At 67.6% G+C, this 55756-nt stretch carries 60 protein-coding genes and 1 pseudogene (2 of these 61 running past the window's edge); 30 read left to right on the top strand and 31 right to left on the bottom strand.

Features of this window, described 5'->3' with window-relative positions:
• Positions 1-75, bottom strand: partial view of a D-tagatose-bisphosphate aldolase, class II, non-catalytic subunit gene (locus QUE68_RS01330; RefSeq protein ID WP_284232215.1) — the 5' portion only. The gene continues 1275 nt to the left of window position 1, outside the view; the window shows 75 of its 1350 coding nt (coding positions 1-75); its start codon is at positions 73-75; the stop codon falls past the left edge of the window.
• A complete protein-coding gene (locus QUE68_RS01335; RefSeq protein WP_284232216.1) occupies positions 72-965 on the bottom strand; it encodes a class II fructose-bisphosphate aldolase in 894 nt (297 codons plus the stop codon). The genes QUE68_RS01330 and QUE68_RS01335 overlap by 4 nt, the downstream gene beginning before the upstream one ends.
• Before the next feature lie 136 nt (positions 966-1101).
• Here QUE68_RS01335 and QUE68_RS01340 point away from each other — a divergent pair, with 136 nt between their 5' ends.
• Entirely contained in the window at positions 1102-1890 is a 789-nt protein-coding gene (locus QUE68_RS01340; RefSeq protein ID WP_284224159.1) for a DeoR/GlpR family DNA-binding transcription regulator, read from the top strand.
• Between the two features lie 10 nt (positions 1891-1900).
• Here the strand turns inward: QUE68_RS01340 and QUE68_RS01345 are convergent, their stop codons facing one another.
• Positions 1901-2755 carry a TIGR03560 family F420-dependent LLM class oxidoreductase gene (locus QUE68_RS01345; protein ID WP_284232217.1) on the bottom strand — a complete coding sequence of 285 codons (855 nt, stop codon included), beginning with the start codon at positions 2753-2755 and terminating at the stop codon, positions 1901-1903.
• A 70-nt stretch (positions 2756-2825) separates the two neighbouring features.
• Here QUE68_RS01345 and QUE68_RS01350 point away from each other — a divergent pair, with 70 nt between their 5' ends.
• The gene (locus QUE68_RS01350; protein WP_284232219.1) at positions 2826-3398 is read left to right on the top strand and encodes a TIGR03086 family metal-binding protein; all 573 of its coding nucleotides are present in this window, start codon (positions 2826-2828) and stop codon (positions 3396-3398) included.
• On the opposite strand, the gene QUE68_RS01355 is transcribed toward QUE68_RS01350, so the two are convergent.
• The 4 genes from QUE68_RS01355 to QUE68_RS01370 form a co-directional block, all read right to left on the bottom strand.
• On the bottom strand, positions 3395-4480 hold the full coding sequence (locus QUE68_RS01355; protein ID WP_284224161.1) for a hypothetical protein: 1086 nt from the start codon (positions 4478-4480) through the stop codon (positions 3395-3397). The two genes, QUE68_RS01350 and QUE68_RS01355, sit on opposite strands and share 4 nt — an antisense overlap.
• Before the next feature lie 380 nt (positions 4481-4860).
• Positions 4861-5319, bottom strand: coding sequence for a YbaB/EbfC family DNA-binding protein (locus tag QUE68_RS01360; RefSeq protein ID WP_284224162.1), 459 nt, complete (start codon positions 5317-5319; stop codon positions 4861-4863).
• Positions 5320-5349: 30 nt separating this feature from the next.
• Positions 5350-5673 (bottom strand): ESX-1 secretion-associated protein, encoded by a 324-nt coding sequence (locus tag QUE68_RS01365; protein WP_284224163.1) that lies wholly within the window; start codon positions 5671-5673, stop codon positions 5350-5352.
• 52 nt (positions 5674-5725) lie between these two features.
• Positions 5726-6661, bottom strand: a complete 936-nt coding sequence (locus QUE68_RS01370) for an EspA/EspE family type VII secretion system effector (RefSeq protein WP_284232220.1) — start codon at positions 6659-6661, stop codon at positions 5726-5728.
• A gap of 111 nt (positions 6662-6772) precedes the next feature.
• On the opposite strand from QUE68_RS01370, the gene QUE68_RS01375 reads away from it, so the two are divergent.
• A complete protein-coding gene (locus tag QUE68_RS01375) occupies positions 6773-7780 on the top strand; it encodes a PHP domain-containing protein (RefSeq protein WP_286275037.1) in 1008 nt (335 codons plus the stop codon).
• A gap of 3 nt (positions 7781-7783) precedes the next feature.
• Here QUE68_RS01375 and dinB read toward each other — a convergent pair whose 3' ends face one another.
• Together dinB and QUE68_RS01385 are read right to left on the bottom strand one after the other, a co-directional pair.
• Positions 7784-9019, bottom strand: a complete 1236-nt coding sequence (gene dinB / locus QUE68_RS01380; protein ID WP_286275979.1) for a DNA polymerase IV — start codon at positions 9017-9019, stop codon at positions 7784-7786.
• 77 nt (positions 9020-9096) lie between these two features.
• Positions 9097-9738: a TetR/AcrR family transcriptional regulator gene (locus QUE68_RS01385; RefSeq protein ID WP_284232223.1), complete on the bottom strand. Its 642-nt coding sequence runs from the start codon at positions 9736-9738 to the stop codon at positions 9097-9099.
• 76 nt (positions 9739-9814) lie between these two features.
• Between QUE68_RS01385 and QUE68_RS01390 the strand changes: the two genes are divergently transcribed.
• Positions 9815-11284, top strand: a complete 1470-nt coding sequence (locus tag QUE68_RS01390; RefSeq protein WP_284232225.1) for a flavin-containing monooxygenase — start codon at positions 9815-9817, stop codon at positions 11282-11284.
• Here QUE68_RS01390 and rraA read toward each other — a convergent pair.
• The 7 genes from rraA to QUE68_RS01425 form a co-directional block, all read right to left on the bottom strand.
• Positions 11281-11781, bottom strand: a complete 501-nt coding sequence (gene rraA / locus QUE68_RS01395; protein WP_284232227.1) for a ribonuclease E activity regulator RraA — start codon at positions 11779-11781, stop codon at positions 11281-11283. The genes QUE68_RS01390 and rraA overlap by 4 nt on opposite strands.
• Positions 11782-11818: 37 nt before the next feature.
• Entirely contained in the window at positions 11819-12262 is a 444-nt protein-coding gene (locus QUE68_RS01400; protein ID WP_284232228.1) for a hypothetical protein, read from the bottom strand.
• 57 nt (positions 12263-12319) lie between these two features.
• Complete coding sequence (locus QUE68_RS01405; RefSeq protein WP_284232230.1) at positions 12320-13279, bottom strand: CopD family protein; 960 nt, start codon at positions 13277-13279, stop codon at positions 12320-12322.
• Positions 13252-13761, bottom strand: a complete 510-nt coding sequence (locus tag QUE68_RS01410; protein WP_454786412.1) for a copper resistance CopC family protein — start codon at positions 13759-13761, stop codon at positions 13252-13254. The genes QUE68_RS01405 and QUE68_RS01410 overlap by 28 nt, the downstream gene beginning before the upstream one ends.
• On the bottom strand, positions 13758-14441 hold the full coding sequence (locus tag QUE68_RS01415; RefSeq protein WP_284232232.1) for a YcnI family copper-binding membrane protein: 684 nt from the start codon (positions 14439-14441) through the stop codon (positions 13758-13760). Before QUE68_RS01415 ends, QUE68_RS01410 begins: the two co-directional genes overlap by 4 nt.
• Before the next feature lie 37 nt (positions 14442-14478).
• A complete protein-coding gene (locus QUE68_RS01420) occupies positions 14479-14937 on the bottom strand; it encodes a hypothetical protein (protein ID WP_284232234.1) in 459 nt (152 codons plus the stop codon).
• 83 nt (positions 14938-15020) lie between these two features.
• Positions 15021-15677, bottom strand: coding sequence for a DUF6474 family protein (locus tag QUE68_RS01425; protein ID WP_284232236.1), 657 nt, complete (start codon positions 15675-15677; stop codon positions 15021-15023).
• 213 nt (positions 15678-15890) lie between these two features.
• Here QUE68_RS01425 and QUE68_RS01430 point away from each other — a divergent pair, with 213 nt between their 5' ends.
• Both QUE68_RS01430 and QUE68_RS01435 read left to right on the top strand, forming a co-directional pair.
• Positions 15891-16382 (top strand): ImmA/IrrE family metallo-endopeptidase, encoded by a 492-nt coding sequence (locus tag QUE68_RS01430; protein ID WP_284224174.1) that lies wholly within the window; start codon positions 15891-15893, stop codon positions 16380-16382.
• Positions 16379-17494 (top strand): DUF6545 domain-containing protein, encoded by a 1116-nt coding sequence (locus tag QUE68_RS01435; protein WP_284232238.1) that lies wholly within the window; start codon positions 16379-16381, stop codon positions 17492-17494. Before QUE68_RS01430 ends, QUE68_RS01435 begins: the two co-directional genes overlap by 4 nt.
• A 59-nt stretch (positions 17495-17553) precedes the next feature.
• Here the strand turns inward: QUE68_RS01435 and QUE68_RS01440 are convergent, their stop codons facing one another.
• The 3 genes and pseudogenes from QUE68_RS01440 to QUE68_RS01450 form a co-directional block, all read right to left on the bottom strand.
• On the bottom strand, positions 17554-17952 hold the full coding sequence (locus QUE68_RS01440) for a zinc-binding metallopeptidase family protein (RefSeq protein WP_284224176.1): 399 nt from the start codon (positions 17950-17952) through the stop codon (positions 17554-17556).
• 533 nt (positions 17953-18485) lie between these two features.
• On the bottom strand, positions 18486-19019 hold the full coding sequence (locus QUE68_RS01445) for a peptidase (protein WP_284232240.1): 534 nt from the start codon (positions 19017-19019) through the stop codon (positions 18486-18488).
• Between the two features lie 151 nt (positions 19020-19170).
• Positions 19171-19437, bottom strand: a pseudogene (locus tag QUE68_RS01450) (S26 family signal peptidase); the annotation flags it as partial.
• Positions 19438-19522: 85 nt separating this feature from the next.
• On the opposite strand from QUE68_RS01450, the gene sodN reads away from it, so the two are divergent.
• Positions 19523-19945, top strand: coding sequence for a superoxide dismutase, Ni (gene sodN, locus QUE68_RS01455; protein WP_284224178.1), 423 nt, complete (start codon positions 19523-19525; stop codon positions 19943-19945).
• 78 nt (positions 19946-20023) lie between these two features.
• Here the strand turns inward: sodN and QUE68_RS01460 are convergent, their stop codons facing one another.
• Positions 20024-20179, bottom strand: coding sequence for a hypothetical protein (locus tag QUE68_RS01460; RefSeq protein WP_284224179.1), 156 nt, complete (start codon positions 20177-20179; stop codon positions 20024-20026).
• Between the two features lie 432 nt (positions 20180-20611).
• On the opposite strand from QUE68_RS01460, the gene QUE68_RS01465 reads away from it, so the two are divergent.
• The 3 genes from QUE68_RS01465 to QUE68_RS01475 are packed head-to-tail and all read left to right on the top strand — an operon-like array spanning position 20612 to position 22866.
• A complete protein-coding gene (locus QUE68_RS01465; RefSeq protein ID WP_284224180.1) occupies positions 20612-20953 on the top strand; it encodes a rhodanese-like domain-containing protein in 342 nt (113 codons plus the stop codon).
• Between the two features lie 19 nt (positions 20954-20972).
• Positions 20973-22025, top strand: coding sequence for a DUF4328 domain-containing protein (locus tag QUE68_RS01470; protein ID WP_454786413.1), 1053 nt, complete (start codon positions 20973-20975; stop codon positions 22023-22025).
• A 4-nt stretch (positions 22026-22029) separates the two neighbouring features.
• A complete protein-coding gene (locus tag QUE68_RS01475) occupies positions 22030-22866 on the top strand; it encodes a glycerophosphodiester phosphodiesterase (protein WP_284232245.1) in 837 nt (278 codons plus the stop codon).
• A 9-nt stretch (positions 22867-22875) separates the two neighbouring features.
• Here QUE68_RS01475 and QUE68_RS01480 read toward each other — a convergent pair whose 3' ends face one another.
• The 3 genes from QUE68_RS01480 to QUE68_RS01490 are packed head-to-tail and all read right to left on the bottom strand — an operon-like array spanning position 22876 to position 25721.
• Positions 22876-24087: an LCP family protein gene (locus QUE68_RS01480; protein ID WP_284232246.1), complete on the bottom strand. Its 1212-nt coding sequence runs from the start codon at positions 24085-24087 to the stop codon at positions 22876-22878.
• An 18-nt stretch (positions 24088-24105) separates the two neighbouring features.
• Positions 24106-24876, bottom strand: a complete 771-nt coding sequence (locus QUE68_RS01485; protein ID WP_284224184.1) for a CPBP family intramembrane glutamic endopeptidase — start codon at positions 24874-24876, stop codon at positions 24106-24108.
• 32 nt (positions 24877-24908) lie between these two features.
• Positions 24909-25721: a DUF2470 domain-containing protein gene (locus QUE68_RS01490; RefSeq protein ID WP_284232247.1), complete on the bottom strand. Its 813-nt coding sequence runs from the start codon at positions 25719-25721 to the stop codon at positions 24909-24911.
• Between the two features lie 116 nt (positions 25722-25837).
• Between QUE68_RS01490 and pheA the strand changes: the two genes are divergently transcribed.
• Both pheA and QUE68_RS01500 read left to right on the top strand, forming a co-directional pair.
• Entirely contained in the window at positions 25838-26776 is a 939-nt protein-coding gene (pheA, locus tag QUE68_RS01495) for a prephenate dehydratase (protein WP_284232248.1), read from the top strand.
• The gene (locus QUE68_RS01500) at positions 26773-27453 is read left to right on the top strand and encodes a histidine phosphatase family protein (protein ID WP_284232249.1); all 681 of its coding nucleotides are present in this window, start codon (positions 26773-26775) and stop codon (positions 27451-27453) included. The genes pheA and QUE68_RS01500 overlap by 4 nt, the downstream gene beginning before the upstream one ends.
• Positions 27454-27459: 6 nt before the next feature.
• Here QUE68_RS01500 and QUE68_RS01505 read toward each other — a convergent pair whose 3' ends face one another.
• The 3 genes from QUE68_RS01505 to QUE68_RS01515 form a co-directional block, all read right to left on the bottom strand.
• Complete coding sequence (locus tag QUE68_RS01505; RefSeq protein WP_284224188.1) at positions 27460-27651, bottom strand: hypothetical protein; 192 nt, start codon at positions 27649-27651, stop codon at positions 27460-27462.
• Between the two features lie 79 nt (positions 27652-27730).
• Positions 27731-28081: a metallopeptidase family protein gene (locus tag QUE68_RS01510; protein WP_284224189.1), complete on the bottom strand. Its 351-nt coding sequence runs from the start codon at positions 28079-28081 to the stop codon at positions 27731-27733.
• A 6-nt stretch (positions 28082-28087) separates the two neighbouring features.
• Complete coding sequence (locus QUE68_RS01515) at positions 28088-29518, bottom strand: septum formation family protein (protein ID WP_286275038.1); 1431 nt, start codon at positions 29516-29518, stop codon at positions 28088-28090.
• A gap of 145 nt (positions 29519-29663) precedes the next feature.
• Between QUE68_RS01515 and serS the strand changes: the two genes are divergently transcribed.
• Genes serS through QUE68_RS01530 form a run of 3 tightly spaced genes read left to right on the top strand, consistent with a single transcriptional unit; the run spans position 29664 to position 32748 of the window.
• Positions 29664-30917 (top strand): serine--tRNA ligase, encoded by a 1254-nt coding sequence (gene serS, locus QUE68_RS01520; protein ID WP_286275039.1) that lies wholly within the window; start codon positions 29664-29666, stop codon positions 30915-30917.
• Positions 30918-30934: 17 nt separating this feature from the next.
• Positions 30935-31747, top strand: a complete 813-nt coding sequence (locus QUE68_RS01525; RefSeq protein ID WP_286275980.1) for a DUF5718 family protein — start codon at positions 30935-30937, stop codon at positions 31745-31747.
• Positions 31748-31755: 8 nt separating this feature from the next.
• Positions 31756-32748: an MOSC domain-containing protein gene (locus QUE68_RS01530; protein WP_286275040.1), complete on the top strand. Its 993-nt coding sequence runs from the start codon at positions 31756-31758 to the stop codon at positions 32746-32748.
• Here QUE68_RS01530 and QUE68_RS01535 read toward each other — a convergent pair.
• From QUE68_RS01535 to QUE68_RS01545, 3 genes are read right to left on the bottom strand one after another with little or no spacing between them, the layout of a single operon-like run.
• Positions 32745-33074, bottom strand: a complete 330-nt coding sequence (locus QUE68_RS01535; protein ID WP_286275041.1) for a hypothetical protein — start codon at positions 33072-33074, stop codon at positions 32745-32747. The genes QUE68_RS01530 and QUE68_RS01535 overlap by 4 nt on opposite strands.
• Positions 33075-33112: 38 nt before the next feature.
• The gene (locus tag QUE68_RS01540) at positions 33113-34657 is read right to left on the bottom strand and encodes a Rieske 2Fe-2S domain-containing protein (protein ID WP_284224194.1); all 1545 of its coding nucleotides are present in this window, start codon (positions 34655-34657) and stop codon (positions 33113-33115) included.
• Between the two features lie 37 nt (positions 34658-34694).
• A complete protein-coding gene (locus tag QUE68_RS01545) occupies positions 34695-35378 on the bottom strand; it encodes a phosphotransferase (RefSeq protein WP_286275042.1) in 684 nt (227 codons plus the stop codon).
• A gap of 67 nt (positions 35379-35445) precedes the next feature.
• Here QUE68_RS01545 and QUE68_RS01550 point away from each other — a divergent pair, with 67 nt between their 5' ends.
• The 3 genes from QUE68_RS01550 to QUE68_RS01560 are packed head-to-tail and all read left to right on the top strand — an operon-like array spanning position 35446 to position 37869.
• Positions 35446-36303 (top strand): lysophospholipid acyltransferase family protein, encoded by an 858-nt coding sequence (locus tag QUE68_RS01550; RefSeq protein WP_286275043.1) that lies wholly within the window; start codon positions 35446-35448, stop codon positions 36301-36303.
• Between the two features lie 7 nt (positions 36304-36310).
• A complete protein-coding gene (locus tag QUE68_RS01555) occupies positions 36311-37057 on the top strand; it encodes a lysophospholipid acyltransferase family protein (protein ID WP_286275044.1) in 747 nt (248 codons plus the stop codon).
• Positions 37057-37869, top strand: coding sequence for an HAD family hydrolase (locus tag QUE68_RS01560; protein WP_284224198.1), 813 nt, complete (start codon positions 37057-37059; stop codon positions 37867-37869). Before QUE68_RS01555 ends, QUE68_RS01560 begins: the two co-directional genes overlap by 1 nt.
• Positions 37870-37876: 7 nt before the next feature.
• On the opposite strand, the gene QUE68_RS01565 is transcribed toward QUE68_RS01560, so the two are convergent.
• Positions 37877-39517, bottom strand: a complete 1641-nt coding sequence (locus QUE68_RS01565) for an N-acetylmuramoyl-L-alanine amidase (protein WP_286275045.1) — start codon at positions 39515-39517, stop codon at positions 37877-37879.
• 128 nt (positions 39518-39645) lie between these two features.
• Positions 39646-40578 (bottom strand): hypothetical protein, encoded by a 933-nt coding sequence (locus QUE68_RS01570; RefSeq protein ID WP_286275046.1) that lies wholly within the window; start codon positions 40576-40578, stop codon positions 39646-39648.
• 215 nt (positions 40579-40793) lie between these two features.
• Here QUE68_RS01570 and glf point away from each other — a divergent pair, with 215 nt between their 5' ends.
• The 12 genes from glf to pks13 all read left to right on the top strand — a co-directional run.
• Positions 40794-42035 (top strand): UDP-galactopyranose mutase, encoded by a 1242-nt coding sequence (glf, locus tag QUE68_RS01575; protein ID WP_286275047.1) that lies wholly within the window; start codon positions 40794-40796, stop codon positions 42033-42035.
• Positions 42035-43987, top strand: coding sequence for a glycosyltransferase (locus QUE68_RS01580; protein WP_286275048.1), 1953 nt, complete (start codon positions 42035-42037; stop codon positions 43985-43987). The genes glf and QUE68_RS01580 overlap by 1 nt, the downstream gene beginning before the upstream one ends.
• On the top strand, positions 43984-44526 hold the full coding sequence (locus QUE68_RS01585; RefSeq protein ID WP_286275049.1) for a phosphatase PAP2 family protein: 543 nt from the start codon (positions 43984-43986) through the stop codon (positions 44524-44526). Before QUE68_RS01580 ends, QUE68_RS01585 begins: the two co-directional genes overlap by 4 nt.
• On the top strand, positions 44519-45433 hold the full coding sequence (locus QUE68_RS01590) for a decaprenyl-phosphate phosphoribosyltransferase (protein WP_286275050.1): 915 nt from the start codon (positions 44519-44521) through the stop codon (positions 45431-45433). Before QUE68_RS01585 ends, QUE68_RS01590 begins: the two co-directional genes overlap by 8 nt.
• 85 nt (positions 45434-45518) lie before the next feature.
• The gene (gene zomB / locus QUE68_RS01595) at positions 45519-47414 is read left to right on the top strand and encodes a flagellar motor control protein ZomB (protein ID WP_286275981.1); all 1896 of its coding nucleotides are present in this window, start codon (positions 45519-45521) and stop codon (positions 47412-47414) included.
• Positions 47415-47599: 185 nt separating this feature from the next.
• Entirely contained in the window at positions 47600-48628 is a 1029-nt protein-coding gene (locus QUE68_RS01600) for an esterase family protein (protein WP_454786451.1), read from the top strand.
• 117 nt (positions 48629-48745) lie between these two features.
• Positions 48746-49741 (top strand): esterase family protein, encoded by a 996-nt coding sequence (locus QUE68_RS01605; protein ID WP_284224207.1) that lies wholly within the window; start codon positions 48746-48748, stop codon positions 49739-49741.
• Positions 49742-50017: 276 nt separating this feature from the next.
• On the top strand, positions 50018-50866 hold the full coding sequence (locus tag QUE68_RS01610) for an esterase family protein (protein ID WP_286275051.1): 849 nt from the start codon (positions 50018-50020) through the stop codon (positions 50864-50866).
• A gap of 66 nt (positions 50867-50932) precedes the next feature.
• Positions 50933-51394: a DUF732 domain-containing protein gene (locus QUE68_RS01615; RefSeq protein WP_284224209.1), complete on the top strand. Its 462-nt coding sequence runs from the start codon at positions 50933-50935 to the stop codon at positions 51392-51394.
• 18 nt (positions 51395-51412) lie between these two features.
• Positions 51413-52426 carry a carboxylesterase Culp6 gene (culp6, locus tag QUE68_RS01620; RefSeq protein WP_286275052.1) on the top strand — a complete coding sequence of 338 codons (1014 nt, stop codon included), beginning with the start codon at positions 51413-51415 and terminating at the stop codon, positions 52424-52426.
• Positions 52427-52614: 188 nt separating this feature from the next.
• Positions 52615-54504, top strand: coding sequence for a long-chain-fatty-acid--AMP ligase FadD32 (fadD32, locus tag QUE68_RS01625; RefSeq protein ID WP_284224211.1), 1890 nt, complete (start codon positions 52615-52617; stop codon positions 54502-54504).
• A 51-nt stretch (positions 54505-54555) separates the two neighbouring features.
• Positions 54556-55756, top strand: the start of a protein-coding gene (gene pks13, locus QUE68_RS01630) for a polyketide synthase Pks13 (RefSeq protein ID WP_284224212.1). The gene runs 4160 nt beyond the window's last position; the window shows 1201 of its 5361 coding nt (coding positions 1-1201); it begins with the start codon at positions 54556-54558; its stop codon lies off the right edge, out of view.

The following is a 55756-nucleotide window of genomic DNA, read 5'->3' on the forward strand; positions in this document are numbered from 1 at the left end:
CTCACCGGCTTCGTGGCGGGCGATCGTGTCGGCCAGCCAGTCGACGCGCGGAAGCGTGTGCGTGGTTCGAGTCATCGGGATTCCCGTTCTCCAGCGGCGACGACCGGCAGCGCGACGGTGCGACACAGGTCGGCGACGGTGTCCGCAATGGCGTCTCGCGCGGCGGCCAGGGGCTTGCGCGGATCGTTGGCGGTGGAATCGACGGCGAGCGCGGCGCGCAGTGCGGCGGTGTAGGCCACGTTGAGTGCGGTCCCGACGTTGATCTTCCGGATGCCGGCGCCGACGGCACCGCGGAGTTGGTCGTCGGATACGCCCGAAGAACCGTGCAGCACGAGAGGTGTCCTGACGGCTGCTGCGAGGCGCCCGATCAACTCGACGTCGAGTTCGGCGTCGCGAGTGGTCATTGCATGTGTGCTGCCCACCGCAACGGCCAGGCCGTCGACCTCCGTCGCGCCGGCGTAGGCGGCCGCCTCGTCGGGATCGGTCCGGACGCCGGCGGCATGCGCCCCCAGGGTCTGCCCGTCCTTGCCGCCGATTTCGCCGAGCTCGGCCTCCACCCACAGCCCGGCGCGGTGCCCGTGCTCGACGAACGCGCGAGTCCGATCCACGTTGTCGCCGTAGGGCAGGTGTGCCGCGTCGACCATGATCGAGCTGACGCCGAGTCGGGCTGCGGAATCGATGGCTTCGGTGATGAGCGCGCCGTCCTGGAAATGGTCGAGATGGATCGCCAGTGGAACCGAGGACCGTGCGGCGATCTGCGCGCAGGCGGACACCAGCGGCGCGATTCGGCCGCCATGGAAGCGGACCGTGTTCTCGCTGACCTGCAGAATGGCGGGGATGCCGGCACGTTCCGCTCCCTCGGCGATGCCCTCGGCGTGCTCGATGGTCACGACGTTGAAGGCGAGCACCGCGGTGCTCTCGGCGACGGCCGCGGCGATCAGGTCGGCGGTCGCGGCACTGCTCACGAGGTCACCCGTGGATGTGGGTGTGACGTGGGGAACATTCTTCGAGCATGAGAAGCTCACTCAAAGCGCGCAACACAAACGGGCAAAACGATCAGTAAAACTGATCGGGCAATCGCCGTTCCAGGGAGTGTCAGCAATGTCGATCAAGCGCAATGACCGGTTGCGTGCGGTGCTGTCGCTACTGCGCGACCGTGGCGAAGTCGCGTCCCAGGTGCTCTGCACCGAGCTCGGCGTCTCGGTCGCCACGCTGCGCCGCGATCTGAATGAACTCGAGGAGCAGGGGCTGCTGGTCCGGACCCACGGCGGTGCCCGCGCCCTCGATCCGAGCGGCAGCGAGATCCCGGTGCGCCTGCGCGATCATCGGATGGTCGCCATCAAGCGCCGGATCGCCCACCATGCAGCCGCGTTGGTGCCGGCGGGTCCGCAAGCCGTCGCGCTGACCGGCGGCGTCACGACCGGCGAGGTCGCCCGATCACTCAAGGGACGGCCCAACATGACGATCGTGACGAACTCGCTGACGATCGCCGCCGACTGCGCGGTGGATGCGCACATGAAGGTGATCGCGACGGGCGGGTTGGTGCGGGCCAACACCCTCGAGGCCGTCGGCCCCATGTCGGAGCACGCATTCCAGGTGATCACCGTCGGCACTGCGGTGCTGGGAGCCGACGGGATGTCCGCCGAGATCGGCGCCACCACGTTCGACGAGGCGGAGGCCCGCACCGCCATCGCCATGGCGGCGAATGCCCAACGCGTCGTCGTCGCCGTCGACGGTTCGAAGATCGGGAAGGTCACCCTCGCAAAGATGGTGCCACTCAGTGAAATTCACCATTTGGTGACCGACTCGACCGCCAATCCTCAACAGCTGGAACGCATCGCGGCTGCCGGTGTCCACGTCCACGTGGTCACGGTCGACGACGACGCGTGAACGCCGTGGTTCAGGGCGTGCCCTGCAACCCCGAATCGCGAATGGCCTCGGCCAGCGGTTCCAGCACGGCGGGGTCGTACGGCGGCGGCAGGTAGATGATCGCCAGGTCCAGTCCCTCCGCGCCGAGCGCGACGCAGTCTTCGACGAGCTTGCGGTAGTCGCGGTCCTCGCCGAGTCGGACGTGGGCCGAGAGGGTGATCTCCTTGGGATCGCGGCCGATGTCCTTGCAGCGGGCCGCCAGCACGTCGCGCTTCTGCGCGAACTCCGCAGGCGTGCCGCCGACGAAGTTCCAATGATCGGCGTACTTGGCGGTGAGGGGCAGCGTCCGCTTCTCGCCGCTGCCGCCGATGCAGATCGGCGGGTGCGGCTGCTGCGGGCCCTTTGGTTCGTTGCGGGCGTCCTTGAGCTGGTAGTACTTGCCGTCGAAGGTCGTCGACTCCTTGGTGAGCAGGCTGGTCAACACTTCGCAGGCCTCCTCGAAGCGGTCGAAACGCTCCCTGATGGTGCCCAGCTCGATGCCGTAGGCCCCGGACTCCTCCTCGTTCCAGCCGGCGCCGATGCCGAGTTCGAGGCGGCCGTTCGAGACGACGTCGAGGGCTGATGCCATGTTGGCCAGGACGGCGGGATGGCGGTAGTGGATGCCGGTGACGAGCACGCCGACGCGCAGACGCTTGGTGGCCTGCGCCAGCGCGGTCAGCGTGATCCACCCCTCCAGGCATGGGCCCGAGGAGTCGGAGAAGATCGGATAGAAGTGGTCGAATGTCCAGCCGGACTCGTAGACGTCGATGTCGTCAGCGGTCTGCCAGATGGGCAGCATCTCCGACCAGGTGGTGTTCTGCGGGGAGGTCTTGAAGGCGAATCGCACTCTATTCAGCCTAGACCCGTCCGCTGGGGGTCGTCGATGAGTTCTTCCATCGACGCGGGTCGGTATGGGCATGATCGACATGACCTCTGCATGTGCCAGGACCGCGAACGTGCTGGCCGCCGTGACCGATGACCAACTCGACCGATCCACCCCGTGCTCGAAACTCGCACTGCGCGAGCTGATGGCTCACGTGGGTGGGCTCGGTGTGGCCTTCGCCGCGGCCGCCCGAAAGGAATTTGGCGAGCTCACCGACGGCCCACCCGGCGACGGCGGCTACCACCTGGAGGGCGGCTGGCGGGAGTCCTACCCGGCGAATCTGGCCGGCCTCGCCGAGGCGTGGCGCGACCCCGGCGCGTGGGACGGGATGACCCGGGTCGGCGGCGTGGATCTGCCCGGCGAGGTCTGCGGAATGGTCGGGCTCACCGAGGTCGTCGTGCACGGGTGGGACGTCGCGGTCGCGACCGGGCAGAATCACGAGTTCGACGACGACGTGGCCGAGGCAGTACTCGCGCATCTCGCCGGGTTCGCGGCCGACGGTCCGGTCGAGGGGCTCTTCAAGGCACCCGTCGAAATCAGTTCCGGTGCAACGACATTCGAGCGTGCACTGGCGCTGAGCGGACGTGACCCGGGCTGGCGCGCTTAGCTCGGCGCGACGAGTGACATCAATTCGGTTCCGTCATCGGATAATTGGACGAGCGTGGTGTTGATGCGCCAGACGTCCCGAAACGAGCCAATGGGCGATTCGATGGACCACAGCACGTCGCAGGTGGCGAGATCGATCGCCTTGGTGACTAGCCCGACGTTGGGATTGCCGGATTCGAAGAGGGCAGCCTTGCCGTCTGTGGCGAGGTATCCGCCGAGGTAGACCTTGCAGTCCTTGCCTCTCTGACCAGTGGTGAGATCGTACTGCTCCGTAACACTTCCGGCCACGGACGTCAAGAGTCGAGCGCCGACGAGAATGGCTACGTCTCCCGGTCCAAAGCGTGAAATTTCGGCGAGTAACTCCCCCCGATCGCTAAATACTGTTGACTGCGGCGAGGATTCGACGATTGGCACGTCTGCAGGCCCGGGCGACAAGAATCCCGAACCCTCCACTGCGCCAAGCCTTCGACCCGTTTCGTCGAAGAACTCCACTCCATCCGGGGTCGAACTACGTTCGTCTGCACTTACTTCTACCGCGAATCCTCCCGGATAGGTCGCTGCTGAAAACGTACGACGGCCAGGGGTTACGTCCGGTGTGATGACGGTGCCGTCGACGACGGAGAAGACTTCCGTTCGGTCTCCTCCGGCCTCCTGGGTAGCGAGTGTCTGCGGCGCAAGGCCGGTCTCGGAGAATCCGGGTTGCAGCGAGCCCTTACCTGGAACGAACCACGTTGTCTCAGCCTTCGCCCCGATTCCATAGATGCCTTGGCCCAGTGTTCCGGCGAGGGCGTAGAGGCCGACTTGTCGAACACCCAGTTTCCCGGGCGAGACTTGAAGGTCGCTAAGCCCCGTGTATGTCACGGTGCCGGTCACAGCGTCGATGATCCATGCGGTGCTGCTTTGCGCCACACCGTCGCGGACATTGCCACGAAGACATAGGAGCGCTGTCGGGCCGTTCAAGAAGCAATATGGTGCGGTCGGCCCCGCATCGAGAGGCACCGGGTCGAAGCTCCGTTGCCCCGCCACCGTATCGACACCAATCAACGACCATTGCCATCCGAGGGCGTTGGGGCTGGCGCCCATGAAGTAACCCCTGTCCTCGAGTGCGCCAACGAAGGCGTGAGACCAGTAAGGGTCATCAGCCGTAGTGATCCTGCTGCCGTCGGGTAAGCCAATCTCGCTCAATCGGAGAGTCCACCCGGGTACTGGCCGTGTCTGCATGGGGGACGTGAGACGACTTTCGGGCGGCGGCGTCCAATCAGGATGAACGGAGAGGACTTTGTCGCCACGTGTCCACCACGCCACCGATAGTGCTACTGCAACGACAGTGAGTGCGACGACGATCACAACGATCGGCCACCTACGCCGGCCGCGAGGCGGACTGAGTACTGGCTCGTAACTCAATCGAACTTCACCTTGCCTTTGTCTGATGCAGTCTCTCGACGAGTGCTGATTGCAGCTCGTCAGCCTAGGTCGCTGGTGTAATGCGCCGTGAACATGCGCGACCTTTCGTCGCGAACTGCCTCAGGTGATGGCAAGCGGAGCTCACGCTCAAGAAAGCTGCGCGTGGCCGCGGCATCGTGCCCCAGGCGCTGGAAGACTGTGCTCGCGAGTGCGTGTTGAGCGGCGAGCGCTTGCAACTGAGCGAGTTTCGCAAGCATTGCTATCTCGTCTGCAAGCTCTCGCTCCGTCATGCGGGTGACCGCTCGTTCCAGCTCGACTCTCACCGGCTGCCCGCTGATCAGGGCGGTGACGGCCACGGTTCCCGATGGATTCCTAGCCGTGAACAGGAGAGTCCGTACGTCGTCGTCCGACTCCTCGTCGGCGTGGCTCGCGACGCTCGGCTCCCAATTGCCTTCCGGCTGCTTCGCGAGATACCCAGTGCCGTCGTCTTCCCACGGCATGTCCGATTCATGTGCCATTGCGTCTCACGATCTTCTCGAGCACACCAATCAGGCTTTGATGGCCCCGCCGAGGCTTCGGCCGGCCCGATAGTCAGCGTCGTTGTAGTTGGTCGCCGCTGTCGTGAGCTGTTCAGCCATCCGGGCCGACTTCTCGTGCAGACTCTGCCCGGCGGACTTGCGCGCAGCCTCAGCGGCGGAGAGCGCAATATTCGTAACCTGGCACACCAATCCGTGTGTGCGAGACACTGTTTCAGCCACATTACCCGTCGATCTATTGGCGCCGATGAATAGATCCGAGGCGTGACGTTGGTTGTCCGACAGCCGTGCAACGTGGTCCGTAACAATCTTGAGGTTCTGCTCTGCGGAAGTCATCAGTCCCCTTCGCGTCGTAGTCTTCGACCGACTGACCGTTCTGTGTGGAAAGTCATGACGGCGGTGACTGAGAATGCCCGAGAGGTTCTGCCGGCGGACCGTATTCGATCGGCGCCTCGGGTGAGGGGGATGTGTAGTCCGCCCCCGGTTGAACCCTGCCTGGGAGGTCGTTCTGGTCATCCCTCGGATCGATGAATGGAGCATCTTGGCCTACATCGCGGGGTGCGTCGCTCAATGCGGCTTCTATGATCTCGTTGTACATACCGACGCACTGGCGGATCCTTAGCGCGTTTTCGAGCGAGTTCTGCGCAAGGATTGCCATGGTGGAGTTCGTCGTGGCCAATGCCGCTGCGGCCGCGGCCGCGTCGGCGGCCAACTTCGCGGCGTTCGCACCAGGAACGAAGTTGACGATTGCAGTTGCCAGGCCGTAGTCGTACAAGTACTGCGAGGTTTCGTCCAGGGTCCGGCGGGAACGACTGACCTGGTCGGCCTCGACCGACAGCACTTCGGCAATTGCGGTGTCCGCAACCTGCGCATTGGACGTCAGACGTCGATGAGAGTCATTCGCCTCCTTGTACGCGCGACTGGCGGCACCGTCCCAACGGTCGTCGTGAGGCTCAGCATCAATCAGTACCTCAACGCATTCGGCTAGACGCGTCGCGGACGATCGATATCCATCACCGTCCTCTGGCTCGCCAGAGCCCGTGAGCTTCTTCTCCCCTTCGATCACCAACTGCGCCGCGGACAGGATCGGTGAATCAGCCAGCTTGCCGACGGTGCCGGCATAACGTGACGAGACTCTTCCAAGGCTCACGCCGAGATCGCCGACGCCATTGAGAACGTCACCCACGTCGCCGATCAATTTCCGACCGTCCGTTGCGGCTCCGTGAACGTCGCCGGTCAACACATTCCCGAGGAAGCTCGGTACGTCCTCGATGCCGCTACGGACTCCGTCGACGAGATTGAAGAAGTCTTCGCCTAGCCCCACGCGCGCTCCCTTCCGCTGATCGAGCCTAGCAACGCATCACGGCTCCCGATGGCACCAATTACGCGTCGACCTGGATGTTGGGAGCACGCGTGCAACAGGCACACTGGAGCAATGGACCCAGTGACAGCGCTGCGCCAGATTGCCTATTACAAGGACCGGGCCCGCGAGGACTCGCGCCGGGTGATGGCCTACCGCAACGCGGCCGACGTCGTCGAACGGCTGGACGACGCGGCCCGCGAGAAGCACGGCAAGGCCAACAGCTGGCAGACGCTGCCCGGCGTCGGCCCCAAGACCGCGAAGGTGATCGCGCAGGCCTGGTCCGGTCGCGAGCCCGACGCTCTGGTCGAACTACGTTCGGCAGCAAAGGATCTCGGCGGTGGCGAGATCCGAGCTTCGCTCAAGGGCGACCTGCACCTGCACTCCAACTGGTCCGACGGCTCTGCGCCGATCTCGGAGATGATGGCCGCCGCCAAGTCCTTGGGTCACGAGTACTGCGCCTTGACCGACCACTCGCCGCGCCTGACCGTGGCCAACGGCCTGTCCCCGGACCGCCTGCGCGAGCAGCTCGACATCATCGACGAACTGCGAGAGACGTTCGCGCCCATGAGAATTCTGACCGGCATCGAGGTCGACATCCTCGATGACGGCAGCCTGGACCAGGAGGACGACCTGCTCCAGCGGCTGGACATCGTCGTGGCCAGCGTGCACTCCAAGCTCAAGATGGAGTCCGTGGCAATGACGCGTCGCATGGTGCGCGCGGTGTCGGGTGGTCAGGCCGACGTGCTGGGCCACTGCACCGGCAGGCTCGTCGAGGGCGGCCGTGGCATCCGGGCGGAATCCGCGTTCGACGCCGAGGCCGTGTTCACCGCCTGCCGCGATCACGGCACGGCCGTGGAGATCAATTCTCGGCCGGAGCGTCGGGATCCACCGACGCGGCTGCTGACGATGGCCCTGGAGATCGGCTGCGACTTCTCCATCGACACCGACGCCCACGCGCCGGGGCAACTGGACTTCCTCGGCTACGGCGCTCAGCGGGCCCTCGACCACGGCGTCCCCGTCGAGCGGATCGTCAACACCTGGCCCGTGGAGAAGCTGCTCGGCTGGACGCAGGCCGGGTAGGGGCTACTCCGGAAGCATCGGCATCTCCAGGCCGGGGTCGCGGCCGAGGAGGACGCCCCGCATCACCGCGGCGTTGCCGAAACGCTGGCGGACCTCATCCATCGCCGAGTCGATGGCCAACAGGTCCGCCGCTGCCGCCACGGGCCTGGCGCTCGCTACGGATCCGTCGAACGGCAACTCGAGCTGCTGTGCGCCGTCGCGGTCGATGTTGGACACGGCGAATCCGACGAGAGTGAGACCACGCTCGGCGATCAACGGCGCGGCTGTTGCCACCAATTCCCTTGCCGCAGAGAGGATTGCATCGGTCGACGCGGTGGCGCGCGGCAGCGTGTGGGAACGGGTGACCCGGCTGAAGTCGTTGAACCGCAGGCGCAACACCACGGTGCGACCGGTCCGGTCGGACTTGCGCATCCGGCGCGTGATGCGATCCACCAGGTTGACCACCACGGCGTCGATCTCGCTGGGCGACATGGTGTTTCCCGATCGACCCAAGGCCCGTTGCGCCCCCACGGACCGGCGTCGCACCCCCGTGACGACGCGCCGCCGGTCGATGTTGTGCGACAGCGCGAACAGCTGATGCCCCATTCCGCCGCCGACGATCGATCCGAGCATCGACTCGCTCAGCTCGGCGACATCGGCGACGGTGTGAATGCCGTGCGCGTGGAGCTTGTCCGCCGTCTTGGCGCCCACGCCCCAGAGTCGTCGCACTGGCAGCGGGTGCAGGAACGCCAGTTCGCGATCAGGCGGAACCAGCAGCAGGCCATCGGGTTTGGCTTCCTGACTGGCCACCTTGGCGAGGAACTTGGTGCGGGCGATGCCGACGGTGATGGGGAGGCCCACGCGTTCGGCGACCTGCTCGCGGAGCCGGGCGCCGATCTGCACCGGCGTGCCGGACACCCGCGCCAATCCGCTCACGTCGAGGAACGCCTCGTCGACCGACAGGGGTTCCACCAGGGGCGTGGTGTCGTGGAACACCTCGAAGACCGCAGCGCTGGCCTCCGAATACGCCGACATCCTGGGCGGCACGACGATGGCGTGCGGACACAGCTGCAGCGCTTGGCGCCCGCCCATCGCGGTCTTGACGCCAAAGGCCTTCGCCTCGTAACTCGCCGCCAGCACCACCCCGCCGCCGACGATCACCGGCCGGCCGCGCAGAGACGGATCGTCGCGTTGTTCGACGGATGCGTAGAACGAGTCGAGATCGGCGTGCAGGATGGAGGCCTCCTCCAACCGCCGCATCGACACGAACACATGTTCGCATCACGGCCCGACGAACACCATGGGCCTCGCGACACGTAAACGTCGGCGGCGGCGGACTACTGACTGTCGCCGTAGATGCTGGTCAACCAGATGTGCGCCAGGGTGTCGACGATGCGGTCCCGGGCCACCGCCCCGTCCTCGGCGACGAGGGTCGCGGTCATCGTGCGTTCGTTCATCAGGTTGAGCGACGTGGCGAGATCGCGGGCGGGAAGGGTGACCGGTGCCGCGCCACGAGCGCGTTCGGCCTCGATCAGCCCTGCGGTCTGGTCGATCCACTTCTGCATGAACGCCGACCACACCGCACGAAAGTCCGCGCTGGTCGCCAGTGCCTCGGTGCCCGCCCGCGCCACCACGCTGTGCGAGCCGAACGCGGTGAAGAACGTGCTGATTCCTTCGCGGAAGGCGCGGCGGGGGTCTGCGGACAGCGCCTCCATCGCGCCGTGGAAACCGGCGTCGGCCCGTTCGATGAGCGGTTCGATCAGCGACAGCAGCACCGCGTCCTTCGACGGGAAGTAGAAGTAGAACGTCGGCCGCGACAGCCCGGCGCCCTTGGCCAGGTCGTCGACGCTGATGTCGGCGAACTTCTTGTCCACCAGCAAGCGTTCGGCGGTGGCGAGGATCGCTGCCTCGCGGTCATCGCCCGACGGCCGCGTTGAGCGGCGTCCCCGTCCCGATCGGGCCGTGTTGGTGGTGGTCACTGGCTCGACTTTACTGCATGTCGAATTTTTCGACACATCGTTGACCTATTCAACAGTGTGTTGATAACGTGTCGCCATGACTGAACATCTCGACGTCCTCATCGTCGGCGCCGGCATCTCCGGCGTCAGCGCGGCCTGGCATCTTCAAGACCGTTCGCCGTCGAAGACCTACGCGATCCTCGAGCGCCGCGAGAACATGGGCGGCACGTGGGACCTCTTCAAGTACCCCGGTATCCGCTCGGACTCGGACATGTTCACCCTTGGTTTCCGCTTCAAGCCGTGGACCTCGGCCAAGTCGATCGCCGACGGACCGTCGATCCTGGCCTACATAAAGGAAGCCGCCGCCGAGAACGGCATCGACGACAAGATCCGCTACGAGCACCGGGTCATCGCCGCTGACTGGTCCGACGCCGACAACCGCTGGACGGTCACCGCCGACACCGGCGTCGAGGAGAAGACGATCACGTGTTCGTTCCTCTTCGCCACCACCGGCTACTACGACTACGACGAGGGCTACTCGCCGACCTTCCCCGGTTCCGAGGACTTCGCGGGCACGATCGTCCATCCCCAGCACTGGCCAGAGGATCTCGACTACGCGGGCAAGAAGATCGTCGTCATCGGTAGCGGCGCGACCGCCATCACGCTGATTCCCGCCCTGATCGATAGCGGCGCCGGCCACGTGACGATGCTGCAGCGCTCACCGTCCTACGTCGGTTCGCTGCCCGACGTGGATCCGATCGCCGTCGCGGCCAACAAGTACCTGCCCGAGAACGTCGCTCACGTGGTGAACCGGTGGAAGGCGATCATCTTCAGCACCGCCCAGTACCAGCTGGCTCGCAAGTTCCCGACCTACATGCGCAAGACGCTGATGACCATGGCGCAGCGCAGGCTGCCCGAGGGCTACGACGTCGAGAAGCACTTCGGGCCCAGTTACAACCCGTGGGACCAGCGGCTCTGCCTGGCCCCCAACGGCGACTTGTTCAAGACCATCCGCAAGGGCAATGCCGACGTCGTCACCGACACCATCGACACCTTCGTTCCCGAGGGCATCAAGCTGAACTCCGGCGAGGTGCTCGACGCCGACATCATCGTGACCGCAACGGGTTTGAACATGCAGCTGCTTGGCGGTCTCACGCCCACCCTGAACGGCCAGCCGATCGATCTAACGTCGTTGATGACGTACAAGGGACTCATGTTCTCCGGCATCCCGAACTTCGCCATCACGTTCGGGTACACCAACGCGTCGTGGACGCTGAAGGCCGACCTGGTCTCCGAATTCGTCTGCCGGGTACTGAACTACATGGACGAGAACGGTTTCGACCGGGTCGTTCCAGAGCATCCCGGTGCGGCCGTCGGCGAACTTCCGTTCATGGACTTCGCGCCGGGTTACTTCCTGCGGGCGATCGACCAGTTGCCGAAGTCGGGCTCGAAGGCGCCGTGGCGACTCAAGCAGAACTACTTCCTCGACCTCCGGCTGATCCGCCAGGGCAAGGTCGACGACGAGGCGCTGCACTTCACCAAACACCGTGCAGCCGTAGGCGTTTAGCCACCCGTCTGCTTGCGCAGGGGCTGGACGACGACGATCCCGTCGTCGTCGCAGTACGCGATCTCACCGGGAACGAACGTCACACCGCCGAAGGTCACCGCGACGTCGCGGTGACCTTCGCCGGTCTTGGTGCCCTTGCGCGGGTTGGTGCCGAGCGCCTTGATGCCGATGTCCATGGTGCGCAGCGCGGCGGCGTCGCGGACCGCCCCGTGCACGATCAGCCCCGCCCAACCGTTCTCGACGGCGAGACCGGCGATGACGTCGCCGACCAACGCCGTGTGAAGCGAGCCGTTCCCGTCGATCACCAGCACGCCGCCGTGGCCCGGTTCGGACAGCATCGACTTCAGCAGCGCATTGTCCTGAAAGCATCGGACCGTGGTGATGGGTCCCGCGAACATCGTCTTGGCGCCGTAGTCCCGCAGTTGGAGGTCGCAGCTTCGGACGTCCGGGTAGATGTCGTCGACGAGGTCGGCGGTAGCCCGCGGTTCGATGGTCACGGCTCGATGCTAGCGAGGGTGAGGTCGAGCGAGAATCTCAATCGTCGTCGGAGTCGCGGCGGATCAACCACACGACGAGAACGGCCAGGACACCCACCGCAACGGCAGCGGCCATGGGCAGTCGAGAGGGCTCCGGGCCGGGCAGCGGGATCGGAGTCGGAGCGCTCGCGATGGTCGCCTTGGCCCGTGCGGCGGCCTCCTTCGCAGGAGACGCCGCCGGACGGTCACCGTTGGTGGCGGGGGAGGGAGTCGGCACCGCGGCGATGGGTGGCGGCGCGATCTTCTTGGCGGCTGCCTTCTTCACGGGCGCCTTCTCCGGCTGGACCTTCTTTGCCGCGGCCTTGTTGGCGGGCGCCTTCTTCACCGGGGCCTTCTTCGCAGCCTTGGCGGGGGACTTCTTGACCGGTGGCGGAGGTTCGGCACCCGCGCCCGGCGACTGATCGTGGGGCGGGTCGCCCGGGCGATCCTGCTCGTCGGCCATGGTGGCTGCTCCTTTGCAATCGGCAGTGGTGCCCATCATGCCAGTCGGCGGTTCTCGTCAACCCGTGACCGCCAGCGCGGCCGCCAGGGTCAGTGCGATCGCCATGATGGCCAGCTCGATCTGCGACCGTACCCGTGACGTGCCCACGGTGGCACGGTGCGACCGTGCGGCCGGCAGCCAGCCCGACCGCTGACGTGCGCCCCACCCGACGAGCACCATCGTCACGAGCACCTTCGCCGTCAGAACGCGTCCGTACCCGGTGGCGTACAGGGCGGCCGGGTCGTCCAGCGTCGCGACCGCGCCGGCCACGCCGAACGTCACCAGCAGCACGACGCAGATCAACGACAGCTGGGAGAACCGCGGCAGCACCCTGGCCCACTGCCCGCGGTGGGTCACCGTCAGGACCAACGCCGCGAGCGAACCGCACCACAGTGCGGCGGCCAGCGCGTGCACCGCCACGGCCACGCCACCCCACGGGTTCTCGGACAGGTGCCCGACGAGGGTGCGGCCGGCCACGCCGATGGCCGCCGCCCCCACGGCGACGACCCCGCTCGTCGACGTCGGGCCGCCGGCCCGCGGTGCGGTCAGCGTCAGGACGCCGACCGCGACGGCCGCCACCAGGCACACCAGCCCCGCCCGGCCCACCGTGGTGTCGAGGGCGAACGTGACCGTGGTCCGCACACCCACCCGTCCGAACGACGCCCCCGCCGCCTCGGCCGCCCCGACGAACAGGCGCACCAGCTCGGCGACCGCCCAGACCGCCGCGGCCAGGATCAACGGACGGGTCGCACGTTCGGCGAGCTCGCCGCGGTAGCGCTGGGCGTCGAAGGCGGGCACCACGACGAGACCGAGCACCACGACCGCCACCCCGTCGGCGATCGCTCGTACGAGGGACGACACGGCCGCGTTCAGCGGGTACGCCAGACCCCATGCGGCCGCCACGGCGCCCCCGACGCACAGGGCGCCGAGGATCGTCCTGCGCAATCGGTTCACCGTCGCCGCCGGACCGCCACCCACGCGCCCACGCCGACGATGACCGCGGCCAGCGCGACGAAAGGCCACACCGGCAGGCCGTCCGCGTGATCCGCGGACTGCCCAACCTTCTTTCCGGGCGTGCCGGTTCCGGCCACGGTCAACGTGAACGACCACGCCCCGCTGACCACGTGGCCGTCCGCGGAGGTCACCCGGTAGTTGACCGTGTAGGTGCCGGCGGGGCCCAGCGGCATCAACCCGACGCTCGCTGCCGCGCCCGTGACCTCGACGGGACCGTCCGACCACAGATTGCCGTCGGGACCGACGACGGTCATCGCCGCGAAGTCGGTCTGCAATTGCTCGTTGAACGTCGCGGTGGCCCGCGCCGGCCCCGCACCGACCGACGCGTCCGATGCGGGGTCGGCGGAGACGCGGATGGCGTGTGCCGACGCGACGCCGGCGCCCGTCATCGCCAGGAACACGAGCCCGGTGCTGACCAGCGCCACGATGGCCCACCTGCGGGTCATGTCCGGCGACGCCCTGCGATGGCGGCGACGACCGCGACCGCGGCGAGAACCAGCGCACCGCCGGCCAGCCACCGCGCCGTGTCGTCCGGCCGTGCCGGGGCGGGCGCCGCGGTGACCGGTTCCGTGGCTGCGGCGGCGGGTGACGGCTCGTGCGGTTCGGACTCGGCGCCGCCGAGTGTGAGCGCCGGGGCGGGGTATTCGGGTTCGTCACCGTTCGCGAGGGGTGGCTGATCCCACCGCACGACGGTCCCATCCGAGTACGTCTGCGTGGCCGGAAAGGTCACCGACGGTTCATTGGGCAGCGTCACCGACACGTGGAACAACGCGAACTGGTCCGACGCGATGCCGAGCAAGGGGGCGGCGGTCCAGGTGACCGATCGGACCGTGCCCGCTGCGGCATCGCGGTCGAGCCGCGCGGTCCAACCTGGCATGACCTCGGTGCGGGCCGAGGTGACGTTGGGCAGGGTGATGCTGAATTGCGTTGTCAGAGCGCCTGTTTCGGATTCACCCGGCACCCGGAAGGTCAGCACGGAGGTGCTGCCCGAGGCGGCGTCGTCGGCGTCGACATGGACGTGCGCCCACGCCGGGCCCGAGCCCGACAGAAGCGCGATGGACATGGCGGCCGCAGTGGTCGCCGTGGTGATGAGGGCGCGCGAGTACGCCCATCGGATCGTTCTCATATGAGGTTGTTGCCTTCTGTGTCGTCTGGTCGTCTGGTCAGCGGGCGAGGCTGACCGGAGGACCGCGATGCGACAACGACGCCGAGAGGAGGCGCACGGACTGACGGGGCTGATCGGCGCTGGCGACGATGATCGCCGTCCGCACGCCGACGGGTCGGCGGGCCGCGCGCAACGTCCGGATCAGCACACGCGAAAGGGCGGCGCACAGACGCTCGCCCATGGTGATGAGGACGGCGCCGAATGCGATCGCCACGAGGTGGGCGGCCATCATCGGGCCCAGCGGAGCCTGAATGGCGGACGGGTGGGAATGCCCGGCCGCACCGAGGAGGACGTGGTCCAGGACCTGCCCGACGGCGAGCACGGCGACGAGCAGCTTGACGTCCGTGGTGTCGCCGAGCGTGGTGACCAGCGCCCCGAGGGTGAGCGATACCAGCGCGAGCATGGCCGCCGCGGATCCCGACGGCAGACCCCCGCCGCCCACGCCGTGGGCCGCCACGGCCAACGCTCCCGTCAGCGCCCCGGCGGCGATGCCGCGCAGGCGGGCGGCGGGAGCCAGCGGGCCCCGGCGAACGACGTCGATCAGACCACTCCCAAACGCGCCAGCAGATCACCGTCGATGCCGTCGATTTGATCGCTGATGGCGCCGTGCGCTGCCCGGCGCCGAGCGGTGGGCATGTTCTCGGCGGCCGTCACAGCCGCGGAGAGGTCGCGCAAACGGTCGGTCACGGCGGCGACGAACTGCTTGGTCTCGGCGTCCTTCGGCTTCTTCGCCGCCACCTGGGCCAGGGTCTGCTCCGCGCCGGCGATCCGGGCGGACAACGCTCCGCCCGCTCCCGAGAACTGGCCGAGCTGGCCGAGCGGGACGCCCAGGCGATCGGCCCGGCGTTCGTCGACGAAACCGCGGGCGGTGATGGCGGCGCGATAGACGATGGGCACCACGATGGGCGCCAACATCCGCGAGATGGTCAGCGTTCGGCGAATCCGCGACGCCGACAATAGCTTCCCCTCGCGGGCGGCCCGCAGCTGAGTCTCGGCGACCTTCAAGGCGGCCCGGTCGCTGTCCTTCTGCGCCCGCAGGTTCGCCTTGACCGTCTTGGCTTGACGCTTGGCGTCGGCCTTGATGCGGCGGGCCTCATTCTTAGCGGAGAGGCGCGCCTCCAGTTTCGCCTTCGCCTTGAGTGCCTTGGCCTCCGCACGACGAGTCGCTCGGCTCTTCCGCCGTCTGAACAAGCCCATCCCGGCTGCCTCCCGGTCATCTCTTCGTGATCTGGCGATCGTGCCTGCGCTGGTGCCGCCAACACTAATGCCGGGCGGGTGACGGGCCCGTTCCACCCCGGTCGAAGCGGGCGCGGTGCGGGCCTGGCGGTACGGCGCGGTTCGTCGAATGATGGGTTATTCGGCCGTCTGGTGAAAGGACGGGGATAGTGGAGTCATCGATAGGGGGTTTGCATGCCAGCCAGTCGTCGCGTCACGCGCGCCGTCAACGAGGTCCTCGATCTCGCACCTCGACGCGGTGAGGTATCGCTCGCGCGTCTCGTCCAATCCGTTGCGGAGAACCGCGGGAGACCGATCGAACTGAAGATGGCCGAGCTGCCGTCGGGAGTGTGCGGTCAGTGGCGGCAGTACGCCGACCGTGACGTGTTCCTGATCCAGCAGGGGCTTCCCGCCGGGGACCGCACCCTGGCCCACGAGCTTGGGCACCTGGTGCTCGGGCACGAGGGCATCTCTGTGGTCGAGGCCGCGAGGGATCTGACCGAGTTCGCCAGCTCCGACCTGATTGGATACATGCTGAACCAACGGACCGGGTGCATGGGTCCTAGCGGCGAAGACCTCGAGCAGGAAGCCGAGGACTTCGCCGCCCTCCTCATCTATCGGCTGGGCCGGCTGCCGTCCGACCGAGCGTCGATCGTGCAGGTGCGCCTCGGAGAGGCGTTTGGTTGATCATTTGGGTGATCGCCGGTCTCCTGGGACTGGCAACTGGCCTGCGGATCGGCTGGGCACTCGTCAACAAGCAGTCGCTCGTCAGCGCGGCGATGATCGTCGCGCTGGGCAGTCTGGGCCTCGTCGCCGCACTGAACTGGCAGCCCCTGACGCTGCTGATCGACACGCTGGTCCGATGGCCGAACGTGTCCACGGTGTTGAGTCAGGTGGCGTTGATCTGTTGTGCCGCAGGCAGTTGCGTGATGATCACGTCTGCGGCGTCGGAGCGCACGCCCACGACGATCCGTCGCATCGCCGTGATCCAGTACGCGGTGGCGGCCGTCATCGCAGGGCTGACCCTGGTCGCGTTCTTCACCTCGCCGCAGCAGCCCGAAATGGCGCCGCAGGAGTATCTGCGGCAGAACCTCGGGACCGGCGCTATGACACTGTCGTGGCTCCTGCCGCTGCTGTACGTCATGCTCGCGCTGACGCTGGTGGCGTGGGCGGGCGTGCGCCACTCGAATCGCACCCGTCGAGGCCGGGCCCTCTTCGTGTTCTCGGCCGGCGTGGTGCTGATCGTGCTGGCCACCGCATTCTTCTTGTTGCGAGCCGTGGGGAGTACCGACTTCATCGGAGTCGGGGCGGCAGCGACGCTGCTGGGCTGCGCGATGCTGGTCGTCGCCAGCGGATCGCTGCTGCCCAGCGTGGAGGACTGGTTCGGGGCGCGACGTGAGCTGCGGGTGATCCAGCCGCTGTGGGAGGAGTTGAGTCGCAGACATCCCAACGTGGGCATCGGGGTGCGCCCACGCGGGCCGCTGCTGTTTCGCGTGGCCGAGCAGATGTCGATGATCTCCGACGCGCTGTACCTGGAGGCCACCGAGGCGCTCGGGGGCGACGGTCCGGACGCCACGGACGGAGACGCCGACGAACCACCCGCTGTGACGCCGGAGGAACAGTCGCTCCGCATTGCGGAGTGGATTCATGCCGGGACGGACGCTGACTCAGCCGACGTCGAGTTCCCCGGTCCGCATTGGCTACGCCAGCCGCCGTCGTATTCGGATCGTGAGTGGATCCTCGCCATCGCCGATCAGTACCGGACGCTGGAGAACCGCGTCAGCATTGCGGCGTCTTGACCGCCGCCTTTCCGGCGTTCGCGGCGGTGGCACCTCGGCCACCGCTGCGGCCGAGGTGGCTAATCGTCGAGATGCTCTTGGCGACGCAACTCGTCGACCTTCTGCACGATGTCCTGCTGCGCCTCGGGGGACAGCCCGACGGTGCGCGCCGCAATACGGCGGATCCCCTCGTCGCGCATGCTGGCCAGCCAGGTCAGCTCCTTGTCGAGCTTCTCGTAGTACTCGTCATCGGTGAAGTACGCCGGCTTGATCCGGAAGAAGTTGGCAAGTGCGGCCATCGTTGCCACTGACGGGTTGGTGCGATTGCCCGAACGGAGTTGAGACAGGTACGGCGCCGACATCGTGATGCCTTCGGACTTCAGCGCAGCAATCACTTCAGCAGATGTGTGGGGGCCGCGTCCTGGCGGGTAGACAGTGTCGAACAGGCGATTCAGCCTGGCGGAAAAAGTCATGCTCATCGGTCTGTCCCTCACTTAGCAATGCGTGTGATCGTCCCTGGCGGCGTATTTGCTAGTCATCGTAGCGAGTGTTCTGCTGACAGCCAAGTGCAAACCGCCGAAAAGTCTGATTTAGACCACGGTACTCGTCGTCACCCCGCCGTCTAGCAGCGGTTATCGTCTGCGGGAACGTCGCCCAACTGCGGTGCGGCTAAGCAAATAATGACGCTTGAGTTGTTTTGCCGAGGCCCCAGCGCGCTCTCGCCTCCCTCGCGGCGCCATCGCTTGTGGTGCCCGGCAATCTGCTGACGACGCGGGCACGACGACATCGGCAATTTGCTCCACCGTGCAAACGTCCGAACGGTGGGTGGCTGCCGCGGCGGCTTTCGCGCACGTCAATGAATGGACGCGCCCAGCGGTGTTTGCCGTGTCGGCCACTTGGCTGACAGTAGCCAATGATCAGGTCGCGGGATTTAGACGACGAAACGAGCATCGACGGAGCACGAGGGTGGCCCGCTGGGGCCCGTCACGGCCGGTAGAGGCGTGGTGGAGGGTCAGGCCGCTAGCAGCATGGCCAGGACGGCGGTGTCGGGATGAGTGATCGGGTCGACGCCCACCCGGCTGACCATCGAGGTGATCGTTCCGTCGGACTCCGCTTCCACCCATGCCGCGCGATGGTCGAGCCCGAGGTGCGGCAGGCCGGGGAGGAGGACGCACCCCGACGCTGCGCCCGCGCACTCCGGCAGGGATGGCATGGTCTCCGACGGCGGATGCAACATCAACAGGGCTGGCGGCTGGCGACGGGCGAAGTAACCCGGCGGAATCGCGGACTCGCCGACCACGGTGCCCTCGGCGATTACGAGCCCGACCGTACCTGGCGCGGGTTCGTCGGGGAGTTCTTCACGCACGCCGAAGATGGTGGACGTCGAGAGCAGCCCAGGAAGGGATGCCACCCGCACGGCGACCATCAACAGTTGGGCCCATTCCTTCGTCGAGTCGGGCCAACGGCCCGAGACCACGAAACCCTTGAGTGATCCACCGGAGTGGAAGGGTGCGACTTCGATGGCACCGTGGGATCCGTTGTCCATCCTCGCCTCCGATCGGTGCGCATAGCGGCCGCCCGACACGGCTGTGGGTCGATCTCGACAGGATGCGGTAGGTACGCGTTAGCACGCAATAGGACACGACTGCCAGTAATGCAATTGACACATGGGTGAACTTCAGGTTGCGGCGTTCCCTCCGCGTGGGCACCGTGAACACCACTCGGAACGAGCCGGCGACGGGTACCCAGCCGAAACGTCGGGAGTCCACGACGCCCGGAGCGTGGGAGTTGTCGGAACGGGCTTCGAACGTGGCCTCCTCACCGGCGCCGCGTACATCGCCGACGCGCTTGACCAGCCATCGGGTGGGAAGTGTCGGGTCGGCGAAAACCCGTAGCTGGCCGCGCCGGGCCCGGCCGGAACGCAGCGCGAGCAGCCCGTCGCCGGGCCGAAGCGTCGGGCACATCGAATCCTCGACGACCACGAATCGCCGCAATGGCGAGCGTCGGGAAGCATGGTTGCCTGCCATGGCTTGAGGGTAGGTTAGGTCCATGTTCAGCCGACTCTTCGCCAATGCAACTCCCGCCCACGCCCACTGCGATCTGTACTGCGGTGTCTACGATCCGGCCCAGGCCAAGATCGAGGCTCTGTCGTGCCTGAAGTCCATCCAGAAGTATCACGACTCCGACGACGAGCTGTTCAAGACGCGGGCGATCTTCATCAAGGAGGAACGCGCCGAACTGGTCAAGCACCATCTGACGGTGCTGTGGGCCGACTTCTTCACCAAGGAACACTTCGAGCAGTTCCCGAACCTGCACCAGCTCTTCTGGGACGGTGTGCACGGCGCCGGTGACGTCAAGAAGACCCTCGACGCGGCCGCTGCCGAGAAGCTGCTCAAGACGATCGACGAGATCTCGGACATCTTCTGGCAGACCGAGAAGGCCAAGGGCATGGGCGTCTACCCGCCCGCTTGACCTCCCCCATCACGACGAAGGCCGGCTCCGCGCATCTGCGCTGGGCCGGCCTTCGTCGTGGAGGCGGAAGGACTTTGGTCAGGTGAGCACGATCAAGGCGAGGACGCCGAGGAGGACGAGCGCAATCAATCCCGCGCGCAGGCACGCCATCATCTGGCTGTGCGTGTAGACGTGGGAGGAGGTGTTCCATTCCGTCGGCGGTACGGCCCCTGGGCCCATCGGATGAGATGCCATCAACAGCTCCTGACCTGCGAGTTCAAACCTAGTCCCCCGTGAGATGTGTCACAACTAATCGTGGTGACCGCGATCATAGCGCCTTCGCCCAGCAACGGAAAAATCCGTGCCGCGGCAGGGGTCGCCGCGTCGGCGTGGCGGGCCTGGCTCACCGAAATGGTTAGCCCTACGACCCTTTTCGCTCACTGCCCCACTTACCTGTTGATCGATGGCCCCGGCGGGCCGGGAGTTATCCACAGGCAGTGGCAGCCTATTCACAGTTTTGGCCCTTCAGGGGCCTAGGCCCAGCTCCGGCCCTGTGGATGAACTCGTGGAAACTGTGCATAGGTGGGCGATTGCTGGGGCCGCCATGCCAGCATGGAGGGCGGGTCCCGTCCGCGGGGCACGGATGTAGGGCCGATTGGCAAGCGACGAGGACGAGGTGGCTGAACAGTGAGTGACGGCGAGGTCGGGGAAGCTCAGATCACCGACGTTCCGACGGCGTTCGATCACTCCGTGGTGCTTCTCGACGTCCGCGAGGACGACGAATGGCAGCGCGGCCACGCCGAGGGCGCGCAGCACATTCCGATGGGTGACGTCCCGGCCCGTATCGCCGAGATCGACACCGACGCCACGCTCTTCGTGGTGTGCCACGTAGGCGGCCGATCACAGCGGGTCGCGCAGTATCTCGCCCGTAACGGATACGAGCCGCTCAACGTGGCCGGGGGAATGCTGGCGTGGGCGCAGGCCGGACGTCCGGTCGTCACCGACGACGGCTCTGCGGGCACGGTCTGACGGACCGTAGGCTGTTTTCGTGATCCAGGTCTGTTCACGGTGCGGCACGCGTTGGAACGTGCGCGACCGTCAGCGTGACTGGTGCCCGCGCTGTCAAGGCTCGCTGCTGGCACCGACGGACGCACCCGAGCCGCAGTGGTCGACCCGACCGTCCAACGTCGCGCAGCCGGGTGCCGGTGGGGCGCCGCCGCGCCTGCCCACCGGGTACCGCTGGATCGCCGTCCGGCCGGGTGCCCCACCACGGGCCCGCCCCGCCCGTCGCCCACTGGGGCCGACGCCCCGCTACTCGGTGATTCCGCGGTGGGGTCTGCAAGACCGGTTCGACGCGGGGGCACCCGCCCAGGAGGTGGAGCCGCCGCGGACGTCGACGCGGATGGTGCAGGGCACGCTGCTGATCACGATGTTCGCGCTCGCCTTCGCCGTGGTGATCCACATCGCCAACTACGCGCTGTTGCTCTACAACCGCTCGACCCTGCTGAACCCGATCGTCGCCGGGGTGGCGACGTGGGCGGGGGTCGCCGCCAGCGTGGTGGTCTTCTTCGCGTTGATCGCCACCACCGTGGTGCTGACCGGCTGGCTGATCACCCGCCGGGCCGTCGCCTTCGCCCAGCACGAGGTGCCGGATCCCCGCCCGCCGTGGCAGCTGTGGCTGGGCTGCCTGCTGCCGCTGGTCAACCTGTTCTGGGCGCCGGTGTTCGTGATCGAACTGGCCAGGGTCGAAGGTCGCCTGGCGTGGCTGCGGAGCCGCATCGCGCTGTGGTGGTGCGCCTGGCTGGTCAGCTTCGTCGTGTCGGTGTTCTCGTTCGCGACGAGCTTCACGCGCGACGCGCAGGGCATCGCCAACAACACGGTCACCGTCATCATCGCCTACCTCACGGCGCTCGTCGCGCTGCTTTTTGCCGCGAAGATGTACCGCGCCTTCGAGCACCAGGCCGTCGACCGGCCGGTAAAGCGGTGGGTGATCGTCCCCGACGAGCCGCAACGGACACCACCGCCGGACACCGAAGCGCCCGACGATGCGGCGGATTCCGCGCGTCGAGTTGAGTCCGGCCAGAAAGAACCGGCAGCATAGGGGCATGACTTCGGCCGACGGAGCACACGGCGGCCACCCGTTCGTGGTGGCGCACCGTGGGGCATCGGCAGAACGCCCCGAGCACACGATCGCCGCCTACGACCTTGCGTTGCGGGAGGGCGCCGACGGTGTCGAGTGCGACGTGCGGCTGACACGCGACGGCCACCTGGTCTGCGTTCACGATCGGCGGGTCGACCGGACGTCGAACGGCACCGGTCTGGTCAGCGAGATGACACTCGCCGAGCTGCGTGAATTGGACTACGGCGCTTGGCATTCGAGCGCGCAATCGGGCCGTGGCCACGGCGATACCGGCTTGCTCACCTTCGACGACCTGGTCAAGCTGGTCCTCGATTGGCACCGCCCCGTCAAGATCTTCGTCGAGACCAAGCATCCCGTGCGGTACGGCGCGTTGGTGGAGAGCAAGGTGCTCGCGCTGCTGCACCGGTACGGCATCGCCGCCCCGGCGTCGGCCGACCTGGCCCGCGCGGTCGTGATCTCCTTTTCGGCGGCCGCGGTGTGGCGGATCCGTCGCGCGGCTCCGATGCTGCCCACGGTGCTGCTCGGTGACACGTCCCACTATCTGGGTGGCAGTGCTGCGACCACCGTCGGCGCCACCGCGGTGGGACCGTCGATCGCCACCCTGCGCGAGCATCCGGAGCTCGTCGACCGGGCGGCCGCCCACGGCCGGGCGCTGTACTGCTGGACGGTCGACCACTACGAAGACGTCCGCTACTGCCGCGACGTCGGCGTCGCGTGGGTGGCGACGAACCATCCCGGCCGCACCAAGGACTGGCTGCAGCATGGATTGACGGAAGCCGGTCTGGACCAGCCCGACGGCTGAGCGGCCGGCCTAGGTGCCGTCGGCGTCGAGCACGTCCTGAGGCACAGCGGCATCGGTCGCCAGCGCACGGAAGAGCCGAGCGGCCGCGTCGGGGTTCCAGACGACCACCGAACCCACGTCGCCGTCGGTGAACTCGCCGATCGGCACCGTGGTGGTGACGACACTCCCGTGCAGCGCCCAGGCGAGTCGCGCCAGATCCCAGACGTGGGCCCCCTCGTCGACCGTCACCGCACCCGAGGCCGCATGGGCCATCGGGTACCAGCGCAGCGGATTGGCCCACACGGCGGGGCTGGCGGCGCGGCGCATCAGGGTCGACATGAACTGGCGCTGGTTGGTCATCCGATCGAGATCGGCGCGGGGCGTCGCCCTGGTTCGGACGTAGCCGAGCGCGCTGCGCCCATCCAGCTCCTGACACCCGGCGGGCAGATCGATGCCGGCGAGCGGATCGCTGATCGGTTCCGGTGGGCACATCGTCACGCCACCCACCGCGTCGACCATGGCGGCGAAGCCGTCGAAGCCGATCTCGGCGTAGTGGTCGAGCCGCAGGCCCGTCGCCTGTTCGACCGTCTGCGCCAGCAGTGGCGCCCCGCCCAGCGCGAACGCCGCGTTGACCTTGTCCTCGCCGTACCCGGGGATGGGAAGGTAGGAGTCGCGAGGGATGGAGACCATCGTCGTCGGGACGTCCGAACCGAGTCCGGGGACGTGCACCAGTAGAATCGTGTCGGTCCGGCCGTTGCCGACGTCACCGCCCGTGGTGAGCTCAGCCTGCTGCTCGGGCGTGAGGTCCTGCCGACTGTCCGACCCCACGAGCAGCCACGTGGTGCCACTGGCCGACGGCGGTCGGTCGGGGAGCGCGGTCAGGGCAGGGATGCGGTGCATCGAGACGTCGATCCACGCCGCGGTGCCGACCATCGCCAACACGATGACGAGCAGGAGCGTGACCAGCAGGCGTCCCCAGTGCCGCTTGCGCCTCGGCTTCGGCGGCTTCGCGCGGGCCTGCTGGGGCGGCGGCGGGCGTCTCTGAGGCGGAGGGCGGTTCGCCGGTGGGGGCGGCGGCCGGTACCGGGGTGGTGGTGGCGGCGGGGGCCGTACCGGCGCGATGGGTTGGGTCGCGTCGGGCGGCCGATGGTGGGGATCGCGACGGATCACCTGTGACGGCTCCCGAGGCGGCGGGGGACGCCACGGGTCAGGTCCTGGCGAGGGCGGCCGGGAATCGGTCACGGGATGAATGTACGGCGATCAGTCAAGCCAGCCGAGGCGCCCGGCGAGCAGGGCGTAGCCCACGTAGGCGACCGCGTCGATGAGGCCATGGGCCACGATCAGCGGCCACAGGCGTCCGGTCCGTTGCCAGGCGTAGCCGAAGACCAGACCCATCACCACGTTGCCGACGCCCGCGCCGAAGCCTTGGTAGAGGTGGTAGGCGCCACGCAATAGGCTGGAGGCCACCAGCGCGACGACGGGTGACCTGCCCAGCTGGCCGAGTCGCGTCATCAGGAACGCGACGACGATGACCTCCTCGGCCCAACCATTCGCGAACGCCACCGCGAGCAGGAGCGGGATCCGCCACCACGTGTCGCCGAGTTCGGACGGCACGACGGCCACGCCAATGCCCAGGGCCCGTCCCGCGACGTAGAGGCCGAGGCCGGGAATGCCGATCAGAGCCGCGAGGCCGAGACCGCCGAGCAGGTCGGGACGCCAGCGGAATCGGCCGAGCCCGATGCGGCTGGGACCGAAACCGCTGCGCCACAACAGGTATACGCCGAGCAGGCCCCAGGCGACCAGCTGAAGGACCGACGCCAGATTGAGGGCCAGGTTGATCAGATCGATGGGGGAGAGCTTGCGGTTGAGCGCCACCTTCTGACCCGACAGGCCCAGGATGACCGCTTCGGTCAGGCTGACGAGGGCGGTGTAGGCCGACAGCCCGAACGTCACCGCGAGGACGACGGCGACCTCGAGCCGGAGCGCCCGCTTGCGGGGGTCGGTCAACAGCTCGTCGCTCGGCCCGGTCACCCGGCTACGGTAGCCGCCGGCCGCGGGCGAGCTCAGATGCGGCGCGCCCGCAAACCATTGAGGAAGGGGCACCCCATCAGGGTGCGGATGGCGCGACTGAGTCCCGTGACGTCATCGACGGGCTTGGCGAACGGTAGACGGACGTCATGGTCGCCGTCCTCTGCCTCGACACGCAGTTGCACGCCGTAGCGGTCCAGCCCGAGTGGCCGCACCCGACCGCGTCGCAGCGGCGTGGGGAGCCGATCGGCCAGGCGGTCGACGACGTCTCGGTGCGACGCCTCGAGGTGCTGCAGCCAGCTGGACTCCAGCGCGCAGAACGGGTCTGGCTGCGCATCGAGCAGGGTGCCGACGCCGACGGACTCCGCGCCGGTCGAGTCGGCGACCACGACCGAGTCGATCTCGAGGCGCATCAGGGCGAACGGGGTGTCCGCGCACGCCGTCCTGTCATCGCTCGAATTCACCTGCAGCAGTGCCGTATTCGGGCACGCCGTCGCGACCAGGTCGAGCATTCCCGGGATGTCGGACGCCGGGACGCCGAATACTCGGCCGCTGATCCACACCAGGGAGCGCACCGGTTCGCGCAGCGGCAATGGCGCGTAGTCGGTCACCTCCAGAACGGCCTGGACGCCTGCCGCTTCCGACGTCGCGACGGCGGCGGCCAACGTTCCCTCGGCGGGCACGGTGACCGCGAGCGATCCGTCGTCGAGTAGGTGGTGCACCGGGGTGGTGGTGGGCTCCACGCCGTCGATCGCCAGCATGGCGTGGCCACCGCGGGCGCAGGCGCTGCGGATCCGCTCGGCGGTCGTGGGGGCCACCAGGGAGGTTGCTGTCGTCGCGTCGATCATCGCGTTTGCCCTTCGTTGAGTGAGGTGACCCTAACTTAGGCTTGCCTCACTCGATGGCGCAAGGGCTACCCCGAAGACCTTCCGGCCGCCCCGCTCGGAGCCGATAGGGTTGAACGGTGTCGCGCGTCGCTTACCTGGGTCCAGAGGGGACCTTCACCGAAGCGGCGTTGTTACAGATGGCCGCCGCCGAGCTGATCCCGGGTTCCGGCGCTTCCGAGTTCACCCCACTGCCGTGCGACAGTGCAGACGGAGCACTGGCCGCCGTCCGCGCTGGCGCGGCGGACTACGCCTGCGCGCCCATCGAGAACTCGATCGACGGCTCCGTCGTCCCGACGATGGACAGCCTCGCGATGGGCGCACCGTTGCAGATCTTCGCCGAGCACACCCTCGACGTCGCCTTCAGCATCGTCGTCCGGGCCGGCCTCCCGGCGTCGGACGTCCGGACCGTCGCGGCCTACCCCGTCGCCGCGGCTCAGGTGAAGCGGTGGCTTGGTGAGCACCTGCCGGCGGCCCGCATGGTGCCCGCCACCTCCAACGCCGCGGCCGCCCACGACGTCGCCGAGGGCCGCGCCGACGCCGGGGTCAGCACCGCGCTCGCCGCGGAGCGCCTTGGCCTGGCGTCGCTGGCCGACGGCGTGGTCGACGAAGCCAACGCCAGAACCCGGTTCATCCTCGTCGGGCGGCCTGCGCCGCCACCCGCCCGGACCGGCACCGACCGCACGTCGATCGTGCTCAGGCTGGACAACGTGCCGGGCGCCCTGGTGGCGGCAATGGCCGAGTTCGCGATCCGGGACATCGACCTCACCCGAATCGAATCCCGGCCCACCCGAGTCGAAATGGGTACCTACGTGTTCTTCCTCGATTGCGTCGGGCACATCGAGGACGAACCGGTCGCCGAGGCACTTCGGGCGCTGCACCGACGTTGTACAGACGTGCGATATCTCGGTTCTTGGTCGACGGGCGCGGCAGACGGGGCTCCGCTGGGGGCAGCGCCGCCGGTGACAGACGAGGCCGCCGAATGGCTGGCCGGACTCAGAGAGGGGCGCGCCCGATGACCGGCCGACTCGTACTCGTCCGCCACGGACAGTCGCACGGCAACGTCGAGCGGCGGTTGGACACCCGCCCGCCCGGTGCGGCGCTGACCGAACTCGGTCACGAGCAGGCGTTGACATTCGGCCGCGACTGGGGACACCCCGTCGGCCTGGTCGCGCACTCCACCGCAGTGCGCGCGGCCGAGACGGCGGCGCGGATCGCCGGGCATCTCGAGTTGGGCCCCGTCGAGCTCGACGGAATCCACGAGGTTCAGGTCGGCGATCTGGAGAACCGGAACGACGAGGCCGCTCACGACGAGTTCAACGGCGTCTACCAAGTCTGGCACGGAGGCGAGCTCGAGATCCCGCTCCCCGGCGGGGAGAGCGGCAGGCAGGTGCTCGACCGGTACCTTCCGGTCGTGACGCAGCTGCGTCTGCGCTACCTCGACGATCACTCGTGGACAGGTGACGTGGTGGTGGTCAGCCACGGCGCCGCGATCCGGTTGGTGGGGGCGGTGCTCGCGGGGGTGGACCCCGGCTTCGCCATCGAGCATCACCTCGCCAACACCGAGTGCGTGGTGTTGAGCCCCATCACCGACGGCCGCTGGAGCTGTGTTCAGTGGGGCGCGCTGACTCCCCCGTTCGCGCCGGTCGAGCACCCCGACGAGGAAGCGTTGCACCCCGACGACCCGATGGGCTGAGTCAGCTCAAGACACTGCCCAGGCGGTGAGGATCTCCGCGCACGTGCAGCCAACCGCGTCACAATCGAGGTGCAGCGCATGCAGCGCCTCGGGGGTGGCGCAGTCCTCCGTGCACTCCACCGCGAACGAGGCGTGATGGACGATTGCGCCGTGACAGTGTTCGAGGCCCTCGCGGCACTCGCGACATACACCGGTCATGGCTCCGTTCTAGCACCGTGCACCGACGAATTCCGGTTGCCGCGCGGGGTTTTGACGGTTAAGCCATCGAATGCGGCGGTCACGCCCAGCCGAGTTCGTGCAGCCGTTCGTCGTCGATTCCGAAGTGGTGGGCGATCTCGTGGATCACGGTCACGGTGACCTCGTCGACCACGTCGTCGTCGGTCTCGCAGATGTCGAGCAGTGCGTGGCGGTAGATGGTGATCGTGTCCGGTAACGAGCCGGAGTACGTCGAATCGCGCTCGGTGAGCGCGATGCCCTCGTACAACCCCAAGAGGTCCGGCTCGTCGGGGTGACGGTCCTCGACGAGCACGACGACGTTGTCGATCGCCTTGGCCAGCGCGGGCGGGATGCGGTCCAGGGCGTCGGACACCAACTCGTCGAACCGTTGCTGGTTCATCCGAACGGGCATCGTCGGCTAGGCGGGCGGGCCGGGGAACACCGGTGCGGGCGGCGGCGGCGGCACGGCGGCCGGATCGCCCGGTGGCAGCGGTGGCGGCACGCCGTCCTGCGGGGGTCCCTGCCCGTCTGCCGGTGGCCCCGGCGGAGGTGGCGGACCGTTGAGGAACGTGTTGCCCTGCGGCGGCGGTGGGGCGCCGGAGGACGTGGGTGCCGACGAGGTCTGGGTCTGCGTCGGGGTGACCTGTTGCTGGCCGGGCAGGTGGTTGGTGCCCTGATTGCTGCTCTGGCTGCTCTGATCGCTGAGGTCGATCTGCGACGACACCTGCGACGACGTGTCCACCGACGGCAGCGGGATGGGCGGCATGTCCAACCGCTCCTCCGGGATGTCGGGCACGGCCACGGGCGGCTGCCCGTTGATCAGCAGTGGCCCCTTGGCGCTGTTGAGGAGCGTCGACCACCCACCGTTGCCCAGGGTGGCGCCGATGCTGCACGACACCTGTTTGCTGCCCGCGGTCCAACTCGGCAGCGAGATGGTGCTGTAGATCAGCGTCAGGGTGGTCTTCCGCAGCGCCGTCGGCGCCAGGTAGGCGTCCGTCATCTGCGTGCAGGAGTCCTTCACGAACTGGTCCTGATCGCCGTCGGGCGGGACCGGGCCGGGGAACTTCTCGGCCAGGTTCACCGACCCGGTGACCTCCATGGCGTGCGGTTTTGCGCAGTCCACCGGAACGTCGGTCGGCTGGTTGGTGGCGGGATCGATGCCGAGGCACGTCCCGGCGGGCCAGATCTTCGACTGGTCGATGTCGGCGACCTTGCCGGCGAAGGCGAGCTGGTGGTTGTCCGGGCCGGCCAGTTGCAGGCCGCACAGCATGCGCCGCTCATCGGCCTGGCGCCAGGCCTTCTCGCCGGACCAGACCAGGCTGACGCTGAACCGGCCGTTCGGGTCGTACTTCGCGCCGAGGTACTGACGGGCCGCGGCCTGACACTGCTCCTGGCTGATCTGCTTGATGCGGGCCTCCGACGGCGGTGCGGCATCGGGGCCGTACTCGGTGCCGGGGAACGTCGTCATGTCGATGGTCTCGGCGATCTCGAAGCGGTGTTCGTCCTTGCAGTCGACGATCTGCGCGGCGTCGGGTACCTGCTCCGGCCAGTTCAGGCAGGTACCGCTGGCGGCCTGATCGAACGTGGCGTTCCCCCGGGGGCTGCCGCCCAGGGCAGCCGAGCCGGCGTTCAGTCCGACGGGTAGCCCCGAGCGTCCGCCACCGGGGAGCGCGGTGATGACACCGGCGATCAGGAGGCCGCCGAGGGCGGTCAGTAGCAGCGCCCGACGGGTCGACGCGGCCTGCAGACTCTGCCACCACGGCGGGCGGTCAGACGGCGTCTTGGCGTCGTCTGCCGCCTGGGTGGTCCCCGGTTCGGGAGTGGTGGGTGCATCCAACATCGGCTCCATTGTGACAGGCGTGCCACGACTCGTGACAAGAGATGCAGTTGTAACGTTATGTGGTTGTTCCCCGGCGATCTATTTGCCGCTGATTTGGGGGTCGTTCACGTGCCCGGGTGCCCCGCGGCCGATGGGCCGAACGTAGGGTTTCCCCGTGATCGACCTCAAGCTTCTGCGTGACGATCCCGACCGGGTCCGCGCGTCGCAGCGGGCGCGGGGCGAGGACCCCGCCCTCGTCGACGTGCTGCTGAACGCCGACGCGTCGAGGCGTTCCGCGATCTCCGCCGCCGACGGGCTGCGGGCCGACCAGAAGACGGCCAGCAAGGGTGTCGGCGGGGCGTCCCCCGACGAACGGCCCGCCCTGCTGGCCCGCGCGAAGGAACTCGCGGAAGCCGTGAAGGCCGCCGAGGCGGAGCAGGCCGCGGCCGAGACCGCGTTCACGGCGGCTCACATGGCCCTCCCGAACGTCGTCATCGAGGGTGTGCCCGCGGGCGGGGAAGACGACTACGTGGTTCTCGACGTGGTCGGCGACCCGCCGGCGATCGAGGACCCCAGGGATCACCTGGAGATCGGCGAGTCGCTCGGGATGATCGACATGCAGCGGGGCGCCAAGGTGTCGGGCTCACGCTTCTACTTCCTCACCGGCTTCGGCGCGCTGCTGCAACTCGGCCTGATGCAGCTCGCGGTCAAGCTCGCCGGGGAGAACGACCACACGCTCGTCATCCCGCCGGTGCTGGTGCGCCCGGAGGTGATGTCGGGCACCGGCTTCCTCGGTGCACACGCCGACGAGATCTACAAGCTCGAAGCCGACGACATGTACCTCGTCGGCACGTCGGAGGTACCACTCGCCGGGTACCACGCCGACGAGATCATCGACCTGTCCGCGGGGCCGCGGCGCTATGCGGGCTGGTCGTCGTGCTTTCGGCGCGAGGCGGGCAGTTACGGCAAGGACACCCGCGGCATCATCCGCGTGCACCAGTTCGACAAGGTGGAGGCCTTCGTCTACTGCAAGCCCGAAGACGCCGCGGCAGAGCATCAGCGGCTGCTGGACCTCGAGCGCCGGATGCTCGCGTTGATCGAGGTGCCCTACCGGGTGATCGATACTGCCGCAGGCGATCTGGGGTCCTCAGCCGCCCGCAAGTTCGACTGTGAGGCCTGGGTCCCGTCACAGGGCGCGTACCGCGAACTGACGTCGACCTCGAACTGCACCACGTTCCAGGCGCGCCGGTTGTCGACCCGCTACCGCGACGAGAACGGCAAGCCGCAGATCGCAGCGACGCTGAACGGCACACTGGCCACGACGCGTTGGCTGGTCGCCATCCTGGAGAATCACCAGCAGCCGGACGGTTCGGTCCGCATTCCCGAGGCGCTGGTGCCCTACGTAGGAAAGTCGGTGTTGACATCATGAGCGAGACGGGACCCTCGATGTTGGAGTTGGCCGAGGCCGACCTGCGGACCTGGTTCGGCTTCGGCGTGGCGGGCAATTTCGCCGGTCACCTCGAGCAGGCCGGCGAGGCCGCCGACTTCGTCAACGTGACCAATGAGGGCACGGGCGAGGCACCGAAGGGCATCTTCCCTTGGTACGCACCGGGTTCGGACACCTTCCTGGGCGACTATCCGCTGTCGCACGACTCGATCCTGCTCCCCGACAGCGACACCCCGCTGAACCTGCAGATCGAGCCCGAGGTCGGACTGGCCTGCCACGTGACCTGGCAGGGCGACACCGTCGTATCGCTGCGACCGTTTGCGCTCGGGGCGTTCAACGACTGTTCGATCCGCCGTCCCGGCGCTCCGAAGATCAGTCACAAGAAGAACTGGGGCGCGGCCTCCAAGGGCGTGGCCGCGCAATTCTTCGACATCGGCGACCTGACGCCCGACGGGCCGACGGCCACGCTTCGGCTGGTGTGCCACCTGCGCACCGCGGACGGTAGTGAGCACGAATACGGCGTGGACAGCCCACTGCTCGGCTACTCGTACTACGGCGAAGTCCTGCTCGACTGGATCACCGAGCGTCTCGCCAACCAGAAGGGCTCGGCGGAGACGCCGCTGGAGGATGTCGGGGCGCTGATGGTCGCCTCCGGGCATCCGTCGGAGGTGCTGATCGGCATCGGCGCGACCCGCTACACCGAACTCGGCGAATCGACCTTCCTGCGACCGGGCGACGAGGCCATCGTGCGGGTGTACGACACGGCGTCCGATGCGTATTCCGAACTGCGACAAATAGTTTCGATCCGCTAGGAGACATGATGGCTGGCGTCGAGGTATCTCAGCTGTGGCGGTTCCCGGTCAAGTCGATGGGCGGACACCGCGTCGACGCGGTCCAGGTCGATCGGCGCGGTGTGCACGCCGACCGACTGTGGGCCGTGCGCGACATGCAGAACGACGTCACCGCATCCGCGCGGCGGCTGCCCAAGCTGCTGGGGTGTACGGCCGCCTACGTCATCGAACCGGGGCCCGACGCCGGACCGGGCAACGTGCCCGAGGTGACCATCACCTTCCCGGACGGTGGCGAGTGCTCGAGTTCCGATGACGCGGTGCACGGCATGCTCTCGACGTTGGTCGATCGCGAGGTTCGGCTCACCGCGCTGCCACCGCTGGAGGACACCAGCCGGCACCGCCTGTCGCTGCAGCAGTCCAAGGCGAACTTCTCGGCCACGGAAGTCCGTCGCGACTTTGGGCTCTCGGAGTCCGAGGCACTGCCGGACACCACGGTGTTCACCCCCAAGCAGATCCTCACCCTGGCGCGGTTCTCCACGCCGCCAGGCACATTCGTCGACCTCGGGCCGGTACACCTGATGAGTTCGACGAGTCTGGCGTCGCTCTCGACGGGCGCCGAAGCGGTCGACGTGCGACGGTTCCGGCCCAACGTCCTCGTCGACGTCGATCGGCCCGACGGGGAGTTTCCCGAGGAGGCGTGGGTGGGCGGCGACATCGAAATCGGCACGGCCACGATGCACGTCACGGTCAAGACGATCCGCTGCGTCGTGCCCACCAGGCCGCAACCCGGACTCGACCTGGATCGCGCCCTCACCCGGCAGCTATTGGACCGCACCGATCGCTTCCTCGGGGTGTACGCCGACGTCACCCGCCCGGGACTCCTCCGCATCGGTGACACGGTGTCGGTACAGGCCGCTGCGGCACCGGGTTCGGGCCGCCGGGCGTTGACGGCGGCAGGTCGGGTCGCGACGCGTCAGGTGCAGCGACTTCTCGAGGCCACCGTGCTGCGGGAAAAGGGTTAGGCGCCCAGCAACTCGTCCAGGACGGCGACGAACTCGTTGGCCCGCAGCGGCGTGAAGGCGGGGCTGGGGCGGGTGCCGGGGACGTCCAGTGTCACCAGCGTCGACTTGATCGGTCGCCATGGGTCCAAGGGGAGCCAGCGGCGCAGATCCGAACTGCCCCAGATGCGAAAGCGGTTCAGCACCAGGCCCAGTGACTCCGCCCGGTAACCCTTGATCGACCCCAGGGGGATGACCTTCGAGGTGCCCGACGGAAAGTGGTAGCGGCGCAACGTAATCGCCCGATGGTCCAGCTGAATCAGACCGTCGTCGTACGTTGGCGCATTCACGCCTCGACTCCCGCTCGCTCCGGTCTTCGCTCGGTCATTCACGCCTTGGCGCTCCGGAGCTCGTGTCCCTTGGACGTCAGGCATCGGCCGTTGGTCAGATTCCACGACCAGCCGTGCAGGTTGCACGTCAGAGTCGTGCCGTCGATGACGCCGAACTTCGACAGGTCGGCCTTGAGGTGGGGGCACCGACGCTGAATGTCCCAGCCGTCCAACGTGATCGACGCCGAGTCGTCATGGGCTTCGGCGAACCAGCCGTCGGCATACGCGATGCGCTCGTCGGTCAGGCACTTGAAGAACGTGTAGAGGTATTCGTTGTAACCCCCCACCCGCCACGCCGTGAAGCGGGTCGAGAGGAAGATCGTGTTGACCCAGTCCGGCTCGTCGTCGCGCAGCACCGTGCGAACCAGCTCGGGGGCGATCTCGAAGCCGTAGCGGAACTTCTCGTCGGGAACGGGTTCTCGCACCGTGCGTTTCGGGAAGTCGAGGACCACCGACTCCGGACCCATCCGGAGTTCGACGGGATAACCGATGCCGTCGCAGATCTGATCGCTCTGCAACATGATCGGCTCGAACTTGGCGCGCAGAGGTTCCAGCAGCGATTCGCCTGCGGCGGGGGCCCAGGTGGCCTTCTCGGCGGCCAGCACCGGAGCCATCCGGCGCGCGTAGTCCTCGATGTAGGCGGCCTTGCCGTTGGTGAAGATCGTCTCCGGCTCGGCGACCGGGTGGGTCAGCGAATCCTTTTGCGAGCCGGTGAATGTCGCGACCGAACCCGGGATCATCAACAGGCCGCCATCATGACCGTGAGTGGTCAACTGGTCGAGGAACACCACCTCGTCGGGGAAGATGTTGGCCGGGTCGCCGTGGTCGTCGTTGAGGTCCCGCAGCGCGGGATCGAGGAAGCACGGCGGGCCGGCCGACGGGACCACCCAGGTGGCGCCGACCTGGGCGATGTACTGCCGGCAACGGTCCATCTGACGCTGGCGCTTCTGAATGCCGAACGCCTCCTTGGCGCGGTCGGGCATGTCGTAGACCATGGGGTACCAGATCGCGCCGGAGTACTGCAGCATGTGGACGTCGACATGGCCGAATTCGGACTCGAGGACCTCGAGATCGGTGGGCCGGGCGTCGTTCATGTTGAATGCGACCGTCTCGCCGTCGGAGACCACGAGCCCGGAATCGCCGATGGGGCCGTCGGCCGGGGCGCGCAGCGCGATGATCATGACCTCGAGGTCACCCTTCTCCCCGGTGAGGCGGTGCTTCACCGAGTTGGTCGTCTCGAAGAACCGGTGGAAGCCGAGCGCTTCGAGCGCGCGACGTAGGTCGGGCACCGGGTAGTCGGGCAGCAGGACGACGGCGTCCTTGCTGACGTGGGCCGCCAGCAGCGCCGGATCGAAGTGGTCCTTGTGCAGGTGGCTGACGTAGAGGTAGTCGCAGTCGCCGAGGGCGTCCCAGTCCAGCTGGCTGTTGTCCGGGAACGGGAACCACGACGCGAAGTAGGCGGGGTTCACCCATGGATCGCACAGAATGCTCCCGGCGCTGGTGTCGATCCGGAAGCCCGCGTGTCCCACGCTTGTGACCTGCACTTACTGCCTTCCCTACGAGATATGCGTCGTTCCGATCCTACCGAAGGCCGCCCGCCCGCCGCGCCCAGCACTGCCGGTAGTAGTCGACGCGGTCGTCGTCGGAATCGATCTCGTACTCGTCGTAGAACTCTGCATCGAACCCCGGCCCGAAGTGCGCCTCGATCGACGACGTGGCGATCGCGAGATCCGCCCACCGATCCGCCACGCCGAGATAGGCCAGGTGGATGGTTCCGCTGCACTGGGCGTCGTCGGCGACGATGGTGTTGGGTGCCAATGCAGCGCCGTGGCAGACGACGAGCAGGTCTGCCGGTGGCGCGTCATGGGGCACCCAGGACGGCGCACCGAACGGACACGTCTTGATTGGCGCCGACCGATGCAGGAGGCGAAGTCCCTGCGCGATCGCGCGCGTCGAGGTGCGCGGCCGCTTGATCCAGTGCGGGCCGACGGCTGACAGGCCCGGCAGCGCCGCGGTGTGCAGCCAGTTCGGGCCGGACGACAGCACCCGCGGCACCGGGCGGTAGTCGATGGCCCAACTTGTGCGCTGCGCTTCCGCGACCAGCAACGGGGCCTGTTCGTCACCACAGATCTTCACGAACTCCTCGCCCGCGAGCGAGAACGTGGTGCCTCCGAGCTCGTTGACCCTGACCGCGGTTATCTCGCGGCCCGCCGCTAGTTCGACGACGACGTTCGGAACGTTCGCGGATGTAACGGGGACGGTCATGGTGCATACCCTCCCACGTGCGGGCCTCCTCACCCTCGAGCCGCGCACCAGCACTAGGCTATCTGTCGTGGAGCCGGTATACGGAACTGTCATCAAGCTCGCCCGCGGCGTGTGGCGGCTGCAGGGGCTGACGTTCACGGTCAACGGCGTTGAGCACCTGCCCGTCACCGGCGGCGCCGTCATCGCGATCAACCACACCAGCTACTTCGACTTCACCTTCGCTGGTCTGCCGGCCTATGAGCAGGGCCTCGGCCGGAAGGTTCGGTTCATGGCCAAGCGCGAGGTCTTCGACTCCCGCGTCACCGGCCCCATCATGCGCAGTCTGCGCCACATCCCGGTGGACCGGAACAGCGGTGCGGCCTCCTTCGCCGAGGCCTGCCAGAGACTCAAGGAAGGCGAGCTCGTCGGCGTCTACCCGGAGGCGACGATCAGCCGGAGCTTCGAGATCAAGGAGTTCAAGTCGGGTGCCGCGCGCATGGCGATCGCGGCCGACGTGCCCATCGTCCCGCACATCGTGTGGGGTGCTCAGCGCATCTGGACCAAGGGACACCCGCGAAAGATGCTGCGGCCCAAGGTGCCGATCTCCGTCACGGTGGGTGAGCCGATCATGCCCACGCTGCCCGCCGCCGAGCTGACGTCGCTGCTGCACTCACGCATGCAGCACCTCCTCGAGCAGGCCCAGGTCGCCTATGGTCAGCACCCGGCGGGTGAGTTCTGGGTGCCGCGCCGGTTGGGTGGCGGCGCACCGACTCTCGCCGAGGCGGACCGGATGGATGCGGAGGAGGCGGCCGAGAAGGCCGCCCGCCGCGACGAGCGCTTGCGCGAGGAGCAGTCCACTTCGGACGAGCGCTTGCGCGAGGAGCAGTCCACTTCGGACGAGCGCTTGCGCGAGGAGCAGTCGGGTCCGGACGAGTCATCGGGATAGTGACCGCATGGAACCGGTCTTCCGAGCCTTGGAGATCGCCGCCGGCATGCTGGTGCGAGCCACCGGCACGCGAATCACGTTCCGTGACGTCGAGAACATCCCGGCCGCCGGCGGCGCGGTGATTGCCATCAACCACACCGGGTACCTCGACTTCATTCCGGCCGCACTGGCCGCCAAGGCGCGCGGGCGGCGGATGCGCTTCATGATCAAATCCGAGATGCAGAGGGTGACGGCCGTCGGCTTCCTCATCAGGCACACCAAGACCATCCCGGTGGACCGGCGCGCGGGCGCCGGCGCGTATGCCGCCGCCGTGGCCCGGCTCCGTGAAGGGGAGATCGTCGGCGTCTACCCGGAGGCCACGATCAGCCGAAGCTTCGAGCTCAAGGACTTCAAGACCGGTGCCTCGCGCATGGCGCAGGAGGCGCAGGTGCCGATCGTCCCCCTCATCGTCTGGGGCGCTCATCGCATCTGGACCAAGGATCGTCCGAAGAACTTGGGACGCAAGAAGATTCCGATCACGGTCGCGGTCGGGTCGGCCTTGCCGCCGACCGGGACCGCGAAGGAACTGACCGAGGAGCTCCGCGGGCGGATGACCGGACTGCTATTCGACGTCCAGCGGTCCTACGACCACCCGAGCGGTGCCTACTGGGTGCCACACCGGCTCGGCGGGAGCGCGCCCACCATGGACGAGGCGCACACCCGCGAAGAGGCCGAACCGATCGAACGCGTACGCAGGGACTCGGAGAACCACTAGTGCTGCCACTACTCATCGCCACCGACGTCGACGGCACCCTCCTCGACGAGGACGAGCTCGTCACACCCCGCACCAAGGCCGCCGTGCTGGCTGCGGTGGACGCGGGCACCAAGTTCGTCCTCGCGACGGGCCGGCCACCGCGCTGGATCTCACCGGTCGTGGAGGCGCTCGGCTTCGCCCCCATGGCGGTGTGCGCCAACGGTGCGGTGCTGTACGACTCGGCGACCGACTGCATCCTGTCGGCGCAGACGTTGTCGACCGACGTGCTCGCTCAGCTGGCCGAGGTGGCCACGCGCGTCATTCCCGGGGCGGGGCTCGCGGTCGAACGCGTGGGCCGCAGTGCGCACGACGCCGCGACGCCGCAGTTCCTCAGCTCACCCGGATACGAGCATGCCTGGCTCAATCCCGACAACACCGAGGTGTCACTGGCCGACGTACTCGGTGAGCCAGCGGTCAAACTGCTGATCCGCATGGCAGGCGCCCGCAGTGCCGACATGGCGGCGGCGCTCGCCCCGCACATCGGGATCGGGGGCGATCTGACCTACTCGACCAACAACGGTCTGATCGAAGTGGTGCCGCTGGGCATCAGCAAGGCGACCGGCGTCGACGAGGTCGCCCGACCGCTGGGCATCACGGCCGATGACGTCATCGCGTTCGGGGACATGCCCAACGACATTCCGATGCTGCGCTGGGCGGGTCTCGGGGTGGCGATGGGCAATGCCCATCCCGAGGCGAAAGCCGCCGCCGACGAAGTCACGACGCCGAACACGGACGACGGGTTGGCCCGCGTCCTCGAACGCTGGTGGCTCTAGGTCCCCGTCACCCGCGGTCGATGGGCGTGAAGCGCTCGAGCTGTATGGGTGCCTCGCCCGGGTCCAGCGGGATCTCGAGGGCGACGCCGTCGAAGACGCGGGTGACCTTGCCGTTCAGACGTTCGAAGTTCAGCGTGCCGTGCTGGAAGTTCTGCACGATCCACAGCGGCTCCTGGATCTCACCGCTGGTGGGAAGACCGAGGGCGCCGCGCTCGAAACCAAGTTTGCCCCAGGCTTCGTAGATGGACCCGGTGACGGGTTCCGCCCCGCTGTTGGGCGACCAGTACAGCGCTCCCTTGTCGAAGGTCACGTATCGCGACGCGCCGTCTCCGGGGGTCTCCGGGGTCTGCGGCGCTCCCAGCGGGCTGGCCTCGCCGCCCATCGACGCCCACTTCGTGAAGATGGCTCCGCCGCGAAGCGTGTCGGCCAGGTTCTTGGGGCCGATGGGGGTGTTGAAGTGGGCGGCGGTATCACGCAGGAGCGGCATCACCGCGTAGGCCGCATTGCCGGGGCAGTCGGTGTTTCCGACGTCGCGGTGGGTGAAGATCGTGGGCAGGGGGATGGCCGCGCCCCTGGCGTACCTGGTGAACGAACCGCCCGCGGAGGTCAGGACGACGGTCCCCATCGGATCGACGTGGTCCAGTCCCAGGCGCCAGCCGAGTAACCGACCCGTGGTGCGCAACTGGATGGGCGTCGGCGGCACGGCATCGAAGTTGCCGAGCATGGCCACGCCCCAGGTGTCGGTGTTGAAGCCACCGGTGTGGGCGCCTTCGACGGGGCGGTCCATGCCGCCGGCCCGGCCCTCGAACACCTGGCCGTACTTGTCGACCATGGCGTTGTACGCGATGTCGCACCAGCCCAGCGTGCGGGTGTGGTACTCGAAGATCGATCGGACGATTCCCGCCGAGTCCTCGGGGGCGTACTCGTTGCTGCCCGCCGTGTGATGGACGATGCCGGCGCGAACGCCCCCGTCGTACACCGGGTTTCCGCACACCTGCGACTCGTTGGCACCCCATTGCGCCCGGCCGATGACGGCGGGGGGAACACCGGGCGGGGTGGCGGCCTCCGGGGGAATGGACGAGATGTCCACGGGTGCCTGGGGTGGACTGATGAGAACGGCCTTCAGGTCGTGGCTCAGCGGTCGTTCGACGTTGACCGGTACGTAGCCGAGCCCCGGCCCCTGGGGAGTGTGCACGACGGTTGCCGGGGCGGGAGCGGCGCGGTGCACCGCGATCTGCACGTCGGTGGTGTGGCCGACGAAGACGGGTTCGGTTCCGCGCACTGGGGCAGGAGCGCAGTGACCCGCGGGATTGCAGGAGACGCCGTCGGGGCCGAGGCCGTCTAGGCCCTCCGCCTCGTACCACGGTCCCCACGAGCCGTCGGCCTTCTTGGCGCGGACGCGGGCCGACGTTCCGCTTAGGTCGTCGGCGGTCAGGGCCACCATGGCGAACGGGGTGTCCTGATGGAGTTCGCGGATGGTCTCACCGCCGCCGACGTCGGTGAGTGGTCGTTCGACGATGAGCGGGGTCGTGGCGAGCGGGGCCCGTTCGGGTTCGTCGGGCATCCCGTACATGGCCAACGGCAACATCACTGCCGTCGCCGCCACGGCAGAGAAGAGCAGCGACGGCAGTTGGCGACGACACGGCACGGACCGATGTTACGTATGTGTCAGGTGTTACTCGTGTTTCGACACGGTGTGTTGCGGGGTGCATCTGCGCCCGCAACGGCACCGCAGAGCCAGGGGACGGCTTCTGCGGTGCCGTTTCGTCGCGGGCTCTAGGCGCCGGGGACCGCCGCCGCGGCTGCCGCCGGGGCCGCCGCCGCACTCTGCTGGATGGCTCCCGTGATCATCGGCATGATCATCCCCTTGAGGAGGTCGATGGCCTGTCCGGCGCCAAGGGTCTGAGCGGCGCTGCCGAGATCGCCGAGCAAACCTCCGCCACCGCTGGTCGCGGCAGGTACGCCGAGGCCGAGTGACGGATCGCCACCGAGGATCGGGTAGGTGCCCGACGCCGCGTCCAAGCCGATGGGGTTGGCGATCGGGATCTCACCCGCGCCCGGTACGCCGAGGCCCAGGCCGGTGTTGGCCGCCGGCGTGGTCAGCCCGGGCAGCGTACCGACGGGGCTGGTCAGTGCGGGGTTGGTCAGCCCGACGTCGCCCAGGGCGGGCGTCGTGAGACCGGGTGTGGTCAACCCGGGCGTCGTGAGACCGGGCGTGGTCAGGCCGGGCGTGGTCAGGCCCGGGGTGGTGAGGCCGGGCGTGGTGAGGCCCGGGGTGGTGAGGCCGGGCGTGGTGAGGCCCGGGGTGGTGAGGCCTGGGGCCGTGAGCCCCGGCGCCGTCAATCCCGGTGCCGTCAGCCCTGGTGCCGTCAGACCTGGTGCCGTCAGACCTGGTGCCGTCAGGCCGGTGCTCGCCAGACCCGGTGTGGTCAGGGTTGTCGCGGAGGGCGCGCCGGATCCCGTCAAGAGACCGGTCGGTAGCGGCGGCAGGTTGACGCCGAACTGCGAGAGCCCCTGGGACAACGCCCCGAGCAGTTCGTTGGGCAGGTCGGTGACGAGGGCGGCCTGGACGAACTCACGGTGCTGTGGCGCCGCCTCGTTGGTGGTGGACAGGTTGGACAGTGCAACTACTGCGACTGGACTTGCGACGGCCAGGGCGGCGACTGCGCTCATGGCTGTCGAGAGCTTGCGTCGACGACGGTTAGGCACGGAAGTCTCCTCAAAAAGTTCTTGGACCGTGTTCTCTGGATTTGCGATTCATAGGTCACGGACGTTCTGATGCAACGCGTTCGATGGTACGGCTGAGACTGCTGTGTCTAGAGTGGCGATGCGCAATCGTGAGCGAATTGCGACCTGCCGCGACCCGGCGACGGGCCGAGTACGCATTCGGGCGGTGAGGTCGGCGTCGGATACCCTTGCTGCCGATGACAGCTCCTTCTTCCCAGGTCGCTGCGCCCCGGCCCGCTGGCCGCTTCGACCTCATCGTCGTCGGCTCCGGATTCTTCGGCCTGACGATCGCCGAACGCGTGGCCTCGCAGCTCGACGGTCGCGTTCTCGTCCTCGATCGCCGGTCCCACCTCGGCGGTAACGCCTACTCCGAACCGGAACCCGAGACCGGCATCGAGGTCCACAAGTACGGTGCGCACCTCTTCCATACGTCCAACCAGCGGGTGTGGGACTACGTCAGGCAGTTCACCGACTTCACGGGCTACCAGCACCGCGTCTTCGCGATGCACGACGGGCAGTCCTACCAGTTCCCGATGGGTCTGGGCCTGGTGTCGCAGTTCTTCGGTAGGTACTTCACCCCTGACGAGGCGCGCGCGCTGATCGCCGAGCAGGCCGCCGAGATCTCCACCGCCGATGCGTCGAATCTGGAGGAGAAGGCCATCTCGCTGATCGGCCGGCCCCTGTACGAGGCGTTCGTCAAGGGCTACACGGCCAAGCAGTGGCAGACCGACCCCGTCGACCTTCCGGCGGCGGTCATCAACCGCCTCCCGGTGCGCTACACCTTCGATAACCGCTACTTCAACGACACGTACGAGGGTTTGCCGGTCGACGGCTACACCGCCTGGCTGAAGAACATGGCCGCCGACGACCGCATCGAGGTCAGGCTGGACACCGACTGGTTCGACGTCCGCCAAGAACTCCGCGCCGCCAGCCCCGACGCGCCCGTCGTGTACACCGGCCCGCTGGACCGCTACTTCGACTACGCCGAGGGACGGCTGGGCTGGCGCACCCTGGACTTCGAGCTCGAGGTCATCCGCGACCGCGGAGACTTCCAAGGCACGCCCGTGATGAACTACAACGACCCCGACGTGTCCTACACCCGCATCCACGAGTTTCGGCACTTCCATCCCGAGCGCGCCTACCCGACGGACAAGACCGTGATCATGCGGGAGTTTTCGCGGTTCGCCGACGCCGACGACGAGCCCTACTATCCGATCAACACCGAAGCCGATCGCGAACTGCTCACCACCTACCGCTCGAGGGCGAAGGCCGAGACCGCGTCGCAGAAGGTCTTGTTCGGCGGACGCCTCGGTACCTACCAGTATCTCGACATGCACATGGCCATCGCCAGTGCGCTGAACATGTACGACAACACGCTGGCACCGCACCTGCGCGACGGTGCGCCGCTCGGCGATCCCGAAACAGAAAGCAGCACATGATGAGTGACATTCCCTCGGGCGCGCTCGGCGCGGGACAGGCCAGGGCGGTCAGCCTGCTGTCCCGCGTCATCCTGCCCAGGCCCGGCGAGCCGCTCGACGTGCGCAAGCTCTACATCGAGGAGTCCACCACCAACGCGCGGCGGGCCCACGCCCCGAGCCGCACGACGCTGGAGATCGGCGCCGAGTCCGAGGTGTCGTTCGCGACCTACTTCAACGCCTTCCCGGCCAGTTACTGGCGGCGCTGGTCGATCCTGGAATCGGTGGTGTTGCGCGTCGAGCTGACGGGCAGCGCCCGCGTCGACGTCTACCGCTCCAAGGCCACCGGGGCGCGAATCACGGTGGGCGGCAGTGCCGTCGCGAGTGCCGACTCCACCACGTCCACCTTCGCCGAGTTCGAGATCGGCCTCGATGCGTTCGAGGACGGCGGCTGGATCTGGTTCGACGTCACCACCGATAGCAAGGTGACGCTGCACGGTGCGGGTTGGTACGCACCGCAACCCGCACCCGGCCGGGCCAACGTCGCCATCGGCATCCCGACCTTCAACCGACCGGCTGACTGCGTCAATGCGCTAGCGACCCTGACGTCGGACCCGCTGGTCGACGAGGTGATCTCCGCGGTGATCGTCTCCGATCAGGGCACCTCGAAAGCCAAGGACCATCCCGACTTCGCCGCGGCCGCAGCCGGACTCGGCAGCCGGCTGACGATCCACGACCAGCCCAACCTCGGCGGTTCGGGTGGCTACAGCCGCGTCATGTACGAAGCGCTGAAGAACACCGACTGTGAACAGATCCTGTTCATGGATGACGACATCCGCATCGAGCCGGACTCGATCCTGCGGGCGCTGGCGTTCAACCGCTTCGCCAAGACCCCGACGCTGGTCGGCGGTCAGATGCTCAACCTGCAGGAGCCGTCGCACCTCCACGTGATGGGGGAGATGGTCGACCAGGCGAACTTCATGTGGACCAACGCCGTCAACACCGAGTACGACCACAACTTCGCCAAGTACCCGCTCAACGACGAAGAGGAATATCGCAGCCGTCTGCTGCACCGCCGCATCGACGCCGACTTCAACGGCTGGTGGATGTGCATGATTCCGCGCAGTGTCGCCGAGGAACTCGGCCAGCCTCTGCCGCTGTTCATCAAGTGGGACGACTGCGAGTACGGGCTGCGTGCCGGTGAGCACGGCTACCCGACGGTCACGCTTCCCGGGGCCGCGATCTGGCACATGGCGTGGAGCGACAAGGACGATGCCATCGACTGGCAGGCGTACTTCCACCTGCGCAATCGATTGGTGGTCGCCGCCATGCATTGGGACGGTGGCATTTCCGGTCTGATCGGGAGCCATCTCAAGGCGACGATCAAACATCTTCTCTGCCTTGAGTATTCGACGGTTGCCATTCAGAACAAGGCAATGGACGACTTCCTCGCCGGCCCCGAGCACATCTTCTCGATCCTCGAGTCGGCGCTGCCCGAGGTGCGCGCGATGCGGGCCCAGTTCCCCGACGCGGTGGTGCTGCCCAGTGCCACGTCGCTTCCGACGCCGTCGGACAAGCGCTGGCGCAAGAAGATCAAGATCCCCGTGAGTCCGTTGTCGATCGCGGTGCGTCTGACCCGCGGCATCCTGCACCAGCTCCGAACTCACGATCCCGAGCATCACGTCCGTCCGCAGATCAATGTCGCGACGCAGGACGCGCGCTGGTTCTCGCTGTCGCGGGTCGACGGCGTGACCGTCACGACGGCCGACGGGCGCGGCGTGGTGTTCCGCCAGCGCGACCGCGACAAGATGTTCGAACTACTACGCGAATCGATGAAGCGTCAGGCCCTGCTGGCGCGCAGGTTCAACCGAATGCGCCGGGTCTATCGCGACGCGCTGCCGGTGCTCTCCAGCACGCAGAAGTGGGAGTCGGTACTGCCGACCTCGCCGAACTCACCGGCAGAAGTGTCGCGGTGACCGACGCCCTGCGGGGTGAGGACGCGGCGTTGGTCGCCGTCCAGTCGGCCCTCGCCGGGCGGCCCGGCGTCCTGCCAGGGGCGCGGGCGCTGTCGCACTTCGGCGAGCACAGCGCCGGCTGGGTCGGGGTGTCCCTGCTCGGCGCGTTGCTGCAACCGCGGCGGCGCCGGGTCTGGCTGACGGCGGGCATCGGTGCGTTCGGGGCCCACGCGAGCGCGGTCGTCGTCAAACGCGTGGTGAAGCGCGAACGCCCGCATCACCCGTCGATCGCCGTGAATGTCGCGACGCCGAGCCGGCTCAGCTTCCCGTCGGCACACGCGACGTCGACCACCGCCGCCGCAATTCTGCTGGGCCGCGCGACGGGACTCCCATTGCCATGGCTCCTGGTACCGCCAATGGCGTTGTCTCGCTTGGTGCTCGGCGTGCACTACCCGACGGATGTGCTCGCCGGAGTGGCGCTCGGCACCGCCGTCGCCCAGGTGGTCGGCGCCCTCGGTGATCGAGTGGATCGGAAGGAGACGGGTGACCCGCATGAGTGAAGAAGCACCCCCCGTGGCGGGACCGCCGAAGAATCTGGCCAGCGGCCTCGTCAAGGCGATCCGGCCGCGACAGTGGGTGAAGAACCTCCTCGTCCTGGCGGCCCCCGTGGCGGCGCTGGGTCGCGATGTCCGATTCGACTTCGACGACGGCGTCAACGTCCTCATCGCGTTCGTGGCGTTCAGCCTCGCGGCGTCGTGCGTCTATCTGGTCAACGACGCCCGCGACGTCGAGGCCGACCGGGCGCATCCCACCAAGCGATTCCGGCCGATCGCCGCGGGAGTGGTACCGGTCCCGCTGGCGTACGGCCTCGCGGTGGCGCTGGGCGCCGTGTCGATGGGCCTCGCCTGGTACGTGTCGCCCAACCTGGCGCTGGTGATGGCCATCTACATCGCGGTCCAGATGGCGTACTGCTTCGGCTTGAAGCACCAGGCGGTGCTCGACATCTGCATCGTGTCGTCGGGATTCCTGATCCGGGCCATCGCCGGCGGCGTCGCCGCGAACATCCCACTGTCGCAATGGTTCCTGCTCGTCATGGCGTTCGGGTCGCTGTTCATGGCGGCCGGCAAGAGGTACGCCGAGCTACGCCTCGCCGAGCGCACCGGCGCCAAGATCCGCAAGTCGCTGGAGAGCTACACCAGCACCTATCTGCGGTTCGTGTGGACGCTGTCCGCCACCGCCGTCGTGCTCTGCTACGGGCTCTGGGCCTTCGAGCGGGACCGCATGGGCGGCGGGTCGCTGTATGCGGTGTCGATGGTTCCGTTCACCATCGCGATCCTGCGTTACGCGGTGGACGTCGACGGAGGGCTGGCGGGCGAACCCGAGGACATCGCGCTGCGCGATCGTGTGCTGCAGCTGCTCGCCGTGGCGTGGATCGGAAGCGTCTGTGCAGCGGCCTACTTCAGCTGAGCGGTTCACGGCCCGCTGGCCGGCATTTCGCTTCAACCCCACCGTGCGGGTCAGCCTGTGGGTCAGTGTGGTGCTCGTCGGGGCCATGTTCACCTGGGGGGCCTGGCAGCGACGGTGGATCGCCGACGATGGATTGATCGTACTGCGGACCGTACGAAACTTGTTGGCGGGCAACGGGCCCGTGTTCAACGCAGGCGAGCGGGTGGAGGCCAACACCTCGACGGTGTGGACGTACCTCGTCACGCTGGGCGCGTGGATCGGGGGTCCGCTCAAGCTGGAGTACGTGGCGTTGACGCTGGCCCTGACGCTCAGCATCGCGGGCGTCGTGTTCGTGATGCTGGGCACCGGCCGGCTCTACGCACCGGGCCTGCGGGGGAGGCGGGCATTGCTGCTGCCGGCGGGCGCGCTGGTGTACATCGCGGTTCCCCCGGCGCGTGACTTCGCCACCTCGGGCCTCGAAAACGGTTTGGTGCTGGCCTATCTCGGCCTGCTGTGGTGGATGATGGTGTGCTGGTCGCAGGCTCCCAGGGTGCACCGGCCCGCGTCGAACGAGCCCCCCGCCAACGCTACCGGTCGCGTGTTCGACGGTGCCCTGGCATTCCTGGCGGGCCTGTCCGTGTTGGTCCGTCCGGAGCTCGCCCTGATCGGTGGTCTCGCCCTGGTGATGATGCTCGTCGCGGCGCGCGGCTGGCGTCGGCGGCTGCTCATCGTCGTCGCCGGCGGTCTGCTCCCGGTGCTGTATCAGATCTTCCGGATGGGGTACTACGGCCTGCTCGTTCCCGGCACCGCGATCGCCAAGGACGCGTCGGGGTCCAAGTGGTCGCAGGGTTTCGTCTACCTCGGCAACTTCAACGAGCCGTATCTCCTGTGGATACCGCTGGTGCTGCTGGCGGGGCTCGGCCTGCTGCTGCTGGGCGTCCGGAGTCTGCTGTGGCGCAAGCGCGGTCCGGTCGCCGCCGGCCGGGGGCGGTGGGCGGGCATCGTTCAAAGTCCCACGGCCGTCGTGGTCTTCATGCTCGCCAGCGGGCTGCTGCAGGCCATCTACTGGATCCGTCAGGGCGGCGATTTCATGCACGGCCGCGTCTTGTTGACGCCGCTGTTCTGTCTGCTCGCGCCCATCTCGGTCATTCCGGTCGTCCTTCCGTCCGGGATGCGGGCGGTCCGCGGTCCGGGCTATCTGCTGGCGGGCGCGTCGGCGGTGTTCTGGCTGGCGATCGTCGGCTGGTCGCTGTGGGCGGCGAACTCGCCGGGGCTCGGAGCCGACGCCACCCGGGTGACGTACTCGGGCATCGTGGACGAACGCCGCTTCTACGCGCAGGCCACGGGCCACGCGCATCCGCTGACGGCCGCCGACTACCTCGACTACCCGCGGATGCGTGCCGTTCTCCAGGCCATCGACAACACTCCGGAAGGCGCCCTGCTGCTGCCGTCGGGCAACTACGACCAGTGGGACGTCGTGCCCGCGATCCCGCCGCCACCCCCGCCGCCCGGCGAACCTCCGCTCACCGAGAAACAGCGTCGCGGTCCCCACACCGTCTTCTTCACCAACCTCGGCATGCTTGGCATGAACGTCGGTCTCGACGTCCGGGTCATCGACCAGATCGGGTTGGCCAACCCGCTGGCCGCGCACACCGCGCGACTGGACGACGGCCGCATCGGCCACGACAAGAACCTGTTCCCCGACTGGGCGGTCGCCGAGGGACCCTTCCTGCCGGAGCGGCCCTACATTCCGCCGTATCTCGACGAGGACTGGGTGACCCAGGCCAAGGTCGCCCTGACCTGTCCGGAGACCGAGGCCATGCTCTCCTCCATCCGGGGTCCGCTGGGGGTGAAGCGCTTCGCCTCGAACGTGGCGAATGCGTGGGAGTTCACCAAGTACCGGATCGACCGCGTCCCGCTCTATGAGCTGGTGCGATGCGGTCTGGAGCCCCCGCCGACCAAGGTGCCGCCGTACACGGGTCTCCCCGCGACGGGACCGTGACCAACTCCACGAGATTTGTTTGCCAGCGTGTTCCGATGGTTTGGTGATGGTTCGGTAACGCAGAGGCCGCGTTCAGGCGATAAGCAATCGAGAAGCACCGCTTGCCATGTGCTGTGCCACGGAAACCGCCGATCAGCGGTACCGGACATGAGAAATTGGATGGTTGAGTGCTACCCATGTGGACGATGACGCGCCTCGGCGCCGCGAATCGCGGGCTTCGGCGCGCGGCCGTGGCGATTGCCGTGGTGCTGTCGGTGCCCGCCGCGACGGTGATCGGCGACGTCTCGGGCGGCACCCCCGTGGCGGCCGCGTTCTCCCGCGAGGGCCTGCCGGTCGAGTACCTCGACGTCTACTCCACGGCAATGGGCCGCAGCATCCGTGTCCAGTACCAGCCCGCCGGTGACCCGGCGCCCGCCGACGCCCCTGCCGTTGCCACCCGGCCGAGCAAGGCGGTGTACCTGCTCGACGGGCTGCGTGCGCAGGACGACTTCAACGGCTGGGACATCAACACGCCCGCGTTCGAGTGGTTCCATCGGTCGGGTGTCTCGGTGGTCATGCCCGTCGGCGGTCAGTCGAGCTTCTACACCGACTGGTACTCACCGTCGAGCTTCAACGACCAGACCTTTACCTATAAGTGGGAGACGTTCCTGACCAGGGAACTCCCCACGTACCTCGCAGCAGCCAAACGGCTTTCACCGACCGGCAACGGCATCGTCGGCCTGTCGATGGCAGGCGGCGCCAGCCTGATCCTGTCGGCGTATCACCCGGCCCAGTTCAGCTTCGCGGCGTCGCTCTCGGGGTTCCTCAACCCGTCGACGCTGTTCATGAAGCAGGCGATCAGGGTGGCCATGCTCGACGCGGGTGGTTACAACGTGGACGACATGTGGGGCCCGCCGTGGGACCAGGCGTGGAAGCGCAATGATCCCGTGCTGCAGGTGGATCGCTTCGTGGCCAACCGCACGCGGCTGTGGATCTACTGCGCCCCCGGTGGCGGCCCCCTCGACGAGAACGTCGACCCCGGCCAGTCGCTGAACGCCAACAGTTTGGAATCGCTAGCGATCAACAGCAACAAGCGCTTTCAAGAGAGGTACGCCAAGGCTGGTGGCAGCAATGCCACGTTCGTCTTCCCACCCGAGGGAAACCATTCGTGGGCCTACTGGGGTCAGCAGCTGCAGGCCCTGAAGCCCGATCTGATCGCCGCACTCAATGGCTGAGCCGGTGACCAGGCAGGACACCCGCAGGAGCGAGCGATCACTCCTGCGTGTGGTTGACTACTACCGCACGCAGCGCGTCTGTCGTGCGGCATTCGAATGAAAAGGATTCATACACGCATGAGTTTCGTAGGCAAGATGGCGCGCCGCTTCGCGGTCGCGGCCCTGGCGGCGGGAACGCTGTCGGGACTGATCGCCGGCGTCGGCGGTTCGGCAACAGCCGGAGCATTCTCGAGGCCGGGCCTCCCGGTCGAGTACCTGATGGTGCCGTCGCCCAGCATGGGTCGCGACATCAAGGTGCAGTTCCAGAGTGGCGGGGCGAATTCGCCCAGCGCCTACCTGCTCGACGGCCTCCGCGCGCAGGACGACTTCAACGGCTGGGACATCAACACGCCCGCCTTCGAGTGGTACAACGGCTCGGGCGTCTCGGTCGTCATGCCCGTCGGTGGCCAGTCCAGCTTCTACACCAACTGGTACAAGCCGGCGTGCGGCAAGAAGAGTGGCACCTGCCTGACGTACAACTGGGAGACCTTCCTGACCCAGGAGCTTCCTGCGTACCTGGCGGCCAACAACGGCGTCGACTCGACCCGTACCGCGGCCGTCGGGCTGTCGATGGCCGGTTCGGCATCGCTGACCCTGGCAATCCACCACCCGCAGCAGTTCCAGTACGCGGCGGCGCTGTCGGGCTTCCTCAACCCTTCCGAGGGCTGGTGGCCGGGACTGATCAACACCGCGATGGGTGATGCCGGCGGCTACAAGGCCGATGACATGTGGGGCAAGGCGGAGACCGACCCGGCCTGGAAGTACAACGACCCGATGGTGCCGGCCAACATGGCGACTCTCGTCGCGAACAACACGCGTGTCTGGATCTACTGTGGCGACGGCACTCCGTCCGGGCTGGGTGGCAACAACTTGCCCGCCAAGTTCCTGGAGAGCTTCACGCTGCGCACCAACAAGCAGTTCCAGACCAACTACATGGCCGCGGGTGGCAACAACGGCGTGTTCAACTTCCCGGAGAGCGGGACCCACGACTGGCCGTACTGGGGTCAGCAGCTGCAGGCGATGAAGCCGGACATCCAGCGCGTCCTCAACGCGGTTCCGACGGCCGTTTCGTAAGCCGTAGCAAAACAGACGGATAGGCGGCGGCGATCCCCTCGGGGGTCGCCGCCGTCTTTCGTCGAGCGCTTGCGCGAAGAGCAGACCCGCTTCGTTTCCGGCGCGGCTCATCGTCGTGATGTGATTCACTAGCCGTTGCTGCATGCGCCCGTCGAGAGATCCGTTAGGGCGGTGCGTTCAGGCGATCGACAGATGGGTGAGATGGGTATGAGGCTGTTCTCGACGCTCCCGCGGCGGAGCCGCATATCAAGCTGGGGTCGTACGACATTCGCCCTGATGCTGGCCGTCGGTCTCTGGGTGGCCAGCCCGCATGTCGCCAAGGCCGACGGCGTCGAGTACCTGATGGTTCCCTCGGCGGCGATGGGCCGCGACATCCCGGTGGCGTTCCAGGCGGGGGGCCCGCATGCGGTGTTCCTCCTCGATGCCTTCAACGCGGGTGACCCGGTGAACAACTGGGTCACGGCGGGCAACGCCATGAGCACCCTGGCAGGGAAGGGCATCTCGGTGGCCGCACCGGCCAGCGGCGCCTTCACCATGTACACCAACTGGGAGGCCGACGGCGGTAGGCAGTGGGAGACCTTCCTGTCCCAGGAGTTGCCGGACTGGCTGGCCGCGAACAAGGGCCTGGCCCCCAACGGGCACGGCGTCGTGGGCGCTTCCCAGGGCGGTACCGGTGCCCTCATGATGGCGACCTTCCACCCCGACCGGTTTCGCTACGCCGGCTCGATGTCGGGCTTCATGACGCCGTCGGCCACCGCGCTGAACGGTGCCATCACGGCGGGCATGGCGCAGTACGGCGGCGTCAACACCCAGGCGATGTGGGGTGCGGCGCAGCTCGGCCGCTGGAAGTGGCACGACCCCGACGTCCACGTAAGCCTGTTGGTGGCCAACAACACTCGGCTGTGGATCTACAGCCCCGGGGCGTTGTCGTGCACTGATCCCGTCGCGATGATCGGCTTCTGCGACCAGGCGGCCGGTAGCAACCGGACGTTCTATCAGCACTACCGCGGCGTCGGTGGGCACAACGCCCACTTCGACTTTCCGACCTCGGGGCAACACGACTGGGGCAGCTGGGGTCCTCAGCTGGCGGCCATGTCGGGTGACCTCGTCGCCGCCATCAAGTAGCACCCGCGGGTGCAGACTTAGCAAACGCTTCCCGGCTTGGTCTCGCTCAGCCGGTACCTTGGAGTCGTGCACCTCGACAGACCGCGAACGGCAAGCGCCGCGATGGCCTGTGCAGCCTTGATGGTCAGCGGCTGCGGGATGGGCGACGACGTGATGGCAACGATCGGCATGGCACCGTCGGAGACCACGGCGGCGGGCACCAGCGCCCAGACCTTCGCTGCTCCTCCAGTCGCCGAGCCGGGCGATGAACCGGAGTTGGTGGTCACCCCCGCGCAACGGTCGTTCCTCGACGCGCTGACCGAATCGGGTGTCACACCGTCCAGTGAACTGTCGGCGTTGAGCATCGGGTCTTATGTGTGCCAGGCTCGGGCCGCCAACCAGAGCGATCAGGTGGTGTGGGACTTCGTCCTGCCGATGGTGCGTGGTGACGTCAGGGATTCGTACGGTGAGTCGGTGGCGGCCCCCGCCGGGCAGGTGAACGCCGAGACCGCCGACTACATTCGCATCGCCACCCACACCCTTTGCTAGTAGGAGACCTCCCACTTCATGGCCACCAATCGCCGACGCAAACGCCACGTCGTCCTCGCTTTGACCGCAGCCGGGGCGGTGGCGGTACTGGTCGGCCTCGTCGTCGTCGGCCTGTGGATCGTCATGCGGTCGCCCGAACCGCTGCCTCCCAGCGCCGTGCCGCCGACGGCGCAGCCGCCGACCGGGGCGACCACGCCTGGCCAGAAGCCCCGGCCGGAGTTCCAGGACGCCAGCTGCGCGGACGTGATGGTGTTGTCGATTCCCGGCACCTGGGAGTCCTCACCACAACTCGATCCGGTGAATCCGACGCAGTTCCCGATCGCGCTGCTACTCAACGTGACCAACCCGCTCCGCCAGGCCTTCGGCGAGGATCGGGTGGCCATGTACACGGTTCCGTACACCGCTCAGTTCCACAATCCGTTCGCGGCGGACAAGCAGATGTCCTACAACGACAGTCGCACCGAGGGAAGCCGGGCGGCGATCCAGGCGCTGACCGACATGAACAACCGTTGCCCGCTGACGAGTTACGTGATCGTCGGGTTCTCGCAGGGCGCCGTCATCGGCGGTGACATCGCCAGCGACATCGGCAACGGCCGCGGCCCGGTCGACGCCGACCTCGTGCTCGGTGTGACGTTGATCGCCGACGGCCGCAGGGAGGCCGGAGTGGGCCAGGACGTCGGCCCCAACCCGCCCGGGCAGGGTGCGGAGATCACGCTGCAGGAGGTGCCGACGCTGTCGGCGCTGGGTCTGACCATGAGCGGCCCGCGCCCCGGTGGCTTCGGCGCCCTGAACGACCGGACGAATCAGATCTGCGCGACGGGTGATCTAATCTGCTCGGCACCCGAGGGGGCGTTCTCCATCGTCAACCTGCCGAAGACGCTGGAGGTCCTCAGCGGGGGTGCAGGTCAGCCGGTGCATGCCCTGTACAACACCCCACAGTTCTGGTCCCTCGACGGACAGACCGCAACGCAGTGGACCGAGGCGTGGACCCGGGGCGTCATCGACGGCGCGCCGCGCCCAAAACACGGATGAGCGTCGAGATTTGGCCTCTGCGTGAAGGTCACCTAACATTAAGAGAAAAGTAAGAAGCTCGCCCCAGAAACACGGCGAAGTGCCACGCGTCATTGGTCCAAAAGCAGACCGCTGCGCCCCGGTACGATCTTGAGGTTTGGCCTCGTCCGTCTGAGGACGGGATCGGCGTCGACAGGAGAGTGTGACAAATGGGATTCCACAACCCGTTCTTGAAGGACGGCCTGATCAGGTTTCCCGACAGCGGCAATCTCGTCCGGCACGTGGAGAAGTGGGCGAAGGTGCGCGGCGACAACCTCGCCTACCAGTTCATCGATTTCTCCACCGAGCGCGACGGCGTCGCACGCAACCTTGGTTGGCGTGACTTCAGCGCCCGCAACAAGGCGGTCGGTGCGCGGCTGCAACAGGTCACCCAGCCCGGTGACCGCGTGGCCATCCTGTGCCCCCAGAATCTGGACTATCTCATCGGCTTCTTCGGCGTCCTCTACGCCGGCCGCATCGCCGTGCCCCTCTTCGATCCGGCCGAGCCCGGCCACGTCGGCCGGCTGCACGCCGTCCTGGACGACTGTCAGCCCACCGCAATCCTGACCACGACCGACTCCGCCGAAGGCGTGCGCAAGTTCTTCCGCACCCGGCCGGCCAAGGAGCGGCCCCGCGTGATCGCCGTGGACGCCGTGCCCGATGAGGTCGGCGCCACCTGGGTGCAGGAGGACGTCACCCACGACACCATCGCCTACCTGCAGTACACGTCCGGGTCGACCCGCGTCCCCACCGGCGTGCAGATCACCCACCTCAACCTGGCGACCAACATCGTCCAGGTCATCGAGGGAATCGGCGGCGACGAGGGCGACCGCGGCGTCACCTGGCTGCCGTTCTTCCACGACATGGGTCTCATCACCGCGATGATCCCGCCCGTCGTGGGGCACTACATCACCTTCATGACGCCGGCGGCGTTCGTCCGCAGGCCCGGTCGCTGGATTCGCGAGATGGCCCGCAAGGACGACGACACGGGAAGCGTCATCTCCGTCGCGCCGAACTTCGCCTTCGATCACGCGGCCGCCCGCGGCGTCCCCAAGGACGGCGAACCGCCCCTTGACCTGTCGAACGTCAAGGCCGTGCTCAACGGCAGCGAGCCGATCTCCGCGGCCACCGTGCGCCGGTTCAACGAGGCGTTCGGGCCGTTCGGCTTCAACCCGAAGGCGCTCAAGCCGTCCTACGGGCTGGCCGAGGCCACGCTGTTCGTATCGACCACCGCCACCGACGAGCCGCCGAAGATCGTCTACGTCGACCGTGAGCAGCTCAACTCCTACCGCTTCGTCGAGGTCGCCGAGGACGCGCCGTCGGCCGTCGCGCAGGCGTCCGCCGGCAAGGTCGGCGTGTCCGAGTGGGCTGTCATCGTCGACGCCGCGTCGGCCAGCGAGCTGCCCGATGGGCAGATCGGCGAGATCTGGATCAGCGGGCAGAACATGGGCACCGGTTACTGGGGCAGGCCCGAGCAGACCATCGCCACGTTCCACAACATCCTCAAGTCCAGGATCGGCGCGTCGCACGCCGAGGGCGCGCCCGACGACGCCACCTGGGTCAGCACCGGCGACTTCGGCGCCTTCTACGAGGGCGACATCTACATCACCGGCCGCGTCAAGGACCTGGTGATCGTCGACGGCCGCAACCACTACCCGCAGGACCTCGAGTACTCCGCGCAAGAGGCAAGCAAGGCGCTGCGGACCGGCTTCGTCGCGGCGTTCTCGGTGCCTGCCAATCAACTGCCCGACGTGGTGTTCGAGAACGCGCACGCGGGTCTGAAGCGCGACCCCAGCGACTCCTCCGAGCAGCTCGTCATCGTCGCCGAGCGGGCCGCCGGCGCCAACAAGATGGACCTCGCGCCGGTGGCCGACGAGATCCGTGCCGCCATCGCGGTCCGGCATGGCGTGACGGTGCGCGACGTGCTGCTGACGCCTGCGGGTGCCATTCCGCGTACGTCGAGCGGAAAGATCGGCCGCCGGGCGTGCCGCTCGGCCTACCTGGACGGCACCCTGCGCAGCGGCAAGATCGCGAACGACTTCCCCGATCAGGCGGACTGACGCGATCGTCGGTCCCACTCAGGCCGCACACCGGCGAAAGTGACTGTGAACATGACTGAATCCGAAGATAATTCGCCATCGCCGGCAGGTGTCGGGCCGGCGCGTACCGACAAGACGGTCGCCGAGCTGCGGGAGTACCTGCGCAACTGGATCGCCGACGCGACGGGGCAACCCGCCGATCGCATCGACGAGTCCGCACCGATGGTCGAACTGGGTCTCTCGTCACGCGACGCCGTCGCGATGGCCAGTGACATCGAGGATCTCACCGGCGTCACCTTGACCGCCACCGTCGTGTTCCGGAACCCGACGATCGAATCGTTGGCGACCGTCATCGTCGAGGGCGACCCCGAAGACGAAGCTCCCGTCGACGACGACTACGACTGGTCGCGCACCAAGGACGTCGACTCCGCCGAATACGACGTGGCCATCGTCGGCATCGGCACGCGATTCCCCGGCGACCTGAACACTCCCGACGAGATGTGGCGTGCCCTGCTCGATGGCAAGGACTCCAGCTCGGAGCTGCCCGAGGGCCGCTGGGAGGAGTTCCTCGCCGAGCCGCGCATCGCCGCGCGGGTGGCCAAGGCGCATACCCGCGGCGGCTACCTGTCCGACATCAAGGGCTTCGACTCCGAGTTCTTCGCGCTGTCGAAGATGGAGGCCGACAACCTCGACCCGCAGCAGCGGATGGCCCTCGAGCTGACCTGGGAAGCGTTGGAGCACGCCAGGATTCCGGCGTCCAGCCTTCGCGGGGAGAGCGTCGGGGTCTTCGTCGGCAGCTCGAACAACGACTACACGTTCCTCAGCATCGCCGACCCCAACGCCGCCCACCCGTACGCCATCACGGGCACGGCCAGCTCGATCGTCGCGAACCGGGTGTCCTACTTCTTCGACTTCCGCGGCCCCTCCATGTCCATCGACACCGCGTGCTCGTCGTCACTGGTCGCGGTGCACGAGGGCGTCAAGGCGCTGCGTGCGGGTGACGTCGACGCCGTCGTCGCCGGTGGCGTCAACGCGATGATCACCCCGATGGTGACCCTGGGCTTCGACGAGGTCGGCGGCGTGCTGGCGCCCGACGGCCGCTGTAAGTCGTTCTCGCACGACGCCAACGGCTACGCCCGCTCCGAGGGCGGCGGCATGATGGTGCTCAAGCGCGTCGCCGACGCGCGCCGCGACGGCGACCAGATCTTCGCCGTGATCGCCGGCACTGCGGTCAACCACGACGGTCGGTCCAACGGGCTGTTGGCGCCCAATC

The organism is Mycolicibacterium sp. TUM20985, assembly GCF_030295745.1.
In the GTDB taxonomy this organism is placed as follows: domain Bacteria; phylum Actinomycetota; class Actinomycetes; order Mycobacteriales; family Mycobacteriaceae; genus Mycobacterium.

Excerpts from the sequence above, each read along its gene's own strand:
- QUE68_RS01350 (WP_284232219.1), top strand. The coding sequence starts at position 2,826 with ATGATCGACATGACCTCTGCATGTGCCAGGACCGCGAACGTGCTGGCC.
- QUE68_RS01510 (WP_284224189.1), bottom strand. The coding sequence starts at position 28,081 with ATGCCCGTTCGGATGAACCAGCAACGGTTCGACGAGTTGGTGTCCGAC.
- dinB (WP_286275979.1), bottom strand. The coding sequence starts at position 9,019 with ATGCGGCGGTTGGAGGAGGCCTCCATCCTGCACGCCGATCTCGACTCG.
- QUE68_RS01355 (WP_284224161.1), bottom strand. The coding sequence starts at position 4,480 with ATGGGCGCCAGCCCCAACGCCCTCGGATGGCAATGGTCGTTGATTGGT.
- QUE68_RS01580 (WP_286275048.1), top strand. The coding sequence starts at position 42,035 with ATGAGTGACATTCCCTCGGGCGCGCTCGGCGCGGGACAGGCCAGGGCG.
- zomB (WP_286275981.1), top strand. The coding sequence starts at position 45,519 with ATGTTCACCTGGGGGGCCTGGCAGCGACGGTGGATCGCCGACGATGGA.
- QUE68_RS01600 (WP_454786451.1), top strand. The coding sequence starts at position 47,600 with ATGACGCGCCTCGGCGCCGCGAATCGCGGGCTTCGGCGCGCGGCCGTG.
- QUE68_RS01490 (WP_284232247.1), bottom strand. The coding sequence starts at position 25,721 with ATGATCGACGCGACGACAGCAACCTCCCTGGTGGCCCCCACGACCGCC.
- QUE68_RS01530 (WP_286275040.1), top strand. The coding sequence starts at position 31,756 with ATGGCTGGCGTCGAGGTATCTCAGCTGTGGCGGTTCCCGGTCAAGTCG.
- QUE68_RS01460 (WP_284224179.1), bottom strand. The coding sequence starts at position 20,179 with ATGGCATCTCATCCGATGGGCCCAGGGGCCGTACCGCCGACGGAATGG.
- QUE68_RS01400 (WP_284232228.1), bottom strand. The coding sequence starts at position 12,262 with ATGGCCGACGAGCAGGATCGCCCGGGCGACCCGCCCCACGATCAGTCG.
- QUE68_RS01515 (WP_286275038.1), bottom strand. The coding sequence starts at position 29,518 with ATGGAGCCGATGTTGGATGCACCCACCACTCCCGAACCGGGGACCACC.
- QUE68_RS01375 (WP_286275037.1), top strand. The coding sequence starts at position 6,773 with ATGGACCCAGTGACAGCGCTGCGCCAGATTGCCTATTACAAGGACCGG.
- QUE68_RS01390 (WP_284232225.1), top strand. The coding sequence starts at position 9,815 with ATGACTGAACATCTCGACGTCCTCATCGTCGGCGCCGGCATCTCCGGC.
- sodN (WP_284224178.1), top strand. The coding sequence starts at position 19,523 with ATGTTCAGCCGACTCTTCGCCAATGCAACTCCCGCCCACGCCCACTGC.
- QUE68_RS01340 (WP_284224159.1), top strand. The coding sequence starts at position 1,102 with ATGTCGATCAAGCGCAATGACCGGTTGCGTGCGGTGCTGTCGCTACTG.
- QUE68_RS01545 (WP_286275042.1), bottom strand. The coding sequence starts at position 35,378 with ATGACCGTCCCCGTTACATCCGCGAACGTTCCGAACGTCGTCGTCGAA.
- QUE68_RS01360 (WP_284224162.1), bottom strand. The coding sequence starts at position 5,319 with ATGGCACATGAATCGGACATGCCGTGGGAAGACGACGGCACTGGGTAT.
- QUE68_RS01590 (WP_286275050.1), top strand. The coding sequence starts at position 44,519 with ATGAGTGAAGAAGCACCCCCCGTGGCGGGACCGCCGAAGAATCTGGCC.
- QUE68_RS01610 (WP_286275051.1), top strand. The coding sequence starts at position 50,018 with ATGCTGGCCGTCGGTCTCTGGGTGGCCAGCCCGCATGTCGCCAAGGCC.
- QUE68_RS01440 (WP_284224176.1), bottom strand. The coding sequence starts at position 17,952 with ATGAGCATGACTTTTTCCGCCAGGCTGAATCGCCTGTTCGACACTGTC.
- QUE68_RS01445 (WP_284232240.1), bottom strand. The coding sequence starts at position 19,019 with ATGGACAACGGATCCCACGGTGCCATCGAAGTCGCACCCTTCCACTCC.
- QUE68_RS01605 (WP_284224207.1), top strand. The coding sequence starts at position 48,746 with ATGAGTTTCGTAGGCAAGATGGCGCGCCGCTTCGCGGTCGCGGCCCTG.
- QUE68_RS01415 (WP_284232232.1), bottom strand. The coding sequence starts at position 14,441 with ATGAGAACGATCCGATGGGCGTACTCGCGCGCCCTCATCACCACGGCG.
- fadD32 (WP_284224211.1), top strand. The coding sequence starts at position 52,615 with ATGGGATTCCACAACCCGTTCTTGAAGGACGGCCTGATCAGGTTTCCC.
- QUE68_RS01425 (WP_284232236.1), bottom strand. The coding sequence starts at position 15,677 with ATGGGCTTGTTCAGACGGCGGAAGAGCCGAGCGACTCGTCGTGCGGAG.
- QUE68_RS01505 (WP_284224188.1), bottom strand. The coding sequence starts at position 27,651 with ATGACCGGTGTATGTCGCGAGTGCCGCGAGGGCCTCGAACACTGTCAC.
- QUE68_RS01500 (WP_284232249.1), top strand. The coding sequence starts at position 26,773 with ATGACCGGCCGACTCGTACTCGTCCGCCACGGACAGTCGCACGGCAAC.
- QUE68_RS01410 (WP_454786412.1), bottom strand. The coding sequence starts at position 13,761 with ATGACCCGCAGGTGGGCCATCGTGGCGCTGGTCAGCACCGGGCTCGTG.
- QUE68_RS01475 (WP_284232245.1), top strand. The coding sequence starts at position 22,030 with ATGACTTCGGCCGACGGAGCACACGGCGGCCACCCGTTCGTGGTGGCG.
- glf (WP_286275047.1), top strand. The coding sequence starts at position 40,794 with ATGACAGCTCCTTCTTCCCAGGTCGCTGCGCCCCGGCCCGCTGGCCGC.
- QUE68_RS01430 (WP_284224174.1), top strand. The coding sequence starts at position 15,891 with ATGCCAGCCAGTCGTCGCGTCACGCGCGCCGTCAACGAGGTCCTCGAT.
- QUE68_RS01555 (WP_286275044.1), top strand. The coding sequence starts at position 36,311 with ATGGAACCGGTCTTCCGAGCCTTGGAGATCGCCGCCGGCATGCTGGTG.
- QUE68_RS01525 (WP_286275980.1), top strand. The coding sequence starts at position 30,935 with ATGTTGGAGTTGGCCGAGGCCGACCTGCGGACCTGGTTCGGCTTCGGC.
- culp6 (WP_286275052.1), top strand. The coding sequence starts at position 51,413 with ATGGCCACCAATCGCCGACGCAAACGCCACGTCGTCCTCGCTTTGACC.
- QUE68_RS01365 (WP_284224163.1), bottom strand. The coding sequence starts at position 5,673 with ATGACTTCCGCAGAGCAGAACCTCAAGATTGTTACGGACCACGTTGCA.